This is a genomic window from Pseudarthrobacter phenanthrenivorans, from assembly GCF_036455295.1.
Taxonomy (GTDB): Bacteria; Actinomycetota; Actinomycetes; order Actinomycetales; family Micrococcaceae; genus Arthrobacter; species Arthrobacter phenanthrenivorans_C.
Genome location: NZ_JAYXNX010000016.1, coordinates 57,672 through 98,906 on the forward strand (window position 1 = coordinate 57,672; position 41,235 = coordinate 98,906).

The following is a 41,235-nucleotide window of genomic DNA, read 5'->3' on the forward strand; positions in this document are numbered from 1 at the left end:
CGAACGCTTCGGTCACCTCTTCGGGGTACGGCGTGTAGCCCACCGTGTTGCGGCCGCGCAGCAACATCTGGATGCAGACGTTCGGCATGGCCTTGCGGAGGGCAGCCAGCCTGTCCCAGGGGTCTTCGCCCAGGAAGCGCAGTGCGACATCGTAGGTGGCACCGCCCCATGCTTCTACGGACAGGAGTTCGGGCAGCAGGGCCGTGACGGCGGGGCCGGCCGCAACCAGGTCCCGGGTGCGGACGCGGGTGGCCAGGAGGGACTGGTGCGCGTCGCGGAAGGTGGTGTCGGTGACGGCGACGGCGGTCTGTTCACGCAGTGCCTTCGCGAAGCCTTCCGGGCCCAGCTCAAGGAGCTTTTGGCGTGAACCCGGGGCCGCTTGCCTGTCCTTGACGTCGGGCAGCTTGTGGGCGGGGTCCGAGTGGAGGGTCAGTTCGCCGTTGGGCTTGTTGACGGTGACGTCGGCCAGCCAGGTCAGGAGCTTGGTGCCGCGGTCCGCCGAGACCCGGGCCTTGAGCAGCTCCGGGCGCTGGTCGATGAAGTTGGTGGCAACATCGCCGGCGATGAAGTCCGGGTCATCCAGCACGGCCTGGAGGAAGGGGATGTTGGTGGAGACGCCGCGGATGCGGAACTCAGCCAATGCACGGCGGGCGCGGGCAACCGCGGTGGGGTAATCCCTGCCGCGGCAGGTGAGCTTGACCAGCATGGAATCGAAGTGCGGGCTGATCTCGGCCCCGGAGTAGACGGTGCCGCCGTCCAGCCGCACGCCGGCGCCGCCGGCGGAACGGTACCCGGTGATCTTTCCGACGTCGGGCCGGAATCCGTTGGCGGGATCCTCGGTGGTGATCCGGCTCTGCAGGGCGGCCCCGCGGAGCCTGACGGTGTCCTGGGAGAGGCCGAGGTCCGCAAGGGTCTCGCCGGAGGCGATCCGCATCTGGGCCTGGACCAGGTCCACGTCGGTGACTTCCTCGGTCACCGTGTGCTCCACCTGGATACGGGGGTTCATTTCGATGAAGACGTGCTGGCCTGCCCGCTCCCCCTCGGTGTCCACCAGGAATTCGACAGTACCGGCGTTCACGTACTTCAAGGCCTGGGCAAACTTCACCGCGTCACGGTAGAGCGCCTGGCGGATGTTGTCGTCCAGGTTGGGGGCAGGGGCGATCTCGATGACCTTTTGGTGCCGCCGCTGGATGGAACAGTCGCGTTCGAAGAGGTGCATGACGTTGCCCTCTGCATCCGCGAGGATCTGCACTTCGATGTGCCGCGGCCGGAGGACCGCCTGCTCAAGGAACATGGTGGGGTCCCCGAACGCAGCATCTGCCTCACGCATGGCTGATTTCAGGGCTTCGGGGAGGGCCTCGCGGGTATCCACGCGGCGCATGCCGCGGCCGCCGCCGCCGGCCACGGCCTTGGCGAAGATGGGGAAGCCGATCTCATCGGCCGCAGCCAGGAGCTCATCCAGGTCCTTGGACGGTTCACTGGACTTCAGGACGGGAACGCCGGCTTCGCGGGCGGCTTTCAGCGCCGCCACCTTGTTGCCGGCCAGCTCAAGCACCTCGGCGGGCGGACCCACGAAAGTGATGCCCGCTTCCTTTGCGGCACGGGCCAGTTCAGGGTTCTCGGAGAGGAACCCGTATCCCGGGTAGATGGCGTCAGCGCCGGATTCCTTGGCGACGCGCACCACCTCCGCCACGTCAAGGTATGCCCGGACGGGGTGTCCCTCCTCGCCGATCAGATAGGCCTCATCCGCTTTCTGGCGATGGATGGAGTTTCGGTCCTCTTGGGGGAAAACGGCAACGGTCTTGGCGCCCAGCTCGTAGCCGGCGCGGAAGGCCCTGATCGCGATTTCACCGCGGTTGGCCACCAGAACTTTGGAAAACATACTTCTCCTGCATCATTGCTGGGTGGATCGATGAGTGGTCACAGTGTCTAGGACCTACAAGGACAAACACAAATCTTTGTGGTCACGGTCACAGAATTTCCCGTCATGTCCCGAACGCTTTCAGCCAGGCTGGCGGAAACCGCCCCGGCAGCACAGTCGGTGGCATGCCGACGCCCGTTAAAGCAGGATTCGCCGACGCATCAACATATGATGTGTAGGGCGGCAGGACCGTCCGGCTTCGGCTCTGCCGAGGCAAACATTACTCCCAACACGGCATCCGGCGTTAGGTTTTGGTCTCTCAAGTGCAAGTAGTCAGCATCAGCAGCCTCAAGGGTGGAGTCGGCAAGACTTCCGTCACCACAGGACTGGCGTCTGCGGCGCTGGCCGCGGGAGTCCGCACGCTGGTGGTGGACCTCGATCCGCATGCCGACGCCACCACAGCTTTGGGTGTCCAGCCAGGTGACCAGTTGGATATTGGCAGGATGCTCAAGAGCCCGCGCCGGGCGAAGCTGGCGGAGAACGTGGTCCGCAGCAGCTGGGCCGACCGTACCCCGTCGAACGGATCCGGGCCCGCCGTCCTTGATGTGGCCGTCGGCTCCGCATACACGGGCATTTATGACCGGCCCGATCTCGGCCGCAGGGACCTCCGACGGCTTTCCTCCGTACTGGCCGGCGCGGATGACTACCAGCTTGTCCTCATCGACTGCCCGCCCTCCCTTAACGGCCTGACCCGCATGGCCTGGGCCGCCAGCGACAAAGTCGCCCTGGTTGCCGAGCCGGGCCTGTTCTCCGTTGCCGGCACCGAACGCACCATGCGGGCCATCCAGCTGTTCAGGCAGGAGTTCGCACCGAACCTTTCGCCGGCGGGAATCGTGGCCAACCGGGTGCGGAGCGGCTCCTCAGAGCACACGTACCGGCTCGCAGAGATGGAGTCCATGTTTGGCGAACTTCTGTTGAGCCCCCGCATTCCCGAACAGGCCAACTGGCAGCAGATCCAGGGCGCCGCGCACCCGGTCCACCATTGGCCCGGAGACTCGGCAAAGTCCGCAGCCGGCCTGTTCGACGACCTTCTGTCCAACCTGATGGCCGCGGGCAGCGGATTGCGCAGCCGCGTCCGCTGACCCTGTCCGCCTGCGCGCCTTCGCAGCCAGGCACAGGGCCAAGTCAAAGACCAAACAGTCAGGGCCGCCCTCCAGGAGGAGGGCGGCCCTGATTGGTTAGTTACGGGAGTGCGGTCAGCTGATCTTCCGCGCTGCCCGGCGCTTGCTTAGTTCGTCGTCGGGAAAGGACTGTTCGGCGGCGTGCTCGCTGGGCAGGGAGGCAAGGCTGCCTTCCACCTCGCGCCATACCCGTCCAACAGCGATTCCGAAGACGCCCTGGCCACCCTGCACCAGATCGATGACCTCGTCGGCGGAGGTGCACTCGTAGACGCTGGCGCCATCGCTCATCAGCGTGATCTGCGCCAGGTCCTCGACGCCGCGCTCCCGCAGGTGCTCGACGGCGGTCCGGATCTGCTGGAGGGAAACGCCGGTGTCCAGGAGCCGCTTGACCACCTTGAGTACCAGGATGTCGCGGAACCCGTAGAGGCGCTGGGATCCGGAGCCGGCGGCGCCGCGCACGGCGGGCTCAACCAGGCCTGTGCGGGCCCAGTAGTCGAGCTGGCGGTACGTGATTCCGGCGGCCTTGCAGGCGGTGGGTCCGCGGTAACCGGCGTCTTCGTCCAGCACGGGAAGGTCCTCGGTGAACAGGAGGCCCTGGGCACCGCTCACGGGCACAGCAACACCAGCCGTGGGCTGTTTTAGCCCGCCTGCTTCGCCTTTGGGACTCACCTGGATCCTCCTTGTCGTACGCTCCCTTGGTACTGATACGGCAGCCGTGGCATGAAGACCATGCGTGTAATTTTTCCGCGGGGCGCACTTTCCAGTGTGACTTGCGCGGCTGCTGTAAGCAAGGGAACTTGATACTTCGACGTTAGGCCCGGCGGGTCCCGAGGTCAAAGACCTTCGGGGCTTGGAAGAGGCGTGTCGAAAGTTTCAGCCTTAACTTTAACCTTAACGTGACCTTAGCCGTCGAAATCCTCGGGTTCGACGTCGTCGAGGAACTCCCGGAAACGACGCAGCTCGCGCTCTTCATCCACGGTGGGACCCGGCTCCGCGTCCTCCCCCTCGTCATGTTCGGTGATCCGGACACCCGCCTCATCCATGACGGAGTCTGCACACCAGATCCGGCATTTGGCGCGCAGCGCAACCGCCAGCGCGTCAGAGGCGCGGGAGCTGACCGTGGTTCCGTTTTCAAACTGCAGCTGGCCGTAGAAGATGTTGTCCTCGACGGCAACGATGTTCACACTGACCACCGAGTGGCCCAGGGACTCCACCACGTCCACCAGGAGATCGTGGGTCATGGGCCGGGGCGGGACCACGCCCTGCTGGGCCAGGGCAATGGCGCTGGCTTCCGGGGTCCCGATCCAGATGGGGACGTGGCGTTCGCCGTGCATCTCCTTGAGCAGGACCAGCGGCTGGTTGGAAGGCAATTCGATGCGAACGCCTACTATCTCGACTTCGATCATCAGATGTCCATGCGTGAGATGTGGTCCTGCACCAGGGCCCTGTGCAGGGTGAGGCAGAGGTCGCTGATCTCGCGGGCGGCCTCTGCCGCCCGCGCCTGTGATGCCGAATCCTTGCGGGATGCAAGCGGTGCGACTGCACGTTCCACCAGGCCGAATTCCCGTTCGGCAGCTGCCTGGAACGGCCGCAGGTGGCGGGGTTCCAGGCCGTGGCTTTCCAGCTGGACGCAGGCGCGGGCAACCTGGAGGGCATGCTCGTCGAACTGGCCGTTGCTGTGGCTGATGAGGCCGAAGCTCAGGAGTGACTGCAGCAGGGGCACGCTGGCGCCCGACTCGGTGCGAAGCTGTTCCTCTGTCAGTTTGCGGCCGCGGTTCTGCAGCTCGGCCGCCAGTTCGTCGGAGACGATGCGCGGGGAAACCACGACGCCGGGCGGCAGGTTCTCCGGCCGCTCTCCCCTGTCGATGGCATCAAGGTAGTCCTTGATGACTTTCAGGGGCAGGTACTGGTCCCGTTGCAGGGCCAGCACGAACCGCAGCCGCTCAACGTCGCCGTCGGAATACTGGCGGTAGCCGGCAGGGGTGCGCCTGGGGTTGATCAGTCCCTTTTCCTCAAGGAACCGGATCTTTGACGCAGTCATGCCCGGGAAGTCGGCGCTCAGCTGGGCGAGGACTTCGCCGATGTTCAGGACCTGGGGGCCCCGGCGTTCCGGTTGTGCCATTGCCACAGGCAGCGGTCCCCGGGTCAGCTGCGGCCTGCAGCCGTGGCAGGGCTCAGGTAGAAGGTGAGGCGGAACTTGCCGATCTGGACTTCGCTGCCGGACTTCAGCTCCACACGATCCACGCGGTCATGGTTGACGTAGGTGCCGTTGAGGCTGTTCTTGTCCACCACTTCGAAACTGCGCGCCGTGCGGCGGAATTCGACGTGGCGGCGGGAAACCGTGACGTCGTCCAGGAAAATGTCCGCGTCCGGGTGGCGGCCTGCGGTGGTCACGTCCGAGTCCAGCAGGAACCGGGCACCGGCGTTGGGGCCGCTGTGCGCCACGAGCAGTGCAGAGCCTGCGGGCAGGGCTTCGACCGAGTTGCGCTCTTCCGAGGACATCCTGGGGGCGATGGTGGGTTCGTCGGTGACGGGGGTGAGATGGATCGAGGTGGTCTCCGACGCCCTAGCCGCACCCGTGCCGTAATCCCCATCGGCAGGGTTGTGTCTGTGGCCAGCCATGGATTCCTCCTCCTAGACGTTGCGGGAATCCATCCCGCAACCAACGTTTGCTCTCCGGCCCTGACCGGCAGGTCCGGCGCCGGCACCCGATCCGGACCTGACGTGCGGAGACGCCTGGCTCGCGGCGCGGGGCCGGACCGGAATCACCGGTTAGCTTTAGCCTACCTGTTGTTCGTACTCCGATGCACTGAGCAGGGACTCGACAGCGTCGGGTTCGGCGAGTTTGACCTCGATGAGCCAGCCGTCGCCGTAGGGATCGGTGTTGATCAGGGCCGAATCGGTGTCCAGGGAGTCGTTGCGGGCCACGATTTCGCCGGAAACGGGGGCATAGATGTCGCTCACGCTCTTGGTGGACTCCACTTCGCCCACCACTTCGTTTGCCGTAATCTTCGTGCCGACTTCGGGCATCTGGGCGTAGACGACATCTCCAAGGGCGTCCTGGGCAAAGTCGGTGATTCCCACGCGGACCACGCCGTCGGCATTCGGGGCGGTGACCCACTCATGTTCGGCGGTGTAGGACAGGTCTTCGGGAATGTTGCTCATGGGGGGCCTTTCATCGGGGTACGCGCCAAATGTCAAAAGGGGCCCGCAAAACGGGCCGCCGCTGAAAGTATAGGCACAACTGCGGGGGCGGGGACGGGCCTTTCTGACAAGATGGGAGCCATGAGTGCAAGCACCGGCGCGGCATCCGTGGGACCGTTCGCGAAGCAGGGCGGCTAGGCCATGCCCGAGCTCCCTGAAGTAGCCGGCCTGGCCTCTTTCCTTGATGAGCAGCTGCGGGGCTGTGTGGTCACGAAACTGCAGATCGTCTCCTTCGCAGTGCTCAAGACGGCAGACCCGCCCTTCAACGCGGTCGAGGGCCGCACAGTGTCCGGCGTCCGCCGGTTCGGAAAGTTCATCAGCATCGATACGGACGGAATTTCCCTGGTGTTCCATCTTGCGCGCGCCGGCTGGGTGCGGTTCACGGACTCCCCCGCCGACAGCCAGCTCCGGATGGGCAAGGGACTCATCGCGGTGCGCTGCGCTTTTTCCGGGCCGGAGGGGCCGCGCGGACTGGACCTGACGGAGGCGGGCACCAAGAAGAGCCTGGCCGTCTATGTGGTGCGGGACCCGCAGGAGGTGCCCGGCGTGGCCACGCTGGGCCCGGATCCCTTTACCGAAGCCTTCGACGCCGACATGCTGGCGGAGATCCTGGCAGGCAGTTCCCAGCAGATCAAGGGACTCCTGCGCAGCCAGAGCGTCATCGCCGGCATCGGGAATGCCTACAGCGACGAAATTTTGCACGCCGCGAGGATCTCGCCATTCGCCATCGCAAAATCGCTGGACCGGGAGACAGTGCAGGTGCTGTACGACGCGATCCACAGCGTGCTGGGTGAAGCGCTGGCAGAGGCGGCGGGCAAGCCACCCAAGGACCTTAAAGACGTCAAGCGCAGCCACATGCGGGTCCATGCCCGGACGGGAGAGCCCTGCCCCGTCTGCGGCGATACCGTGCGGGAGGTTTCCTTCGCGGACACCGCCCTGCAGTACTGCCCCACCTGCCAGACCAAAGGCAAGATCCTGGCGGACCGGAGGACGTCGAAATTCCTGAAGTAAGGAAGATTCAGCGGCAACTGTGACACCGCCGCGGATGATCGGATCAAGATTCGGGACTTCTGGACCTGCCCGCGCAGTCCCCTGGAGCGTAGCGTCTTGACCAAGGTCCGCAGTTCCCGATCAGCACCAAGGGGTCACAATGCACCGGACTCGACCGGCCGTCCTCGTCGTGGTTCTGGCCGTCGCCCTCGGCGGCGGTCTTGGGGCCAACGCCCTGGAGCCAACCATCGCTGCCACATCAGCAGCGGCTGCCCAACGGAACATTCCGGCGTCGATGGTTGTCGCGCAGGCCGGTGACGATGAGATTGCCGAGCACTATGAGCAACTGGGCGGCAGCGCATCATTCCTCGGACCAGCAGTCGGCAGTGCCTATGACATTGCCGGCGGCCGCGCCCAGGAATTCGCCCGCGGCACCATCTACTGGAGCCCCGGCACCGGCGCCCACGAACTGCACGGCGAAATCCGCAGCAATTACCTCGCACTCGGCGGCCCCGCAGGGTTCCTCGGCTTTCCCCTCACCGACGAAACCGCCACCCCCGGCGCCACCGGCCGCTACAACGACTTCGCCCGCGGCACCATCTACTGGAGCCCCGGCACCGGCGCCCACGAACTGCACGGCGAAATCCGCAGGCACTATCTGGAACTCAGCGGCCCCGCAGGGTTCCTGGGCTTTCCCCTCACCGACGAAACCGCCACCGCCGGCGCCCCGGGCCGCTACAACGACTTCGCCCGCGGCACCATCTACTGGAGCCCCGGCACCGGCGCCCACGAACTGCACGGCGAAATCCGCAGGCGTTACCTGGAGCTCGGCGGCCCTGCCGGCGTGCTGGGATTCCCCGTGACGGACGAGATCGGCACGCCCGACGGGGTGGGCCGGTACAACCACTTCAGCGGCACGAGCGGCGGCTCGTCGATCTACTGGTCGCCCGCCACGGGCGCCCACGAGGTCCACGGAGCCATCCGCTCCCAGTGGGCGGCCATCGGTTGGGAGCGCAGCCGTCTCGGTTACCCGGTCAGCGGGGTTTATGGCATTACGGGCGGCCTCCGCACCGACTTCCAGCACGGTTCGATCCTGTGGCACGAGGCCAGCGGAAGGACCGAGGTCATCTACACCAGCGTCCCCTCGGCACTCCTGGGCGTGGACCTGGAACGCCTTCCGACCACGCAGAAGGTTGTCGCGCTCACGTTCGACGCCGGCGCCAACGACGCCGCCCTCCAATCGATTCTCAGCACCCTCGCAGCCAATGGCGTCCCAGGCACGTTCTTCCTCACCGGAGACTGGGTCAACCATTTCCCGTCCGGCCCGGCACTGATCTACAACGCAGGGCACCGGATCGGCAATCACTCCATGACCCACCCGGACTTCACCACCCTGACCGACGCCCAGATCGCGGCCGAGATCGGCAGCGCCCAGAGGACCATTGAGGCCGCGGGAGGCGATCCGCTCCCGTTCTTCCGTTTCCCGTCCGGCGCCCGCGATTCGCGCACGATCGCAGACGTCAACGCGGCCGGCTACGTGGCCATCCGGTGGACCGTTGACACCCTGGGCTGGCAAGGCACCATGAATGGAACGCGTGGCCCGGCCTTCATCGTCCAGCGCGTCATGGCGGCCGCGCAGCCCGGGGAGATCGTCCTGATGCACCTCGGCTCCAACCCCGATGACGGCTCAACACTCGACGCCGCGGCCCTCCCACAGGTGATTGCCCAGCTCCGGGCGGCAGGCTACGGCTTCGTCACCCTGGACGCCGCCCTCGGCTAGCTGGAACCTGTGATGGCGCATTCCGCACAGGACACCCCCATCCGGACAAAGCACCCCCGGATCCGGGGGTGCTTTGTCCGGGAGAAGGTGCACGTCCATGAATGACTGCGAAGCCAAAAAAGCGGAAAGCGCCGGAGAGATTCTCCGGCGCTTTCCGCTCTTTGGTCGGGCTGACAGGATTTGAACCTGCGACCCCTTGACCCCCAGTCAAGTGCGCTACCAAGCTGCGCTACAGCCCGCTGGTTCCGCCGTTCTCCGCTGCATTCGAATCAAGGATTCTCATCAGCAGTCCGGCCGAACCACCTAGAAGAGCTTACACGATCCAAAGGGGTGCCAGTGACACTTTCCGGCGATCAGCCCCAGGGTGTGTCGCAATTAACGCTTCCGGCCCCGCTTCTCACGCACGCGCATGCTGACCTCGATGGGTGTGCCTTCAAAGCCGAAGGTCTCGCGCAGCCGGCGCGTGATGAACCGGCGGTACCCGGGATCCAGGAATCCGGTGGTGAACAGCACGAACTTCGGCGGCCGGCTGGACGCCTGGGTGCCGAAGAGGATGCGCGGCTGCTTGCCGCCCCGGACCGGGTGCGGGTGAGCGGCCACGAGCTCGCCGAGGAAGGCGTTGAGGCGCCCGGTGGGGATGCGACGGTCCCAGTTCTCCAGGGCCAGGTCCAATGCAGGAACCAGGCGGTCCTTGTGCCAGCCGGTCTTTGCCGAGATGTTGACGCGCGGCGCCCAGTCCACGTGGGCCAGGTCCTGTTCGATCTCCCGCTCCAGGTAGCGGCGGCGTTCGTCGTCAAGCAGGTCCCACTTGTTGAAGGCCAGGACCAGGGCACGCCCGGACTCGATGGCCAGTTGCAGGATGCGGACATCCTGTTCGCTGAGGACCTCGTCCACGGCGAGGAGCACGACGGCGACCTCCGCCTTTTCGAGCGCGGCCTGCGTCCGGAGGGAAGCGTAGTAGTCGGCGCCCTGGGCCATGTGCTGGCGGCGGCGGATGCCGGCGGTGTCCACGAAGCGCCAGGTGCGGCCGCCGAGTTCGATGAATTCGTCGACAGGATCGCGCGTGGTGCCGGCGGTGTTGTCCACCACCACGCGTTCCGATCCCGCGAGCTTGTTCAGCAGGGAAGACTTGCCGACATTGGGGCGGCCGATGAGCGCCACGCGGCGCGGGCCGCCGGAGCGCTCCACGCCTTCGATCGTGGAGAATTCAGGCAGGGTGTCCATGACGTGGTCGAGGAGGTCCGCAACTCCTCGACCGTGCAGTGCCGAAACGGGGTAAGGTTCTCCGAATCCGAGGCCCCACAGCGCGGCGCTGTCGGCTTCCTGCGCAAAGTCGTCCACCTTGTTGGCCACCATGATGACCGGCTTCTTGCTGCGGCGGAGCATCTTCATGACGCCTTCGTCCGTGGCCGTGGCGCCAACGGCGGAGTCCACCACGAAGAGCACGGCGTCGGCCAGTTCCACGGCCATTTCTGCCTGTTCTGCAACGCGGGCGTGGATGCCGCGGGCGTCGTGCTCCCACCCGCCGGTGTCCACCAGCGTGAAGTTGCGGCCGTTCCAGTGGGCCGAGTACATGACGCGGTCGCGGGTGACGCCGGGGGTGTCCTCCACCACTGCTTCACGGCGGCCCAGGATGCGGTTCACCAGCGTTGACTTGCCAACGTTGGGGCGCCCGATGATCGCCAGGACCGGGTCCAGCTTGAGGGGGCCCTCGAAGTCCTCGTCGCCGTACTCACCGCTCAGCAGGGCGGCGTCGTCCTCGTCGAGTTCGTAGTCCTCCAGGGCGGCCCGGAGGGAGGCGGCACGCAGCTCCGCTTCGTCGTCGTCGATCGCCGCCAGCCGTTCGGCAACCTGGTCGCTGCCTGTGGGCCGGTACTCGTCGTCGGCGCCGGAATGCCCGGAAGTCTGGGTGGTGTCGCTCATTGCACTGTCCTTAGTGGTCATCTGCCGGCGTCCCCGGCTACTGTCAAGTCATTGTGGTCAGCGAAAGGCAGGGGCTGCCCGCTGAGTTGGATGGTGTCCTGGACGTGCCCTGCCAGTGCTGCACGGATATCCTGCGCCGCCCTGTCCATTGAAGCACGCCCGGTTTCGCCGGCCCGGCGGGCCAGCGTGAGGGCTGATCCGAAGCTGACATGGAAGCGCCGCCCCGGCCGAGGGACGAAATCCAGGTGCTCATGGCCCTGGCGGGTGCCCAGGATGGCGACCGGCACCACCGGCGCCCCGGAGTTCAGCGCCAGCCAGGCCACGCCGCCGTTGATGTCCGCTGCTGCCCCGCTCCCCCGCGTTCCTTCAGGGAGGATCCCCACACACCGGCCGGCGTCGAGCACGGCCTTGCAGCGCTGCAGCGCTGCACGGTCGCCCCGGCGGTCCACCGGAAGCTGCCCGGACGCAGCCAGCACCTTCCCCAGGAACCCTTTGAACATTTCCTGCTTCACCAGGATGTGCATGGGCCGCGGCGCCGCACCGAACATTACCGGCCCGTCAAGGAAGCTGATGTGGTTGGCGGCGAAAATTACCGGTCCGCCGGTGGGGACGTTGCTCTTGCCGGTCACGCTGGTCCGGTAGACCAGATGGTCAAGGATCCAGCCCACGGGCCTGCTCCACGCCATGGTCAGCCCGGACGGCACCCCGGCCAGGGACTCAGTCACGATTCAGCACCTTGGTCACGATCACGAGGGCTGCGTCGACGGTCTGTTCGAAGTCCAGGTCCGACGAGTCAAGCGTGACCACACCATCGGCCGCCTGGGTGAAGTTCACGACGGTTGAATCCCTGGCGTCCCGGTGCGTGACCTGGGCTGCGAGCTGCTCGGCGTTCTGGGTGCCGCCGAGCTGGATCCCGCGGCGGCGGAGGCGTGCTTCCTCGCTGGCGGTCAGGAGCATGCGAACCTCTGCCCCGGGCGCGACGACGGTGGTGATGTCCCTGCCCTCCACCACCATGCGCCGGTGGTGCCTTTCAATCAGTTCCCGCTGTCTGCGGATCAATTCGGTCCGGGCACCGAGCGTGGTGGCCACGGCACTGACGGCGGACGAGATTGCCGGCTCACGGATGGCCTCCGTGACGTCGACCCCGCCCACCCGGACATATTCCTCCTGGGGGCTGGTGCTCAATTCCAGGGCAAAGTCCCGGGAGGCCTGCTCCACGGCCGGAGTGTCATCGAGGTCGATGCCTTCGGAGACGCAGTACCAGGTCAGTGCGCGGTACATGGCGCCGGTGTCCAGGTAGGCCAGCCGCAGCCTGCGGGCGACTTCCTTGCTCACGCTGGACTTGCCGGAGCCGGAGGGCCCGTCAATGGCAACCACCAGCGGCCGGCCGATGCGCAGCGCGCGCATGGTTTCGAGGAGTTCCTGTGTCATTACTGAAGTACCCGCCATCCGCGGTCGTTGAGAGCTTCGATCAGGTGGTCGTGCTTGTTCGGCAACACAGACAATTCCACCATGCCCACGTTCTGCCCGGACGAATGGTCCAGCCGGAGATCCTCCACGTTCACCCCGATTTCACCGATCTCGGTGAGCAGCTGCGCGATCTGGCCCGGCCTGTCATCCACCAGGACGGTGAGCCAGGAGTACGCCTGAGCCGGGCCGCCGTGTTTGCCGGGAATCCTGGCCTGCCCTGCGTTGCCCTCGCTGATGAGCTGGGCCAGATCCAGGCGTGCGCCGGGGGCGCTGGGCTGTTCCAGGGTTCCGATGAGGCGGTTCAGGTCCTCGCGGACGCCGTAAAGGATTTCAACCACCTTCGCTGCATTGCTGCCGAGGATCTGCACCCACAGGGTGGGGTCGCTGGCGGCAATCCTGGTGACATCACGCAGGCCGTTGCCGGCCAGGGACAGCGCGTGGAGCGGTGTCCCCTGCAGGCGGCTGGCCAGCAGGGAGGACATGATCTGCGGCAGGTGCGAAACCATTGCCACTGCTTCATCGTGCTCGTCCGCGCTGAACTGCGACACGACGGCGCCAAGGTCCGTAGCCAGCGATCGTGCCACCTGCAGGGCAGCCCCGGATGTTTCTTCCGAAGGGCACACCACCCACGGCATGGAAGTGAACAGCTCACCGCGCGCCGCCACCGGACCGGATTTTTCCCGGCCCGCCATCGGGTGGGTGCCCACGTAACGGGAGAGGTCTGCGCCAAGGCTCCGAAGCCGGGAAAGGATGTCCGCCTTGACGCTGGCAATGTCCACCACGACGGCGTCCGGGTAATCAGCCAGCGCCTGGCCTACGACGTCGGCCGTTACGTCGGGCGGAGCAGCCACCACCACGAGTTGGGGCTTGGCGCCGGCCAGCTCCCCCAAAGGGCGCCCGGCACCGATGTCCACGGCCACTGCCTGGTTGGTGGGCGACGGGTCCGAGAGGAACACGGGCACGCCGCGTCCGCGCAGGCCCAGGCCGATGCTCGTGCCCAGCAGTCCGGTACCGAGGACCACCACCGGGCCGTCCAGATGCCCGCGGCCCTGGCTTTTGAACGCGGACATGCCTCAGAGCCCTACGGATGCCAGCAGGTGGCCGACTTCCTGCTTGCCCAGGTTGCGGATGCTGCCCTGGCGCTGGTCTCCGAGCCCGATGGGGCCCACCTTCACGCGCACCAGCCGCTGGACCGGGAAGCCGACGGCGTCAAACATACGGCGCACGATGCGGTTCTTGCCCGAGTGCAGCACAACCTCGATCAGCACGTGGCCGGGCGTCGAATCGACAAGGCGGAACGAATCCACGGCCGCCATCCCGTCCTCCAACTCCACGCCCGACTTCAGTTGGGCACCGACACCCTGGGGGAAGGGCCCGCGGACCTGGACCAGGTACGTCTTGGGGACCTCGTAGGAAGGGTGGGTGAGACGGTTGGCCAGTTCGCCGTCGTTGGTCAGCAGCAGCAGCCCTTCGGTGGCGACGTCGAGCCGGCCCACGTGGAAGAGGCGTTCGCCGGTGTTCTTGTTGCTTTTCAGGAAGTCGCTGATGCAGGGCCGGCCTTCGGGGTCCTCCATGGTGGACACCACGCCCTTGGGCTTGTTGAAGACCATGTACACGAGGTTCTCGTCCAGCTGGATCCGCAGGCCGTCAACGTGGATGACGGCGGTCTTGGGATCGATGCGGACGCCGAGTTCGGTGACAACCTGGCCGTCCACTTCGACGCGGCCCTCGGCGATCATTTCCTCGCAGACGCGGCGGGAGGCCACTCCTGCGGAGGCCATCACCTTCTGGAGGCGCACGCCGTCCGAATCGTGGAGGTCCGACTGGGGGACGTTGCCCCGGGGGTGCTTCTTCCGGGAGGGCTTGCGGACGGGCCCCAGGTTTTGCCCGAAGCGTTCGCTGCCGAACGCACGGGAGGCTGCTGCCCCGGGCGCTCCGGTGCGCGGCTTGGGCTTGGGGGCACCGGGAGTTCCGGGGGCCTTCTTTGCCCCTGGCTTGCGGGCAGCGGGCTTGCGCGACGACGGCTTGGCGCCCTTGGTGCCTTCGGCACCGCGTCCGGGCTGGTCCCCCGCCAGGTCGGGATCGACGAAGCGCTCCTCGCGCGGCTTGGGGGCGCGGTGCGGCCGGTCCCCGCCAAAGCCGGCGGCACGTTTGCCGGTGCCGCCGCGGGCGCCTCCGCTGAAGCTGCCTCCCTGTGAACCGCGCTGCTGCGAATTGCCGCGCTGCACTGAATTGCCGCGTTCGTTCCCGCCGCGTCCCGAACCGTTACGTGGTGAACCCTGGCGTCCCGCCTGTGTCATGACCCGTCCTTCAATGTGTTTTGGCCGGCAGAGTGTCCAAGGACAACCCTAGCCAGCCCCGCAGACTTCGTCTGCCCTGATAACTAAAACTGGTAATAGCCGCTGCAGGCAGGGGCTCCCCGCCTACATGGTCCCGGCGTCGTAGAACTCTGCGATTCCGTCGAGCCCCGGAAGGTGCGGCGAGAGCTGTGGCAGCTCCTCCACCGAACTGATTCCCATCCGTTCAAGGAAGTAGGAGGTGGTCCGGTACAGGATTGCGCCGGACTCCGGATCAGTTCCCGCGTCCTCGATCAGCCCCCGCTGGGCGAGCGTCCGTACGACGGAATCAACATTGACGCCGCGAATTGCGGATACCCTGGCCCGGGAAACGGGCTGGCGGTACGCGATGACCGCCAGTGTTTCCAGCGCCGCCTGGGTAAGCCTGGCAGTCTGCCCCTCCAGCACGTACTTGCCGACGATGTCGGCAAACTCGGCCCGCGAGTAGATCCGCCAGCCACCGGCGATGTTCCGCAATTCAAAACCCCGGGGGCTGGAACCGATGCCAGTGTTGCTGGCACTTTCCATCTCCGGGGCCTTACCAGTATAGCCGTTATACTCGCGCTGCAGTTCGGCCAGCAGTGTCGCGACTGCAGCCACCGTCAGGCCAAGGCCTGCCGCCAGCTCCTCCTCGCCGGCAGGTTCGTCCAGCACCATGAGTACTGCTTCTAGGGCAGCCTTGGCGCCACCGGGGAAATCGGCATAGTCCGGGGCCTCGTCAATTCCCGTGTCCTGCTGGGGGGTCACAGTTGCTCCTCGTATTCTTCGCTCAGGTTCTCCGCTGACCACTCCCGGCCCTGGGCCGTCCAGTGGATGGCGAGCTCCGCCAACGGCGACAGTTGGTCGAATGAGACTGCCCTGTCCCGGAAAAGTTCCAGGAGGGCCAGGAACCGCGCCACCACCACCAGGGTGGAGCCGGCGTCCGCAATCAGGGAACGGAAGGTCAGCGGCGACTCCTGCTGCAGCCGCAGGCCCAGCAGCCGGGCCTGCTCCTTCACGCTGACGTTGCTGCCGTGCAGGTGGCCAAGCGCCACCCGCGGCGGCTCCTCCGGCGTCTTCGGCCGAAGCGCTGCCTCGGCCAGCGCCGCGAACTGCTGGGGCGTGTGTTTCCACACCAGTTCGGGGAGCATCGCGGCGAAGTGCTCCTCAAGCGCCACCTGCCGTGGAAACCGCCGCCCTTCCTGGTGCAGGGTCTCCCCCAGGATGCCTGCCACTTGCTTGAAGGCCTTGTACTGCAGCAGGCGGGCGAAGAGGAGGTCCCGGGCCTCCAGCAGGGCAATGTCCTCATCGTCTTCGACCTCGCCCGCGGGCAGGAGACGGGCAGCCTTCAGGTCAAGCAGCGTTGCGGCAATCACCAGGAATTCGCTGGCCTCGTCCAGGGCCCATTCCTCGCCGAGTTGCTGCAGCTTGCGGATGTACTTGATGAATTCGTCCGTAACCGTGGCAATGGCTACTTCGGTGATGTCCAGCTGATGCTTGGCGATCAGGCCAAGGAGGAGGTCGAAGGGACCCGTGAAGTTGGCCAGCCGCACCTCAAAGCCGGGCTTGGATTCGGCCATGGCGGTGTCTTAGGGTGCGCCGCCGCGGGAAATGAGCTCCTTGGCGAGCCGGCGATAGGCATCGGCGCCCACGTGGGTTCCTGCGTAGCTGGTGATGGGCTCCGCGGCCACAGTGGCGTCTGCAAACTTGATGGAGCGCTTGATGACGGTTTCGAAGACCTTGTCACCGAATGCTTCCACCAGGCGGGTGATCACTTCGCGGCTGTGCAGGGTCCGGGCGTCGTACATGGTGGCCAGGACGCCGTCCACCTGCAGCCGCGGGTTCAGCCGGTCCTGCACCTTGTCGATGGTTTCGACCAGGAGCGCAACGGCACGCAGTGCGAAGAACTCGCAGATGAGCGGAATGATGACGCCGTGGGCCGCCGTGAGGGCATTGACCGTCAGCAGGCCCAACGACGGCTGGCAGTCGATGAGGACGACGTCGTAGTCGTCTTCGACTTTCTTCAGCGCACGGTCCAGGACCTGTTCACGTGCAACTTCATTGACCAGCTGGACTTCCGCGGCGGAGAGGTCGATATTGGCCGGCAGCAGGTCGACGTTTTCGACGCCGGTGTGGTGGATCGCGTCGCGGATGTCCACCTTGCGGTCCATCAGGACGTTGTACACCGTGAGGTCCAGCTCGTGCGGGTTGACGCCCAGGCCGGCGGACAGCGCACCCTGGGGGTCGAAGTCCACCAGCAGGACGCGTCGGCCGTATTCAGCGAGTGCGGCGGCAAGATTGATGGTGGAGGTGGTCTTCCCCACGCCGCCCTTCTGATTGACCATGGCAATCACCCGGGCCGGGCCATGGGAGGACAGCGGCGCGGGTTCCGGGAACTCGCGGTATGGGCGCCCGGTAGGCCCCATCACCGCGTTTTCGAGGTCGAATTCCGTGCCCTCCAGAGTTGCTGAACCCTGTTCGCTGCTCACGTATCTGTCCACACTTTCGATGACGGTGATTTCCTGCCGCCCGGCTTGCCAGCGGCGTTCGTTCTGCTCCCTAGGTTACAGCGCCCGACACGGTATTCGAGGGAACTTGACTTTCCGCGGATGTTGAGCCTTTACCCTCTAGCTGAGGTCGAAGGTTGAGCCGCCGGGCAACGAAAAACCGCCCCCGCAGCGAGGCTGCGGGGGCGGTTCCTTTTCGGTTAAGGGTGGTGGCTACGCCTTCGCAACCTCGCGGGCGCCTTCTTCCTTCGGCGCCATTTCGCCGTGTCCGGCGATCATGGTCTGCTCATCGAAGGGCAGTTCGCCGGAGAGGACGCGGGTAACCTGCGCACCATCGATTTCCTTGACCCAAGTGCCCACCAGGACCGTGGCGACGGCGTTGCCGGTGAAGTTGGTCAGCGCGCGGGCCTCGGACATGAAGCGGTCGATGCCGACGATGATGCCCACGCCGCCGAGCAGTTCCGGCCGGTGTGCCTGAAGGCCTGCTGCGAGGGTGGCCAGGCCTGCGCCGGTCACCCCGGCTGCACCCTTGGAGGCGATGATCATGAAGATCAGCAGGGAGATCTGGGCACCGAGGTCCAGAGGGGTTCCCATGGCGTTGGCAACGAAGAGGGAGGCCATGGTCAGGTAGATGGCCGTGCCGTCCAGGTTGAATGAGTAACCCGTGGGAACGGTGACACCGACGACGGGCTTGGAGACGCCCAGGTGTTCCATCTTGGCGATCAGCCGCGGCAGGGCGGCCTCGGAGGACGACGTGGAGAAGATGATGAGGTATTCACGGGCCAGGTACTTCATCAGCTTGAAGATGTTCACGCCCGCCACCACCTGGAGGATGCCGCCGAGGATGACCACGATGAACAGTGCGCAGGTGATATAGAACGCGACCATCAGCGTGAACATGCTCACGATGGCCTGGACGCCTGTTGCCCCGACGACGGCGGCGATGGCGCCGAATGCACCGATGGGGGCGACCCACATGATCATGATCAGGATGCGGAAGACGAGTGCCTGGCCGTGGCCGATGGCCTTGAGGATCGGGGCACCTGCCGGGCCCATCTTCTGCAGTGCAAAGCCAACGAGGATGGCGGCCAGCAGGGTGGGCAGGACGGGGATGTCGCTGGGAATGATGCCGAGCAGGAAGTCAACGGTGCTGTCCGTTGCAGCCTTCTTGTTGGGATCGTAGGCGCTGAGCTTCAGGCCTTCGCCCGGGTGGATGATGTTGCCCACCACCAGGCCGATGGCCAGGGCGAACGTCGACATGATGATGAAGTACCCCAGCGCCAGGCCGCCGACCTTGCCAACCGTGGCCGCCTTGGCGATGGAGCCGATGCCGAGGACGATGGTGCAGAAGATGACCGGCGCGATCATCATCTTGATGAGCTTGACGAAGCCGTCGCCCAGGGGCTTGAGGTTCTTGCCGACCTCCGGGAACAGCAGGCCCACCAGCGCGCCCAGCACGACGGCGGCGATAACGGCAATGTAGAGGTAGTGGGACTTGTCCAGTCCCTTGCGCCGCGGCGTCGCGGTCTCGAGCGACTCTCCTCGTTGAGAAGCCATGATGTGTCTCCTTGTGGATATTCTGATAGACGCTGCGGCGCAGTCTCTGGGCTCAACACGTCTGTCCAATGTGATATCCATCATTGGGCACCCCGTGATCCAGCTCACCGTTGCGTTCATATTGGTCGCGGCGCCTTCGGGGCCAGATGGAGGTACGCATGATCCACCGTTGGAGCATCGCCCGCCGGCTGTTCCTGGCGAACCTGCTGATTGTCGTCTCATTCATCGCCATCGTGGGAACGGCAGCCTATGTGGATGCGCGGGACCGGACCTACGACGAAGCGGGCCGGAGAATGGAAGGGGTGGCGGCCTCCATTGCCGCCAATCCCCTGGTACTCCAAGCGGCAGCAACGCCGAACCCCTCGGCCCTCCTCCAGCCGTATGCCAAAGATGTGACCGCCGCGGCGCACGTCGACTTCATCACCATCATGGCGCCGGACCGGACCCGCTGGACGCACCCGCGGGACGAGGAGCTGGGCCGCCCCTACATCGGCTCCATCGACGCTGCCCTGCAGGGCCAGACCTTTACGGAAGTGACGGCAGGCACCCTGGGTCCGTCCGTCCGGACCATCGTTCCGGTCAAGGATTCCGCCGGGACTGTCAAGGCTCTGGTGGCTGTCGGCGTTACGGTCCGGAACGTAGACGTTGCCCTGGCGGGCCGGCTGCCGGTCCTGCTGGCCGTTGGCATCGCCCTGCTGGTGGGCGGTTCCCTGGCATCCTGGCTGCTGGGCCGGTACCTGCGGCGGGTGACCCGCGGCTGGGGTCCTGAGCAGTTGGCGCAGTTGTTCGCCTACTACGAGTCGGTACTGCACTCGGTCCGCGAGGGCCTCATCCTGATCGATGGCAGGAAGCGGGTGGTGATGTACAACGACCAGGCGGCTGAGCTGCTGGGCCTGCCGGAAACCGGCAGTAATGATCCCACGCGGCCACCTTCACTGACGGACCTGCCTTTGGACCCCGAACTGCGCAGCCTGTTCGAGTCCGGACGTGCCACCAAGGACGAAATAGTCCTGACCGGTTCCCGGCTGCTGGTGGTTAATCAGGGACCGGCGCATGGCCCCGAGACCCACGGCGGCCGTGGAAAGGTTCCGGTGTACGGCACGGTGGCCACCCTCCGGGACCGGACGGAAATCGAGGCACTGGGCAACGAACTACAGACCATGCGCACCCTTTCCGACGCCCTGCGGGCTCAAACCCACGAACACGCCAACAGGCTGCACACCATGGTTTCGCTCCTTGAGCTTGGCCGCACGGGGGAAGCCCTGGACTTCGCCACGCAGGACCTGGCGCTCAGCCAGCGGTTGACTGATGACATGGTGAGCTCGATCGATGAGCCCGTGGTGGGCGCCCTGGTGATGGGGAAGGTGGCCGAGGCCCACGAGCGCGGCGTCCAGCTGGATGTGTCCACGCTTGGCTCCGGCACACCGGCCGGGGTGGCCGTGCACGACCTGGTGACCATTCTGGGCAACCTGCTGGACAACGCGATCGACGCCGCGGCGGAGGCGCCCCCGCCGCGGCGCGTGGTCCTGACGCTGGAGGCGGACGAAGAAGGACTGGACATCGCCGTCAATGACTCCGGCGCCCCAATCGACCCCGCGGATGCAGAGAAGATCTTCCGCCACGGCTTCAGCACGAAGCCGGCAGGGACGGGCGGCCGGGGCATCGGCCTGGCGCTGGTGCGGCAGGCCGTGCAGCGTTTGGGCGGTACGCTGGCCATCAACGGCCGTCGTGGCGCCAAGTTCCAGGTATTCCTGCCCGCAGCGGTGTCCGCGGAGAAGGAGCAAAGACAGTGAGCAACATCCGGGTCCTCGTCGTCGAAGACGAGGCGATTGCCTCGGCGGCCCATGCTGCGTACGTGGGGCGGCTGGAAGGATTCGAGCTCGCCGGGACCGCACCGGACGGCCAGTCCGCCCTGCGGCTGCTGAGCGAATTCGTGGCTGCGGGTGAGCCTGTGGAACTGGTCCTGCTGGACATGAACCTGCCCGACCTGCACGGTTTGGACATCGCAAGGCGCATGCGTTCGGCGGGGATCCTGGCCGACATCATCGCCATTACCGCCGTGCGTGAACTGGCGATCGTTCGCAGCGCCGTGGCCATCGGCGTAGTCCAGTACCTGATCAAGCCATTCACGTTCGCCACATTCTCGGACAAGCTGGAAAACTACCGCCAGTTCCGCCAGCAGCTTGCCGGTTCCAGCGGCGGTCCCGGCAAGGGCGGGGCGTCCCAAAGCGAGGTGGACCGGGCTTTTGCCAGCCTGAGGGCGCCGTCCGAACTTCCGCTTCCCAAGGGCCTTTCCACCTCGACCCTTGGCTCCGTCCAGGAGTTCCTCCGCCGCCAGCCTGAAGCTGTCTCGGCCACGGAGGTGATGGATGCCCTGGGCATGTCCCGTGTGACGGCGCGCCGCTACCTTGAATATCTTGCCGACGCCGGCACGGTTTCCAGGACTGCCCGCTACGGAACCCCCGGCAGGCCGGAGAACGAATACCGCTGGAACGCTCCCTGAGACTTCCAGGGACCCGCCCCGGCCTGGTTCAGCCCTGTCCTCCCGGTCCTGGCCGCAGGGCCCCGACGAGTTGTTCGATAACTCCTGGATCTTCAATGGTGGAGGGCACCGTGTACTCCTCACCGTCTGCTATCTGGCGCATGGTTTTGCGGAGGATTTTTCCGGAGCGCGTCTTGGGCAGGGCGTCCACTACCGTCACATGCTTGAAGTCGGCGACTGCCCCGATGTCCCGACGGACCAGCGCCACCAGGTCCTTGGCCAGCACGTCCTCCGGAATGTCCACGCCGGATTTGAGCACCACGTAGCCGCTGGGACGCTGGCCCTTGAGGGGGTCCGCCAGGCCGATCACCGCACATTCGGCAACGGCGGGATGCTGCCCTATCACCTGTTCCATGGCTCCGGTGGAAAGCCGGTGGCCGGCAACGTTGATGATGTCATCGGTCCGGCCCATGACGAAGAGGTAACCGTCCTCGTCGCGGTACCCGGAATCCCCGGTGGCGTAGCAGTCCTCGAAGGCCTGAAGGTAGGAGGAAATGAATCGGTCGTCGTTTCCCCACAACGTGGTGAGCGTGCCCGGCGGCAGCGGCAGTCCCAGCACGATATTGCCCTCGGTCCCGGACTCCACCTCTTTCCCCGCGCCGTCAAGGATCCGCAGCCGGAACCCCGGCATCGGCACAGTCGGCGAGCCGGCCTTGATGGGCAGCTTCTCCAGCCCCCGCGGGTTCGCACAGATCGCCCAGCCGGTTTCCGTCTGCCACCAGTGGTCCACCACCGGTACGCCGAGGATACGGGAGGCCCAGTGGAAGGTGTCCGTGTCCAGCCGCTCGCCCGCCGTGAACAGGGTGCGCAGGCTGGAGACGTCGTAGTGCCGGAGCAGCTGCGCTTCAGGGTCAGCCTTACGGATGGCCCGCAGCGCCGTCGGCGCCGTGAACAGCACGTTGACCCGGTGGTCCTGGATCACCCGCCAAAAAGCGCCGGCGTCGGGAGTGCCCACCGGTTTTCCTTCATACATCACGGTGGTGGCGCCCGCCAGCAGCGGACCGTAGACGATGTACGAGTGTCCTACCACCCAGCCGACGTCCGAAGCTGTCCACATCACGTCTCCGGGACCGACGTCGTAGATATTCTCCAGCGTCCAGCGCAGGGCGACCGCGTGGCCGCCATTGTCCCGCACCACGCCCTTGGGCGTGCCCGTGGTCCCGGAGGTGTAGAGGATATACAGCGGGTCGGTTGCCTGCACGTCAACCGGGGCGGCGGGCACGGACATCGCCATGGACTTGTCCCAATCCAGCCAGCCCGCCTGGTCCGCCGCCGTTGCGGTGAAGCCCTCACGGGCCTTGGCCAGAACAGGTATGCCGGGTGAATCCGCCAGCCTGAGTGCCTCGGCAACAGCCGGCAGGTACTCGATGCGGCGCGAGGGTTCGATCCCGCCCGAGGCGGTGACCACCATGGCCGGTTCCGCATCCCTGATCCTGGCCGCCAGCTCCTTCGGCGCAAAGCCGCCGAAGACCACAGAATGGACAGCCCCGAGCCTGGCGGTGGCCAGCATGGCAATGGCCGCTTCCGGAATCATCGGCATGTAGATCACCACCCGGTCCCCTTTGCCCACGCCGTTGGCACGCAGCACGCCGGCAAAGCGCGCAACGAGGTCCGTAAGTTCGGCGTAGGTGTAGCGCAGCTGCGTTCCCAGCATGGCGGAGTCGTAGATCAGCGCGTCCTGGCCGCCGCGACCCTCTGCGACGTGCCGGTCGAGTGCATTGTAGGAGGTGTTCAGGATGCCGTCGGGAAACCAGCGGTACAAAGGAGCCCGGCTGGAGTCCAGCGCCGAGCGGGGCGGAGAAGTCCAGGAAATCTTCTGCGCTGCCTCCAGCCAGAAATCTTCGGGCTGCTCAGCGCTGCGCCGGTAGCTGTCCATGTAGCTGTTGGTGACCATGAGGTAATCCCCTCCACGACATTGTGATGCAGCTCATGGTAGTGGGAACCCAGCAGGTCCACAAGAGGTTTGTATACAAAGGACCGGACAACCGCCCAAAAACAGCGAGAGTACTGTCAATCCCACCCTACTGTGTATACACTGATCAAGTTACCGACGAAGGAGACCACCGATGCGTGCCAGCGACAAGGCCTATGCCGCCCTGCGCGACGACATCGTCGAATGGCGGCTGGCGCCCGGAACGGTTCTTGCGGAAGTGGAACAGTCCGAACGTCTGGGCGTCTCACGCACCCCGCTGCGGGAAGCCTTGGGCCGCCTCACGGCGGAAGGGCTGACCATGGCGGGCGGGCGAGGCGTCGTGGTCACCGACATCTCCCTCGAGGACATCGACGAACTTTTCGAACTCCGCGAAACCCTCGAGGGCAAGGCCGCAGCACTGGCCGCCCGGCGAGGTGATGCGGCAACATTCGAACGCCTGCGGCAGGAACTGCTGCGGGCTCCGGAACTCATAAGCGGCGACGATCCTGCCCTCCACGACTACTACGACCTCGTCGGGCGGCTGGACACCGCCATTGATGCAGCCATCTCCAATTCCTACCTGGCCCAGGCCATGCGCAGCCTGCGCGTCCACCTGGTCCGGATCCGGCGGCTGGCAGCTGACGACGCCTGCCGCCTCACCGCCGCAGCCGCCGAACATGCCGCCATCGCCGAGGCGATCGCGGCCGGCAACCCGAAGCTCGCCGAGGCTGCCACCATCGTCCACTTGCACCGAAGTCTCTCCCACGTCAAAGCAACCCACGCGTCCCATCCGAAGGAGCATCATGGTTAAGGAACACCACGTCCGCGTCTACAAGAGCGAAGAAAACTTGCCTCGCGAGGACCAGCTCGCCTACAAGATCGCCCAGGTGGCTGCTGACCCCGTCGCGGTCTCCGACGAGGTGACCGACATGGTGATCAACCGCATCATCGACAATGCCTCGGTGGCCATCGCATCCCTGAACCGGGCCCCCATCGTGGCCGCCCGGGCGCAGGCACTGACCCATGGCCCCACCACCGGAGGCAAGGGCTCCAAGGTGTTCGGCATCGAGGAACGGGTGGCGCCGGAATGGGCTGCCTGGGCCAACGGGGTCGCCGTCCGGGAACTGGACTACCACGACACGTTCCTGGCCGCCGAGTACTCCCACCCGGGCGACAACATTCCCCCGATCCTCGCCGTCGCCCAGCACGTCGGATCCAGCGGCCACGACCTGATCCGCGGTATCGCGACCGGCTACGAGATCCAGGTCAACCTGGTCAAGGCCATCTGCCTGCACAAGCACAAGATCGACCACGTCGCGCACCTTGGTCCCTCGGCTGCCGCCGGCATAGGCACCCTGCTGGGCCTCGACGTCGAAACCATCTTCCAGTCCATCGGCCAGGCGCTGCACACCACCACGGCGACCCGGCAGTCCCGCAAGGGCGAGATCTCCACGTGGAAGGCCCACGCTCCGGCGTTCGCAGGCAAGATGGCCATCGAGTCTGCAGACCGGGCCATGCGCGGCCAGACCTCACCGGTGCCGATCTATGAAGGCGAGGACGGCGTCATCGCCTGGATGCTCGACGGTCCGGACGCGTCCTACATGGTCCCGCTCCCCACCCCCGGTGAAGCCAAGCGCGCCATCATGGACACGTACACGAAGGAACACTCGGCGGAGTACCAGGCCCAGGCGTGGATCGACCTGGCGCGCAAGCTGCACGGCGAGCACCCGGAGGTCACCGATCCCGCCAACGTCCAGTCGGTGCTGATCAAGACCAGCCACCACACGCACTACGTGATCGGCTCCGGCGCCAACGACCCCCAGAAGTACAGCCCCACCGCGAGCCGGGAAACCCTGGACCACTCCATTCCGTACATCTTCACCGTCGCCCTGCAGGACGGGGCCTGGCACCACGTGGATTCGTACGCGCCTGAGCGCGCCGGACGCCCGGACACCGTGGAACTGTGGCATAAGGTCACTACGGTGGAAGACCCCGAATGGACCCGCCGCTACCACTCCCTGGACATCGCCGAGAAGGCCTTCGGCGGCTCCGTGGAGATCACGCTCAAGGACGGCACGGTCATCACGGACCAGATCGCCGTGGCCGACGCCCATCCGCTGGGCGCCCGGCCGTTCGCACGCGAGCAGTACGTCAACAAGTTCCGCACCCTCGCCGCGGGCCTCGTGGAGGAGGCCGAGATCGAAAGGTTCCTTGCCGCCGTCGAACGCCTCCCCCAACTCGCCGCGGGCGAACTGGACCAGCTGAACATCACCGCCGCCCCCGGCGTCATCGACCTGGCGGCGGCACCGAAGGGACTCTTCTAATGCTGTACTCGAAGACCACGCCGGAACAGAAGCGGAACCGCTTCCGGGAGCTGCTCTCCTCCGGCACCATCCAGCAGTTCCCCGGCGCGTTCAACCCGCTTTCGGCCCGCCTGATCGAGGAGAAGGGCTTCGCCGGCGTCTACATTTCCGGCGCCGTGCTGGCCAACGACCTCGGCCTGCCGGACATCGGACTGACCACGCTCACCGAGGTGGCCACCCGGGCAGGGCAGATAGCCCGCATGACGGACCTGCCTTCGATCGTGGACGCCGATACCGGGTTCGGCGAGCCCATGAACGTGGCCCGCACCGTTCAGGAACTCGAGAACGCGGGGCTGGCGGGCTGCCATATCGAGGACCAGTTCAACCCCAAGCGTTGCGGCCACCTGGACGGCAAGAACGTGGTGGACCTGGACACCGCCACCAAGCGCATCCGTGCCGCCGCCGACGCCCGGCGCGACCCAAACTTCCTGATCATGGCGCGGACCGACATCCGTGCCACCGACGGACTGGAAGCGGCCCAGCAGCGGGCCAAAGCCCTGGTTGACGCCGGGGCGGACGCCATCTTCCCGGAAGCCATGAAGGACCTCAGCGAGTTCCAGGCCATCCGGGACGCCGTGGACGTGCCGATCCTGGCCAACATGACCGAGTTCGGCAAGAGCGACCTGTTCACGGTGGACCAGCTTGCCGGGGTGGGCGTCAACATGATCATTTATCCCGTCACGCTGCTCCGTAGTGCCATGGGCGCTGCTGAGCGTACTCTGGAATCGATCAAATCCGACGGCACCCAGGAGGCACAGGTCCCAAGCATGCTGACCCGTGCCCGGCTCTACGACCTCGTTGACTATGAGGCTTACAACCACTTTGACACCGGGGTTTTCAACTTCCGGATCCCCGGGAACTGACATCCCGCCCTGGCACGTCAGCGGGGTACCGGCAGCAGCCGGAGAATGACTTCAGGAACACAGGCTTTTAGGAACAAAGGAGTTTCAGCATGGCTGAAAATGAGATCAAAAAGGGCCTTGCCGGCGTCGTGGTGGACTACACGGCGGTCTCCAAGGTCAACCCGGACACGAACTCCCTCCTGTACCGGGGATACCCTGTGCAGGAACTGGCCGCCCGGTGCAGCTTCGAGGAAGTGGCATACCTGCTGTGGAACGGTGAACTGCCCACGCCGGAGCAGCTGGCGGAGTTCACTGCCAAGGAACGGGCCGGCCGCGCCCTCGATCCGGTGGTCAAACAGGTGATCGACGCGTTGCCCACCACTTCACACCCGATGGATGTCTGCCGGACCGCGGCCTCCGTGATGGGCGCCAGGCACCCGCTGGCCGAAGATTCGTCCCGCGAGGCCAACATGGCCAAGGCCCTCGACCTGTTCGCCGCCATGCCGGCGGTAGTGGCCTACGACCAGCGCCGCCGCCACGGCCAGGACGTCGTGGAACCGCGTGACGACCTGGGGTACTCGGCAAACTTCCTGTGGATGGCCTTCGGCGAAGAGCAGGTCCCGGAGGTGGTGGAGGCGTTCAACGTCTCGATGATCCTCTACGCCGAACACTCCTTCAACGCCTCCACCTTCACGGCCCGCGTGATCACCTCCACGCTTTCGGACCTGCATTCAGCCGTGACCGGAGCCATCGGAGCTTTGAAGGGGCCCCTGCACGGCGGTGCCAACGAAGCCGTCATGCACACCTTCGACGAGATCGGCATCCGGCAGGAGGAGTCCCTCGAGGAGGCTGCTGCCCGGGCCAAGACGTGGATGGAAAACGCCCTGGCGCAGAAGAAGAAGGTCATGGGATTCGGCCACCGTGTCTACAAGCACGGCGACTCGCGGGTTCCCACCATGAAGGCGGCCCTGGACAAGATGATCGCCCACTACGGCCGCCCCGAGCTGCTGGGGTTGTACAACGGCCTGGAGCAGGCGATGGACGAGGCGAAGGCGATCAAGCCGAACCTGGACTACCCGGCCGGCCCCACGTACCACCTCATGGGCTTCGATACCCCCACTTTCACTCCGTTGTTCGTAGCCAGCCGAATTACCGGCTGGACCGCGCACATCATGGAGCAGCTGGACGCCAACTCGCTGATCAGGCCGCTGAGCGAATACAACGGCCACGAGGAGCGGCACCTTCCGTAGCCTCTCCGGCGATGGGAAGAGCGTTCGACGGCGGGCCGGCACTTGGGTGCCGGCCCGCCGTCGTTCCGCTACTGGCCGCTTCGGATCCGCAGAGACACCAGCATTTTCTTGGCGTTGATGTATTCCGTCGACAACATGTAGTCCCGTGCTTCGTTGAGCGAACTGAAGACCTTGCTGTTGGTCCCAGGCGCGTCGCCTGCCGATACCTGGAAATTGTCTGCAAAGGAATAGAGCGGCGACTCCGCAGGACCGCTGACCACGTTGTAGAACATGCAGGCTTTCCCGTCCTTTCCGGCAGGACTGCTGGTGATGCCATAGGACGCAATGACCCTGTCCGCTTCAACCAGGACGCGGTATGCATACCTGGGGGCAATGACATCGGAGGCGGAAGCGTTGTAAGGCAGCGGAAGTTCCACGGAATCGAGCACCTGGTAGGGCACCGGCGCGGCGCATGCTCCGCCAATACCCCCTGAAGCCCCGTAATGGAGGGATGCAATACGCTTCCCGCTACTGTCTTCGACATCGAGGTCCACCGCCGGATACTCCGGGTTGGCCGGCTTGGGCAGGACCTTCCAGTCCACCGGATAGTCGAAGGAAATCCTGCCGTCAGCGCTGGTGTATGTCTGCCACGAGGCGGCGGCCGGCACGGAAGTGGTGGGTTCGGCCGAGGCGGATGGTTCCGGAGCCGCAGTTGGACTTGGAGCCAGGGCCGGCAACGTTGCGGCCGTCGGTGCCGCCGAAGGGGCCGGAGCCGTTGCAGTGGAACTTGTGGCGGGAGCAGGCACGTTTCCCACGGGTCCCAGGTTCATGGTGAGCAGGGCACCTGTGGCTACCGCCGCCGCTGCCACCGCGAGGACTCCCGCAAGTCGTCCCCGGCGTGCCCTGCGTTCATTGAGGGTGGGCAGGTTGATGGGCACCCGGTCCACGAAGACCTCCGGCCGCGAGAACATATCCTTCAGCACCGCAGCCCCGTCGGGCACATCGGAGTCCTTGCCCACCGGATCCACACTGCAAATGAGATACTTGACGGCGTCCATGGCTAAGCCCCCACTTTCTGTCCGGTTACAGCGCAAAGGTCTGGCAGGAGGCCGCGGAATGCCTCCCTGGCCCGGTATAGCCGGACTTTTGCCGCCGACTGGGAACACTGGAGAATTCCGGCAATCTCGGCGATGGTCAGGTCGTCCCAGTAGGCCAGCAGCAGAACGTCACGGTCCTTCCCGCGAAGCGCCAGCAGCGCTGATTCAACCAGTGCGTTGTCACTGTCCGGCGCACTGGCGACGGATGCGAAAGCCTCAAGCCGCTGCTGGAGGGCACGCTGCCTGTCGCGCCCGCGGTAGGCGTTGCCAATCACGTTGCGGGCAACTGCGAACAACCACGGCATTTCCACGCCGGGGCTGCCGTCCCACTTCTGCCAGGCTATGCGGAACACGTCGGCAGCCAACTCCTGGACAAGCTCCGGATCGTCGACCCGCCGATGTACGAATCGGTGGATTCGTGGATAACTGTCTTTGTACAAGGCGATAAACGCCAACTCGCGCTCCGAAAGCACGGCTTCCCCCAAAATTGCGTAGTGCCCTGACACGCAGGCTATCTGTCTTGTTTCCGGATACCGGCCGGGAGGTTACACGCGCCCGGCAATTCCTGCCGGGCACGCCGCCGCCTGGCACTGCCGGCACAGGCCGTGGATTTACCGCCGCGCTATTCCAGGAGGCTTTGCGACGATGCGACGGACTCGTTGTCGGTGTGCATGGTAATCACCACGTTGATGCGGCGGCCTTCCAGCACTACCGGAAGCCAATGGTCTGCGTCCTGCCACATACGCTCCACCGGCAGCGCCTCCACCCTGAACCACTCGGGCAGGATCTCGTCGCTGGGCACCGGGTCGCCCTGCCAGGTGCGCGCAGTAAAGAGCGTGGTCTTCATGTCCCAGTCAGGCCGGGCCGGGAATACGAAGTGCACGGCGCCGGCGTCCGCCAGGTCCTCCGCCTGGAGAACCACTCCGGTTTCTTCCAGCACCTCCCGGATCACAGCCTGGGCATGCGTCTCCCCCGGCTCCACATGGCCGCCGATGCCAACGATCTTGCCCCTGCCAAACCCTGTCTGTTTCAGCCCGAGGAGCACCTCTGCCCCGTGCTCTCCTTCCCGGAGGAGGAAGCAGAGCGTAACCTCCGCTGCGCCCATCCCGGTCCCCTAACCCAGGGCCCGGGGATGCGCGGCGGCATAGATTTCACGCAGCGTGTCCGCCGTGACCAGCGTGTACACCTGGGTGGTGGTCACCGACGCGTGGCCCAGCAGTTCCTGGACCACCCGGACGTCGGCGCCCCCTTCGAGCAAGTGCGTGGCAAAGGAGTGCCTCAGGGTGTGCGGCGAGACATCGCGGGTGATATTCGCCTTTTCCGCTGCCGCTTTCAGGATGGTCCAGGCGCTTTGCCGGCTGATCCTGCCGCCGCGGGCATTGAGGAACAACGCGGGCGTTCCCTTGCCTTTGGCGGCGAGCAGCGGGCGGCCCCGGACCAGGTAGGCATCGATCGCGCGGGCCCCGTACGAGCCGAGCGGCACCAGCCGTTCCTTCGATCCCTTGCCGAACAGGCGGACAATGGCCGGCCCGGATTCCGGCTCCGCAAGGGAGATGTCGTCAACGTCCAGTCCCACGGCTTCGCTGATCCTGGCACCGGTAGAGTAGAGGAATTCAAGGAGGGCGCGGTCGCGCAGCCCCGTGGCGGTGTCCGTCCCCGCGGCCTCAAGGATCCTGGTGACCTCGTCAACGCTGATGGCCTTGGGCAGCCGTTTGCCCGCCATCGGAGGGTGCACGTCGCGGGCCGGATCGGCCGGGGTGTAGCCCTCCAGGGCCCAGAACTTGTGCAGCCCCCGGACGGCCACCACGGTCCGTGCTGCCGATCGTACGCCAAGGGTGGAGCCGCCGTCGGACCCGTCCGAAAGGGCACGGACATACCCGGTGACGTGGTGCCGTGTGATGTCGGCGGGACGCGTGCAGCCGGCGGCGGTGAGGTAGCGGGCGTACCGGGCCAGGTCGCGGCGGTAGGCCGCCAGCGTGTTTACCGCCAGTCCCCGTTCCACACCCATGTGCTGGAGGTAGTCGGTGATTCCGCGGTCGATGGCGGCAGGGACCCCGGCAGGAGCGGCACCGGGCCCTGGCGTTTCGGGAGCCGGTTCGACAGCCGGTGCTGCCTCAGCCGAAGGACCCGGGACCATCAGCGCTGGCTGGGGTGTGCGGGCCAGGGGGCGTCGGCGGGGCGAAGGTCTTCATAGCCGCCGGCGCGGGCGGCTGCGGCGGCAAGGATCCCGACGACGGCGGACGGATTGTGCAGGCGGCCCGCCAGGACGGAGGCCACGGCGTCGTCCAGGCTGATCCAGTGGAACTCGATTTCCGCTTCCTCATCCGTCCGTTCATGGCGCTCGTGATGGGGCACCTCGGTCAGGTCGCGGGCCAGGTAGATTCGGATGGCCTCGCTGGAGGATCCGGGAGAGTTGAATACGTCGGCCAGCACATTCCAGGTGCCGGCGGCCAGGTCCGCTTCCTCGGCGAGTTCCCGCGCCGCGCCCACCACGAAGTCCTCGCCCTCGACATCCAGCAGGCCCGCGGGGACCTCCCACAGGTCCATCCCCACCGGGTGCCGGTACTGCTTGAGGAGCAGGATCTGGCCCTGGCCGTTCATGGGCAGGATGGCCACGGCGCCGGGGTGGTCGATGTAGTCGCGGGTCAGGGCGTCCCCGGTCTCCGAGAGCTGGAAGGTATCGCTGACGACGTCCCAGATCCGGCCCTCGTAAACCTTCTCGGAAGACAAGAGACGGCGCGGGCTTGGTGCATCCGAAACCTCTTTGGCAGGGGTGGCTTCAGGTGTACCAGGCATCGCGCCGTCCTTTGTGTGTTCTCTTGGCTACTTACCCGTAACGCTACCCGATGCCGCAGGCTCGCCAGCCGCGGGTACAGCCGTGTCGGCAGCGCCCTGGTGACCCGCGTTCTGGTGGTCCAGTGCAGCCTTGACCAGGCCGGCGAACAGCGGGTGTGGGCGGGTGGGCCGCGAGCTCAGCTCGGGGTGCGCCTGCGTGGCGACGTAGTACGGGTGGACGTCGGCGGGCAGCTCAACGAACTCCACCAGCTTGCCGTCCGGGGAAGTGCCGGAGAAGACCAGGCCCTTGTCCGCGATCTGCTGGCGGTACTTGTTGTTGACTTCGTAGCGGTGCCGGTGGCGTTCGCTGACGGTGGTCTTGCCATAGGTTTCGGCGATGACCGAGCCTTCGTCGAGCTTGGCTTCGTAGAGGCCCAGGCGCATGGTGCCGCCCAGGTCGCCGCGGCCCTCAACGTATTCCAGCTGCTCTTCCATGGTGGCGATGACCGGGTACTTGGAGTCCGGCTCGAACTCGCTTGAGGAGGCGCCTTCCAGGCCCACCACGTTGCGGGCGTACTCGATCACCATGCACTGCAGGCCGAGGCACAGGCCCAGGACCGGGAGCTTGGTTTCGCGGGCGAACTTCAGGGCGCCCAGTTTGCCTTCGAGCCCGCGGATGCCGAAGCCGCCAGGCACGCAGATGGCGTCCACGCCGTCGAGCGCCTTGATGGCACCCTCGCGGGTTTCGCATTCGTCGGACGGGACCCAGCGGATATTGACCTTGGCCTCGTTGGCGAATCCGCCGGCACGGAGCGCTTCGGTCACCGAGAGGTAGGCGTCCGGGAGGTCGATGTACTTGCCCACCAGCGCGATCTCGACGTGGTGCTTGGGGTTGTGGACGGCTTCGAGGAGGCGGTCCCAGCTGGTCCAGTCAACGTCCTTGAACGGCAGGTCCAGGGCGCGGACGATGTAGGAGTCCAGCCCCTGGCCGTGCAGCGTCTTGGGGATGTCGTAGATGCTGGGGGCGTCCGCGGCGTTCACCACGGCGTCGATATCGACGTCGCACATGCGGCCGATCTTTTCCCGCATGGCGTCCGGGACTTCGCGGTCCGAGCGGATCACGATGGCCTCGGGCTGGATGCCGATGGAGCGCAGTGCGGCGACAGAGTGCTGCGTGGGCTTGGTCTTCAGTTCCTGGGACGGGCCGATGTAGGGCACCAGGGAGACGTGGAGGAAGAAGACGTTGTTCCGGCCGATGTCCTGGCGGACCTGGCGGGCGGATTCGAGGAAGGGCTGGGACTCGATGTCGCCGACGGTGCCGCCGATTTCGGTGATGATGACGTCGGGGGCGTTCTTGCCCTCGGCGGGCAGGCGCATGCGGCGCTTGATTTCATCCGTGATGTGCGGGATGACCTGTACGGTGTCGCCGAGGTACTCGCCGCGGCGTTCCTTGGCGATGACGGTGGAGTACACCTGGCCGGTGGTCACGTTCGCGGAACCTTCAAGGTTCTCGTCGAGGAAGCGCTCGTAGTGCCCGATGTCCAGGTCTGTCTCGGCGCCGTCGTCCGTGACGAAGACCTCACCGTGCTGGAAGGGGTTCATCGTGCCCGGATCCACGTTCAGGTAGGGATCGAGCTTCTGCATCGTGACGGACAGGCCGCGCGCCCGCAGGAGGTGACCAAGGCTGGAGGCCGTCAGTCCCTTGCCGAGCGAGGATGCCACACCACCGGTGACAAAAATGTGCTTCGTCGTCTTGGAGGAACCCGGGAACCGGGAATTTACACGGGAATTTGATCGCTGCACCACGGAGTTCGAGCCTATCATCATTTGCGTCTTCCCGTCGTTGTCCGGGTCAGGCGCGCTGGGGCAGGAGCCGGGCGTCGTCGAGCAGTTCCCTGGCGTGGGCCTGCGCCGATTCGGAGTCCTCCTGGCCCGCCAGCATGCGGGCGAGTTCGCGCACCCGCTCAGGCTCGTCGAGGAGGCGGACATCACTGGAGGTGAACCCGGTGGAGGTGCCGCCGTCGGCTCCCCTGACCGAGGTTTTGGTCACAGTGATGTGCTGGTCGGCGAAGGCGGCCACCTGCGGCAGGTGGGTGACCACCAACACCTGAACGTGGCGTGCCAGCATGGCGAGGCGGCGGCCAATCTCGACGGCGGCACGGCCACCCACGCCTGCGTCCACCTCGTCGAACACGAACGTAGGGACGGGATCGACGGCGGCCAGCACCACTTCGATGGCCAGCATGACCCGGGACAGTTCACCGCCGGATGCCCCCTTGCCCAGCGGCCGGGCGGGCGCCCCGGAGTGCGGCTGCAGCAGGAAGCTGATCTCGTCAGCGCCGTGCGGGCCGAGCTGGCCGGCGTTGTCGAGGTTGATCACCAGGGTGGCGTCGGCCATGGCCAGGGCCTTCAGCTCGGCGCTGACGCGGGCGGACAGGTCCTTGGCAGCTTTGGCGCGGATCTTGCTGATGGCGGCCGACTGTTTGGTCAGGTCCGCTTCGGCGCGGACCACCTCCGCGTCCAGGGCCTCGATGCGGGATGAATCGTCCTGCAGCTCATCGAACCGGACGCGCGCCTTCTCAGCCCACTCCAGTACTTCGTCGATGGTCGGGGCATACTTGCGGACCAGTTTGGCCAAGGCGGCGCGCCGGTCCTCGATTTCGGCGAGCCGTTCCGGGCCCTCGGAGTCCAGGCCGGCCTGGTAGCTGGCCAGTTCGGTGGCGATGTCGTTGAGCAGGAAGCCCACCTCTGCCAGCCGGGCGGCCGCTGACCCCAGTTCGGCGTCGTGCTCAGCCACGTGCTCAAGGGTGCGTTTGGCGGAGTCCACCAAGGTGGTTGCGTCGCCCGCTTCACCGAAGTCCTCAGCGATGAGGGCCTGGTGCGCGGTGCTGGCGGCAATCCGCAGTTCTTCCACGTTGGCAAGCTTCACGGCCTCGGCCTTGAGCAGCTCGTCCTCCCCCGGCTGCGGATCAACATCGTCGATCTCGGCGAGGGCCGCTTCCAGGGATTCGGCTTCGCGGAGCCTGTCCCGTGCCGCGCTGCGGAGGGTGTCCAGCTCCGCCTGGCTGGCTTTCCACCGGCTGTACAGGTCCTGGTAGGCCGCCAACGGCCCGGCCAGGGTCTCGCCCGCGAATTTGTCCAGGGCTTCGCGCTGGGCCGTGGCGCTCTTCAGGCGGATCTGGTCGGACTGGCCGTGCACCACCACCAGGGACTCGCCGATCTCGGCCAGGACACCCACCGGCGCTGCCCGGCCGCCCAGGAACGCCCGGCTCCGTCCGTCCGCACCCAGGCGGCGGGCAAGGATCAGCTCCGTCCCGCCGTCGAACTCCTCAGCCTCCGCGCCGGCGTCCAGGGCACGGGCGACGGCGGGATGTCCCGTGTCGAGCTTAAGCACGGCCTCGGCGGTGGCGCTTTTGGCGCCGCTGCGCACGGCACCGGCGTCCGAGCGGGCGCCCAGCAAAAGCCCGACGGCGGTGACCACCATGGTCTTGCCGGCACCGGTTTCTCCGGTGACGACGCTCAGTCCCGGGCCGAGCGGCAGCGTTGCGTCGGTGATGACGCCAAGATCGCGGATTCTCAGTTCTTCAAGCATGGATTCACTTTGCGGTCGACGGATCGGGATCGCTGCCCGGGTTATCCACCTGCGGTACGGGCAGCGGCGGCATGGGCCGCGGTGTCCGCACAATGGGGATGGGGCCGGTGTGTACGGCATCGGATTTCGGCACCGGGCCACGCCACCCGTGGATGGGCAGCTCAAACTTTCGGACCAGCCGGGCGGAGAACGGCGTTTGGTGGGTGCGGGCCAGCCGGACGGGGGTGGCGGACTTGGTCACTTCCACCCGGGCGCCGGGCGGCAGGTCCACCGAGCGCCGGCCATCGCACCACAGGACGCCCTGGGCATCGGTCCGGCCCAGGACCTCGACGGCCAGCTTGGACCTGGGCGAGACGACCAGCGGCTTCGCGAAGAGCGCGTGGGCGCTGATGGGAACGATCACCAGAGCCTCGACCTCCGGCCACACCACCGGTCCGCCGGCGGAGAACGCATAGGCCGTGGACCCTGTGGGGGTGGCCAGCACGATGCCGTCGGAGCCGAAGGACGTCAGCGGGCGCTCGTCCACCTCGGTCACCACTTCCAGCATCCGTTCCCGGTTGGCTTTCTCGATGGCGGCTTCGTTTAAAGCCCAGGTGTGCCAAATCTTCTGGCCGCGGACCCACACCTGGACATCGATGGTCATGCGCTCTTCAACCGTGTACTCACGGCTGGCAATCCACTCGACGGTTTGGGCCAGGTCGGCCCGCTCGCTTTCGGCCAGGAAACCCACGTGGCCCAGGTTGACGCCCAGCAGCGGCACGTCCACCTCGCGGACCAGTTCGGCTGCCCGCAGGATGGTTCCGTCGCCGCCGAGGACCATGACAAGTTCAACGTCGGGCAGCTGCACGTGGTCGTGGAGCACCTCAACCGGCTGGGCCAGGTGGCCAAAGAACCGCTCCATGTCGCCGAGTTCGGACTCCTGCATCACGGGGACCATGCCCGAGGCGTGCAGCAGGGCGCAGGCCTCCCAGGCGGCTTTCAACGACTCCTCGCGGCCGGTGTGGGCAAGGACCAGTACACGCCTGCTCATCAGGTTCCGCTCTCTAGTGGTTCGGCCAGATTTGTCCGAGCAACGCAGCGGCTGCTGCCTCTCGCTCTTCGATCTTAGGCAAGTCTTTGCTGATCCTGCGTTTTATCCACAGGAAGTATTCGACGTTTCCGTCCTGTCCGGGCAACGGACTGACCGCCAGGCCGCACAGGTCCAGCCCGGCATCAAGCGCTGCCCTGGCTACCTTCTCCACGGCCATCCGGCGCTCCCGCTCCGATGTGACCACCCCGGTACGGCCCAGGCGGTCCTTGCCGATTTCGAACTGCGGCTTGACCATCAACACCAGGTCACCGCCGGGTTCCGTGCAGTCCGCCAGCGGCTGCACCACCAGGGTGAGGGAGATGAAGGAGAGGTCCGCGACCGTCAGGGACGCCGGGCCGCCGATGTCAGCCGGCGCCATGTACCTGACATTCATTCCCTCGTGGACATCCACCCGCGGATCGTCCCGGAGGTGCGGCACCAGCTGGCCGTGTCCGACGTCGACCGCCACCACGCGCGCGGCCCCTCGGCGAAGGAGGACGTCGGTGAATCCCCCAGTGGAGGCGCCGGCGTCGAGGCACCGTTTGCCCTGTGCCGATACCCCGGGGAAGGCGTCCAGCGCGCCGGCCAGCTTATGGGCGGCGCGGCTGGCATAGGTGTCCTGCTCATCGTGTTTGACGGCGAGGTCCCGGCCGTCGTCAATCTGCAGGGAGGCCTTGGCGAGGACCTGGCCACCGGAGCTGACCTTGCCTTCGGCGATGAGCGAGGCTGCGTGCGTGCGTGACCTCGCCAGGCCGCGTGCCACCAGGGCCTGGTCAAGGCGGACCGGCATCAGGCCTCCCCGCGGCCAGGGTCGGTGGCAGCGCGGATGCTGTCTGTGGGGTCACTGTTGAGGGTGGCCAGCAGGTCATCGTGGAGCGCGTTGTAGATGGCCTCGTGCTCCGCGGCCGGGAGCCGGGGCATGTCGAGGAGCTTGGCCACGGACCGCGCCACGTCCGGATCCGTGATGCCCTGCCCGGTCTCCCGGGTGCCTTCCCCGGGCCATTCGGGAGCGGGCTGGCCTGCCGTGTCGTCCGGTTCGGTCAGCTCAGTCATTGAACCAGTCTAGTGATCCATCCATACCAGCTTGGGCGCCTGTGGGCTTGCGGCGTCCGGGGTGGCAGCCCACCATGCCGCGCATGCGGCCCGCCATGAGTCCAGGTCGTCCTGGCCGCCGATGATGCCCACGGCTCCGTTGGCCACGCGGGCCGTTGCCCGGCCGCACGTGTAAGTGCCGTCGTCGTGCGTCACCTCCGGGTAAGCGCGGTGCAGGTCCGTCAGGTTGCCAATGATGTAGTTGGGCCGTTCCGGGGCCCGCGCCGCAAGGATGGTCTCGCGCGTGTCGACGCCGGTGAGGACGGCAACGGTGGCGAAGCCCGCGTTGTTGCCGCCCAGGATGTCCGTATCCAGCCGGTCGCCCACCACCAGGGGGCGCTCGGCCCCGAGCCGCTTTGCCGCGGAGTGGAACAGCGGGGCCTCGGGCTTCCCCGCAACTTTGGGCTGCTGCCCGGTGGCCGCGGCGACAGCGGCCACCAGGGTGCCGTTCCCAGGGGCGATTCCACGCGCCTGGGGTATGGACATATCAGTGTTGGTGGCCACCCACAGCGCACCGGCGTTCACCACATACGTGGCCTCCGCCAGGTCCTTCCAGCCAATGGCAGGACTGAACCCCTGGACCACTGCCACGGGCTCCTCTTCCTGGCTGCCCACGGGAACCAGGCCTGCAAGTTCGATTTCCCGCGCAAGCGCAGGGCTTCCGGTGATGAGGACCCTGGACCCGGCTGCCAGCAGCGAGGCAAGCAGGTCCGCCGCGGCCTGGGAGGAACTGACCACCTGGTTGTCCTCGGCCGGTGCTCCGAGTTCACGCAGGTGCGCCGCAACCTCTGCGGGCGAACGGGACGCATTGTTTGTCACGTAGCCCAGGCCGATGCCCAGCCCGGAGAGCTTCTTCAGGGATTCGACTGCTCCGGGAATGGCGTGCGGCCCTGCATAGACCACGCCGTCCAGATCGGCCAGGAGCGCATCGAACCGGGAAACCAGGGACACCTCAGTCATCCGTGTTCAGTCCCGTCCTTCGTCAAGGTGCCGGGTATCACCGTTGTCTTCGCTGTCTTTATTGTCTTCGCCGGCTTCCGGGGCGGCATGGTCAGCAGCCGGGGAGTCGAGTTCATCGTGCTCCACCGAGTCCAGATCCGATTCAGCATCGTCGGAGACGAAGTAGTCGGCCTCCTGGTCGTCGATGCTGCTGTCCGGGACAGCCTTCGCTTCCGTGGCGCGCGCGCCGCCCGCCGAAGGGGCGGCAGGCGCCTCTGCCGGGCTTTCGGCGTCGGCAGACCTGGCGGCGTCCTCCAGCGTCCTGCGCCGCTTGGCCTCTTCGCGGGCTTCCTCTTCCTCGTCCCAGCCCAGGTCGATGATCTCTGGTTCCTCGTCCACGCCCTGGCCCAAGGCGTTTTCCGCCACTACAGCCTGCCGGCTCCACTTCCCCGATTCGTCCTGGCGCCCCACCGCTGCAAGCGCATCGGCATAGGCGCGGAAGAGCCGCGGGCTGTAGGAGAAGGCACGGTTGATGTCCAGCTGCGGGATCTCGAGTTCCGCCACAGCCGCGTCCAGTTGGCCAAGGTCCGTCCGCGCGCCGGCCGCAACGATGGCCAGTTCCACTTTGCCGGGAGCGTCCAGGTCCTGGGCTTCCTCGGAACGGGCAACGTCAAGGGCGCGGTCGGGGCGACCCAGGCCACGCTCGCAGTCGGCCATGACGGGCAGGTGCACGTTGGAGCCACTGATCCGGCGGAAGGTGCGGAATTCGCGGAGCGCCTCACCGTAGTGGCCCGCTGCGTAGGCAGTGAGGCCAACGGCTTCGCGGACAGCCGCGAGCCTGCCGCCACGGCGGCTGGCGGCGAGTGCGTGCTGGAAGGCCAGCTCGGGCTCGTCGTCAATCAGCCGCCCGGCCATTACCAGGTGGCGCGCCACCCACTCCGCGCTCTTGGACTCGAGGGTCTTGATCTGGTGCTGCGTGGCGCGGTCCAGTTCCTTGCCCGTAACGTCCTCGTCGATTTCGGGTGAGCGTTCCCGGTCCGGCCGGTTGGCGCTGCGAAGGTCGGCGGCATTGGGCACGCGCGCCGGACGCTCTTCCTGGCGGTCACGGCCGAAGCCGCGGGGACCGGAGCTGCGGCCGGATTCGCCGCGATCGAAGCTGCGGGGCGCGCGGTCCTGCCGGTCACCGAACGGCTTGCGGTCGCGGTCACCTGCTCCGTAGCCACGGCGCTCACCTTCGCCGTCACGGCGCGGACGATCACCAAAGGGCTTCCGATCGCGATCACCGAACGGCTTGCGGTCACGGTCACCTGCACCGTACCCACGGCGCTCACCTTCGCCATCACGGCGCGGACGATCACCAAACGGCTTCCGGTCTCGGTCACCGAACGGCTTCCGGTCGCGGTCACCTGCACCGTAGCCACGGCGCTCACCGTCGCCCTCACGGCGCGGACGATCACCAAACGGCTTCCGGTCTCGGTCACCGAACGGCTTCCGGTCGCGGTCACCTGCACCGTAGCCACGGCGCTCACCTTCGCCATCACGGCGCGGACGATCACCAAACGGCTTCCGGTCACGGTCACCGAACGGCTTCCGGTCGCGGTCACCTGCACCGTAGCCACGGCGCTCACCTTCGCCATCACGGCGCGGACGATCACCAAACGGCTTCCGGTCACGATCACCATAGGACTTACGCTCACCACCGGCACCGCCACCAAAACCGCGACGCTCACCCTCACCATCACGACGCGGACGATCACCAAACGGCTTCCGGTCACGGTCACCAAACGGCTTCCGGTCGCGGTCACCTGCACCGTAGCCACGGCGCTCACCGTCGCCCTCACGACGCGGACGATCACCGAAGGGCTTCCGGTCACGATCACCATAGGACTTACGCTCACCACCGGCACCGCCACCTTAACCGCGACGCTCACCCTCACCATCACGCCGCGGACGATCACCAAACGGCTTCCGGTCACGATCACCATAGGACTTACGCTCACCACCGGCACCGCCACCTTAACCGCGACGCTCACCCTCACCATCACGCCGCGGACGATCACCAAACGGCTTCCGGTCACGGTCACCGAACGGCTTCCGGTCGCGGTCACCTGCACCGTAGCCACGGCGCTCACCCTCGCCCTCACGACGCGGACGATCACCAAAGGGCTTCCGGTCACGATCACCATAGGACTTACGCTCACCACCGGCACCGCCACCCAAACCGCGACGCTCACCCTCACCATCACGACGCGGACGATCACCGAACGGATTGCGGTCACGGTCACCCAACGGCTTCCGGTCGCGGTCACCTGCACCGTACCCACGGCGCTCACCCTCGCCGTCACGTCGCGGACGATCACCAAAGGGCTTCCGGTCACGATCACCATAGGACTTACGCTCACCACCGGCACCGCCACCAAAACCGCGACGCTCACCCTCGCCCTCACGACGCGGACGATCACCGTACGGTTTGCGGTCACGGTCGCCAAACTGTCGGCGCTCACCGCCGCCGGAAGACTCGCCACGGGAGAAGTTGTTGCCGTCGCGGTCGGACCGGGACCTGAAGCCGCGGGGCTCACCGCCGGAATTGTTGTTGCCGCGGAACGCGCCGCGGTCATTGCCGCGGTTGCCACCGTTGTGCTCGGCCATATGGATTCCTCCTGTTGTGAGCCGACCACTGGCGCAACTGCAGCCGCTCGTTTCGTTTCCTACGCAACCCGAAATCAAGCGCTTCGAAGTCCGTACATCTTCATCAATTCTAGTGGAGGCACAAAATCCCACGGGACAGAGCGGGCCCTGGCAGCGGTATCGTGGCCATCTTCACAACTCCAGGGGCGCCCCATCACGTCCTGCCGCTTCTCCCCCAACGCCCTATCACGTTTTGCCGGTTTTGGGGCGGGATGTGGTGGGGCGTCCCCAGGGAAGGGCCGGGAGGTGGTGGGGCGTCCGGTTGGGTGTGTGGTTGCTTGGTTGTTAAATGTGGGAGGCCCCAACC

The 41,235-nt window shown here is 66.3% G+C and carries 37 protein-coding genes, 1 tRNA gene and 1 pseudogene (1 of these 39 cut by a window edge); 9 read left to right on the plus strand and 30 right to left on the minus strand.

From position 1 onward, the window contains the following. A protein-coding gene (locus VXJ37_RS17470) for a pyruvate carboxylase (protein WP_331324315.1) crosses the window boundary here: on the minus strand, positions 1-1,882 show its 5' portion. It extends 1,517 nt beyond the left edge of the window; 1,882 of the gene's 3,399 nt are visible here — the first part of the coding sequence; its start codon is at positions 1,880-1,882; the stop codon falls past the left edge of the window. Between the two features lie 302 nt (positions 1,883-2,184). Between VXJ37_RS17470 and VXJ37_RS17475 the strand changes: the two genes are divergently transcribed. After that, a complete protein-coding gene (locus VXJ37_RS17475) occupies positions 2,185-3,003 on the plus strand; it encodes a ParA family protein (RefSeq protein WP_331324316.1) in 819 nt (272 codons plus the stop codon). A 114-nt stretch (positions 3,004-3,117) separates the two neighbouring features. On the opposite strand, the gene VXJ37_RS17480 is transcribed toward VXJ37_RS17475, so the two are convergent. The 5 genes from VXJ37_RS17480 to gcvH form a co-directional block, all read right to left on the minus strand. Further along, positions 3,118-3,711 carry a MerR family transcriptional regulator gene (locus VXJ37_RS17480; RefSeq protein ID WP_018763528.1) on the minus strand — a complete coding sequence of 198 codons (594 nt, stop codon included), beginning with the start codon at positions 3,709-3,711 and terminating at the stop codon, positions 3,118-3,120. Between the two features lie 233 nt (positions 3,712-3,944). Then, positions 3,945-4,448: a bifunctional nuclease family protein gene (locus VXJ37_RS17485; protein WP_056331728.1), complete on the minus strand. Its 504-nt coding sequence runs from the start codon at positions 4,446-4,448 to the stop codon at positions 3,945-3,947. Next, positions 4,448-5,164 (minus strand): transcriptional regulator FtsR, encoded by a 717-nt coding sequence (ftsR, locus tag VXJ37_RS17490; protein WP_141940852.1) that lies wholly within the window; start codon positions 5,162-5,164, stop codon positions 4,448-4,450. The genes VXJ37_RS17485 and ftsR overlap by 1 nt, the downstream gene beginning before the upstream one ends. A gap of 23 nt (positions 5,165-5,187) precedes the next feature. Beyond that, on the minus strand, positions 5,188-5,664 hold the full coding sequence (locus VXJ37_RS17495) for an FHA domain-containing protein (RefSeq protein WP_331324317.1): 477 nt from the start codon (positions 5,662-5,664) through the stop codon (positions 5,188-5,190). Positions 5,665-5,820: 156 nt separating this feature from the next. Next, complete coding sequence (gene gcvH / locus VXJ37_RS17500) at positions 5,821-6,207, minus strand: glycine cleavage system protein GcvH (protein WP_331324318.1); 387 nt, start codon at positions 6,205-6,207, stop codon at positions 5,821-5,823. 180 nt (positions 6,208-6,387) lie between these two features. On the opposite strand from gcvH, the gene VXJ37_RS17505 reads away from it, so the two are divergent. Together VXJ37_RS17505 and VXJ37_RS17510 are read left to right on the plus strand one after the other, a co-directional pair. Beyond that, complete coding sequence (locus VXJ37_RS17505; RefSeq protein ID WP_331324319.1) at positions 6,388-7,257, plus strand: Fpg/Nei family DNA glycosylase; 870 nt, start codon at positions 6,388-6,390, stop codon at positions 7,255-7,257. A gap of 139 nt (positions 7,258-7,396) precedes the next feature. Then, a complete protein-coding gene (locus VXJ37_RS17510; protein ID WP_331324320.1) occupies positions 7,397-9,016 on the plus strand; it encodes a polysaccharide deacetylase family protein in 1,620 nt (539 codons plus the stop codon). A 162-nt stretch (positions 9,017-9,178) separates the two neighbouring features. Here the strand turns inward: VXJ37_RS17510 and VXJ37_RS17515 are convergent. The 10 genes and pseudogenes from VXJ37_RS17515 to VXJ37_RS17560 all read right to left on the minus strand — a co-directional run bounded on the left by VXJ37_RS17515 (position 9,179) and on the right by VXJ37_RS17560 (position 18,788). Continuing rightward, a tRNA-Pro gene (locus VXJ37_RS17515) sits at positions 9,179-9,255 on the minus strand. Positions 9,256-9,391: 136 nt separating this feature from the next. Beyond that, the gene (gene der, locus VXJ37_RS17520; RefSeq protein WP_331324321.1) at positions 9,392-10,939 is read right to left on the minus strand and encodes a ribosome biogenesis GTPase Der; all 1,548 of its coding nucleotides are present in this window, start codon (positions 10,937-10,939) and stop codon (positions 9,392-9,394) included. 10 nt (positions 10,940-10,949) lie between these two features. Further along, positions 10,950-11,625: pseudogene (locus VXJ37_RS17525) on the minus strand (lysophospholipid acyltransferase family protein). Between the two features lie 31 nt (positions 11,626-11,656). Next, the gene (gene cmk, locus VXJ37_RS17530) at positions 11,657-12,370 is read right to left on the minus strand and encodes a (d)CMP kinase (protein WP_331324322.1); all 714 of its coding nucleotides are present in this window, start codon (positions 12,368-12,370) and stop codon (positions 11,657-11,659) included. Next, complete coding sequence (locus VXJ37_RS17535; protein ID WP_331324323.1) at positions 12,370-13,479, minus strand: prephenate dehydrogenase; 1,110 nt, start codon at positions 13,477-13,479, stop codon at positions 12,370-12,372. The genes cmk and VXJ37_RS17535 overlap by 1 nt, the downstream gene beginning before the upstream one ends. A gap of 3 nt (positions 13,480-13,482) precedes the next feature. Then, positions 13,483-14,709, minus strand: coding sequence for a pseudouridine synthase (locus VXJ37_RS17540; protein ID WP_331324324.1), 1,227 nt, complete (start codon positions 14,707-14,709; stop codon positions 13,483-13,485). Between the two features lie 123 nt (positions 14,710-14,832). Further along, positions 14,833-15,492 carry an SMC-Scp complex subunit ScpB gene (gene scpB, locus VXJ37_RS17545; protein WP_331324325.1) on the minus strand — a complete coding sequence of 220 codons (660 nt, stop codon included), beginning with the start codon at positions 15,490-15,492 and terminating at the stop codon, positions 14,833-14,835. After that, complete coding sequence (locus tag VXJ37_RS17550; protein WP_141940843.1) at positions 15,489-16,304, minus strand: segregation and condensation protein A; 816 nt, start codon at positions 16,302-16,304, stop codon at positions 15,489-15,491. Before VXJ37_RS17550 ends, scpB begins: the two co-directional genes overlap by 4 nt. Positions 16,305-16,313: 9 nt before the next feature. Next, complete coding sequence (locus VXJ37_RS17555) at positions 16,314-17,213, minus strand: ParA family protein (RefSeq protein ID WP_141946240.1); 900 nt, start codon at positions 17,211-17,213, stop codon at positions 16,314-16,316. A gap of 231 nt (positions 17,214-17,444) precedes the next feature. Beyond that, on the minus strand, positions 17,445-18,788 hold the full coding sequence (locus tag VXJ37_RS17560; protein WP_331324326.1) for a cation:dicarboxylate symporter family transporter: 1,344 nt from the start codon (positions 18,786-18,788) through the stop codon (positions 17,445-17,447). A gap of 158 nt (positions 18,789-18,946) precedes the next feature. On the opposite strand from VXJ37_RS17560, the gene VXJ37_RS17565 reads away from it, so the two are divergent. Then, positions 18,947-20,581, plus strand: a complete 1,635-nt coding sequence (locus VXJ37_RS17565; protein ID WP_331324327.1) for a sensor histidine kinase — start codon at positions 18,947-18,949, stop codon at positions 20,579-20,581. Next, positions 20,578-21,291 (plus strand): response regulator, encoded by a 714-nt coding sequence (locus VXJ37_RS17570; protein WP_331324328.1) that lies wholly within the window; start codon positions 20,578-20,580, stop codon positions 21,289-21,291. The genes VXJ37_RS17565 and VXJ37_RS17570 overlap by 4 nt, the downstream gene beginning before the upstream one ends. Positions 21,292-21,319: 28 nt before the next feature. Here the strand turns inward: VXJ37_RS17570 and VXJ37_RS17575 are convergent, their stop codons facing one another. After that, complete coding sequence (locus tag VXJ37_RS17575) at positions 21,320-23,224, minus strand: propionyl-CoA synthetase (RefSeq protein WP_331324329.1); 1,905 nt, start codon at positions 23,222-23,224, stop codon at positions 21,320-21,322. A gap of 172 nt (positions 23,225-23,396) precedes the next feature. On the opposite strand from VXJ37_RS17575, the gene VXJ37_RS17580 reads away from it, so the two are divergent. The 4 genes from VXJ37_RS17580 to VXJ37_RS17595 all read left to right on the plus strand — a co-directional run bounded on the left by VXJ37_RS17580 (position 23,397) and on the right by VXJ37_RS17595 (position 27,697). Then, a complete protein-coding gene (locus VXJ37_RS17580; protein ID WP_331324330.1) occupies positions 23,397-24,053 on the plus strand; it encodes a GntR family transcriptional regulator in 657 nt (218 codons plus the stop codon). Next, a complete protein-coding gene (locus VXJ37_RS17585; RefSeq protein WP_331324331.1) occupies positions 24,046-25,566 on the plus strand; it encodes an MmgE/PrpD family protein in 1,521 nt (506 codons plus the stop codon). Before VXJ37_RS17580 ends, VXJ37_RS17585 begins: the two co-directional genes overlap by 8 nt. Next, positions 25,566-26,468, plus strand: a complete 903-nt coding sequence (prpB, locus tag VXJ37_RS17590) for a methylisocitrate lyase (protein WP_331324332.1) — start codon at positions 25,566-25,568, stop codon at positions 26,466-26,468. The genes VXJ37_RS17585 and prpB overlap by 1 nt, the downstream gene beginning before the upstream one ends. An 89-nt stretch (positions 26,469-26,557) precedes the next feature. Further along, a complete protein-coding gene (locus VXJ37_RS17595) occupies positions 26,558-27,697 on the plus strand; it encodes a bifunctional 2-methylcitrate synthase/citrate synthase (RefSeq protein WP_307312423.1) in 1,140 nt (379 codons plus the stop codon). 68 nt (positions 27,698-27,765) lie between these two features. Here VXJ37_RS17595 and VXJ37_RS17600 read toward each other — a convergent pair whose 3' ends face one another. The 13 genes from VXJ37_RS17600 to VXJ37_RS17660 form a co-directional block, all read right to left on the minus strand. Next, positions 27,766-28,734, minus strand: a complete 969-nt coding sequence (locus tag VXJ37_RS17600) for a hypothetical protein (protein ID WP_331324333.1) — start codon at positions 28,732-28,734, stop codon at positions 27,766-27,768. A 2-nt stretch (positions 28,735-28,736) separates the two neighbouring features. Beyond that, positions 28,737-29,279, minus strand: a complete 543-nt coding sequence (locus tag VXJ37_RS17605) for an RNA polymerase sigma factor (protein WP_331324334.1) — start codon at positions 29,277-29,279, stop codon at positions 28,737-28,739. A gap of 116 nt (positions 29,280-29,395) precedes the next feature. Next, on the minus strand, positions 29,396-29,878 hold the full coding sequence (locus tag VXJ37_RS17610) for an 8-oxo-dGTP diphosphatase (RefSeq protein WP_331324335.1): 483 nt from the start codon (positions 29,876-29,878) through the stop codon (positions 29,396-29,398). A gap of 9 nt (positions 29,879-29,887) precedes the next feature. After that, positions 29,888-30,910: a site-specific tyrosine recombinase XerD gene (xerD, locus tag VXJ37_RS17615; protein WP_331324336.1), complete on the minus strand. Its 1,023-nt coding sequence runs from the start codon at positions 30,908-30,910 to the stop codon at positions 29,888-29,890. Beyond that, a complete protein-coding gene (locus VXJ37_RS17620; RefSeq protein WP_141940833.1) occupies positions 30,910-31,569 on the minus strand; it encodes an NUDIX domain-containing protein in 660 nt (219 codons plus the stop codon). Before VXJ37_RS17620 ends, xerD begins: the two co-directional genes overlap by 1 nt. A 27-nt stretch (positions 31,570-31,596) precedes the next feature. After that, positions 31,597-33,372 carry a CTP synthase gene (locus VXJ37_RS17625; RefSeq protein WP_331324343.1) on the minus strand — a complete coding sequence of 592 codons (1,776 nt, stop codon included), beginning with the start codon at positions 33,370-33,372 and terminating at the stop codon, positions 31,597-31,599. 28 nt (positions 33,373-33,400) lie between these two features. Further along, complete coding sequence (recN, locus tag VXJ37_RS17630; protein ID WP_331324337.1) at positions 33,401-35,140, minus strand: DNA repair protein RecN; 1,740 nt, start codon at positions 35,138-35,140, stop codon at positions 33,401-33,403. A 4-nt stretch (positions 35,141-35,144) separates the two neighbouring features. Next, complete coding sequence (locus VXJ37_RS17635; protein WP_141940831.1) at positions 35,145-36,170, minus strand: NAD kinase; 1,026 nt, start codon at positions 36,168-36,170, stop codon at positions 35,145-35,147. A gap of 13 nt (positions 36,171-36,183) precedes the next feature. Beyond that, the gene (locus VXJ37_RS17640) at positions 36,184-36,999 is read right to left on the minus strand and encodes a TlyA family RNA methyltransferase (RefSeq protein ID WP_331324338.1); all 816 of its coding nucleotides are present in this window, start codon (positions 36,997-36,999) and stop codon (positions 36,184-36,186) included. Next, complete coding sequence (locus VXJ37_RS17645) at positions 36,999-37,262, minus strand: hypothetical protein (protein WP_331324339.1); 264 nt, start codon at positions 37,260-37,262, stop codon at positions 36,999-37,001. Before VXJ37_RS17645 ends, VXJ37_RS17640 begins: the two co-directional genes overlap by 1 nt. Before the next feature lie 9 nt (positions 37,263-37,271). After that, on the minus strand, positions 37,272-38,261 hold the full coding sequence (locus VXJ37_RS17650; RefSeq protein WP_331324340.1) for an HAD-IIA family hydrolase: 990 nt from the start codon (positions 38,259-38,261) through the stop codon (positions 37,272-37,274). 6 nt (positions 38,262-38,267) lie between these two features. Further along, on the minus strand, positions 38,268-39,155 hold the full coding sequence (locus VXJ37_RS17655) for a hypothetical protein (protein WP_331324344.1): 888 nt from the start codon (positions 39,153-39,155) through the stop codon (positions 38,268-38,270). After that, the gene (locus VXJ37_RS17660; protein WP_331324341.1) at positions 39,155-40,720 is read right to left on the minus strand and encodes a hypothetical protein; all 1,566 of its coding nucleotides are present in this window, start codon (positions 40,718-40,720) and stop codon (positions 39,155-39,157) included. The genes VXJ37_RS17655 and VXJ37_RS17660 overlap by 1 nt, the downstream gene beginning before the upstream one ends. Between the last annotated feature and the right edge of the window lie 515 nt (positions 40,721-41,235).

Excerpts from the sequence above, each read along its gene's own strand:
- xerD (WP_331324336.1), bottom strand. The coding sequence starts at position 30,910 with ATGGTCCCGGGTCCTTCGGCTGAGGCAGCACCGGCTGTCGAACCGGCT.
- cmk (WP_331324322.1), bottom strand. The coding sequence starts at position 12,370 with ATGACACAGGAACTCCTCGAAACCATGCGCGCGCTGCGCATCGGCCGG.
- VXJ37_RS17535 (WP_331324323.1), bottom strand. The coding sequence starts at position 13,479 with ATGTCCGCGTTCAAAAGCCAGGGCCGCGGGCATCTGGACGGCCCGGTG.
- gcvH (WP_331324318.1), bottom strand. The coding sequence starts at position 6,207 with ATGAGCAACATTCCCGAAGACCTGTCCTACACCGCCGAACATGAGTGG.
- VXJ37_RS17610 (WP_331324335.1), bottom strand. The coding sequence starts at position 29,878 with ATGGGCGCAGCGGAGGTTACGCTCTGCTTCCTCCTCCGGGAAGGAGAG.
- VXJ37_RS17565 (WP_331324327.1), top strand. The coding sequence starts at position 18,947 with ATGATCCACCGTTGGAGCATCGCCCGCCGGCTGTTCCTGGCGAACCTG.
- VXJ37_RS17635 (WP_141940831.1), bottom strand. The coding sequence starts at position 36,170 with ATGAGCAGGCGTGTACTGGTCCTTGCCCACACCGGCCGCGAGGAGTCG.
- VXJ37_RS17575 (WP_331324329.1), bottom strand. The coding sequence starts at position 23,224 with ATGGTCACCAACAGCTACATGGACAGCTACCGGCGCAGCGCTGAGCAG.
- recN (WP_331324337.1), bottom strand. The coding sequence starts at position 35,140 with ATGCTTGAAGAACTGAGAATCCGCGATCTTGGCGTCATCACCGACGCA.
- VXJ37_RS17645 (WP_331324339.1), bottom strand. The coding sequence starts at position 37,262 with ATGACTGAGCTGACCGAACCGGACGACACGGCAGGCCAGCCCGCTCCC.
- VXJ37_RS17550 (WP_141940843.1), bottom strand. The coding sequence starts at position 16,304 with ATGGCCGAATCCAAGCCCGGCTTTGAGGTGCGGCTGGCCAACTTCACG.
- VXJ37_RS17560 (WP_331324326.1), bottom strand. The coding sequence starts at position 18,788 with ATGGCTTCTCAACGAGGAGAGTCGCTCGAGACCGCGACGCCGCGGCGC.
- VXJ37_RS17640 (WP_331324338.1), bottom strand. The coding sequence starts at position 36,999 with ATGCCGGTCCGCCTTGACCAGGCCCTGGTGGCACGCGGCCTGGCGAGG.
- VXJ37_RS17655 (WP_331324344.1), bottom strand. The coding sequence starts at position 39,155 with ATGGCCGGGCGGCTGATTGACGACGAGCCCGAGCTGGCCTTCCAGCAC.
- VXJ37_RS17510 (WP_331324320.1), top strand. The coding sequence starts at position 7,397 with ATGCACCGGACTCGACCGGCCGTCCTCGTCGTGGTTCTGGCCGTCGCC.
- prpB (WP_331324332.1), top strand. The coding sequence starts at position 25,566 with ATGCTGTACTCGAAGACCACGCCGGAACAGAAGCGGAACCGCTTCCGG.
- der (WP_331324321.1), bottom strand. The coding sequence starts at position 10,939 with ATGAGCGACACCACCCAGACTTCCGGGCATTCCGGCGCCGACGACGAG.
- VXJ37_RS17485 (WP_056331728.1), bottom strand. The coding sequence starts at position 4,448 with ATGATCGAAGTCGAGATAGTAGGCGTTCGCATCGAATTGCCTTCCAAC.
- ftsR (WP_141940852.1), bottom strand. The coding sequence starts at position 5,164 with ATGGCACAACCGGAACGCCGGGGCCCCCAGGTCCTGAACATCGGCGAA.
- VXJ37_RS17505 (WP_331324319.1), top strand. The coding sequence starts at position 6,388 with ATGCCCGAGCTCCCTGAAGTAGCCGGCCTGGCCTCTTTCCTTGATGAG.
- VXJ37_RS17600 (WP_331324333.1), bottom strand. The coding sequence starts at position 28,734 with ATGGACGCCGTCAAGTATCTCATTTGCAGTGTGGATCCGGTGGGCAAG.
- VXJ37_RS17540 (WP_331324324.1), bottom strand. The coding sequence starts at position 14,709 with ATGACACAGGCGGGACGCCAGGGTTCACCACGTAACGGTTCGGGACGC.
- VXJ37_RS17650 (WP_331324340.1), bottom strand. The coding sequence starts at position 38,261 with ATGACTGAGGTGTCCCTGGTTTCCCGGTTCGATGCGCTCCTGGCCGAT.
- VXJ37_RS17625 (WP_331324343.1), bottom strand. The coding sequence starts at position 33,372 with ATGATAGGCTCGAACTCCGTGGTGCAGCGATCAAATTCCCGTGTAAAT.
- VXJ37_RS17585 (WP_331324331.1), top strand. The coding sequence starts at position 24,046 with ATGGTTAAGGAACACCACGTCCGCGTCTACAAGAGCGAAGAAAACTTG.
- VXJ37_RS17580 (WP_331324330.1), top strand. The coding sequence starts at position 23,397 with ATGCGTGCCAGCGACAAGGCCTATGCCGCCCTGCGCGACGACATCGTC.
- VXJ37_RS17495 (WP_331324317.1), bottom strand. The coding sequence starts at position 5,664 with ATGGCTGGCCACAGACACAACCCTGCCGATGGGGATTACGGCACGGGT.
- VXJ37_RS17595 (WP_307312423.1), top strand. The coding sequence starts at position 26,558 with ATGGCTGAAAATGAGATCAAAAAGGGCCTTGCCGGCGTCGTGGTGGAC.
- VXJ37_RS17620 (WP_141940833.1), bottom strand. The coding sequence starts at position 31,569 with ATGCCTGGTACACCTGAAGCCACCCCTGCCAAAGAGGTTTCGGATGCA.